Origin of the sequence: Saccharothrix sp. CCNWYY140 (assembly GCF_037401995.1) — a bacterium.
Classification (GTDB): domain Bacteria; phylum Actinomycetota; class Actinomycetes; order Mycobacteriales; family Pseudonocardiaceae; genus Actinosynnema.
In genome coordinates this window covers 1-50,544 of record NZ_JBBEGC010000054.1, presented here as the reverse complement: position 1 = coordinate 50,544, position 50,544 = coordinate 1, and the positions used below count along the sequence as shown (strand labels likewise).

Sequence of the window (50,544 nt, the reverse complement as noted above, 5' to 3'; positions counted from 1 at the left end):
TCGGCTGCACCCGGGAAATCTGTGGTAGCCCTTCGGGCGGGCCATACGGTGGGGAACACGAGGCCCCTCCCTTGTGGCTAACACCACCGCCGCGCGGAGCGCGGCGAAAGACGCCGCTTCGCGGCGAAAAGCGCTGGGGCGCGGCGAAAGGGGGCTGGGGCGCGGCGGAAGGGGGCTGGGGCGCGGCGGAAGGGGGCTGGGGCGCGGCGGAAGGGGGCTGGGGCGCGGCGGAAGAGGGCTGGGCAAGCGGCTGCTAAGCGGTTACCTCGTCCACCAGCCGGAACCACTCCCGCACCCCCGCCAACTGGTCCTCCAACCACGTCGCCACGTCGGCGGCCAGGTCCAGTGCGCGGGGTGTTCGGGTGCGGCCGGCCAAGTGCTCCACCAGTGCCTGGACCCGCCGCACCGGCGGCGGGTGGGTGGTCGAAAACGGCACCGGGCGGCCCTGCTCGTCTGCCAGCCGGTCGGTCACCTCGTGCAGGAACGGGACCAGCAGCAGCGCTCCCACCAGGCACGGCTCGATCGCGTCGACCAGGCGCGGGGCCAGGTCGTCCAGGGTGCGCAGCATGATCGTGGCGGCTACGCGGTCGGCTTCGTGCTCCCGGGCCCAGCCGATCGACCAGGCGTCCAGCGCGCCCACCGGGGTGTCCGGGTCGGTGACCCTGCGCGCGGTGACCAGGTGACCGGTGAGCACGTGTGCCAGCTCGTGCGCGATGACGAACTGGGTGGCCCGGCGCAGCATCAGCCCGACCAGGGCCAGGCGCTGGCCGGACAGCTCGGGCAGCGGCCGGGCGGACACGGCGCCGTTTCCGTAGAGGTAGGCGTTGACGGCTTCAGCCAGGGCGTAGGAGGCCTGGTCTGGGGTCAGCAGGGGCGGGGTGCCGTAGGCGGGCAGCACGCCGGTCATGATCTTCAGCACAGCGGCGGACAGGTCCAGCAGGCCGGTGTTGACCAGGACCAGCACGCCCCGGCCGGGCACCGGCACGCTGATGCCGTCCAGGGTGCCGGTCGGGAACACCCCGGCCAGCACCGGCGTGCGGACGCTCCAACCGGCCGCGTCGGCCAGGTGCAGGACCTCCGGCTGGCAGGCGTCGAGGGTGGCCTGGAGGTCGCGCAGGTGGGCCGACCGGTAGCCGGCGGGGCGGGTGCGGACGTCGGCGAGCCTGGTCAGGCGGGTGCGCAGCGGTTCGGCCGCGACCTGGGTCCACGTGTGGTAGCGGTCCTCGTGCGGGCCGTTCGGGTCGGGTGGGCCGAGGCGGTCGGCGACCCGCCGGTCGCGCAGCAGCTCCACGTGCCTGGCCCGCAACTCCTCGACCGTCATCCGTACCTCCCGTCACCTGGGATAGTCGCGGAAACCCCGGCCGGGGTACGGGCGCGCGGCCACTACCACTCCCCTGGACCAACGACAACACCCTCCCCCTGCGTGACGATGGTGGTTTCGTGATGGATGCTGGGAGGACGTTCTCGCTTTCGGGCTAGCTGGAGGTTCGACGTTGCGCCGACTGGCCGCGGCTGTGCTCACCGGGACCGCGCTGCTGTCCGGCTGCGCGACCGGGGACGGCTCCGGAGACCCGTTGCAGGTGGCCGCGACCTTGGAACCGGCCACACCGGCGGAGTCACCGCAGGTCACGGCCACGCCCGAGGGCACGGTCCTCCCGATGCGCGCGGCGAGCGCCGTCGCGGTGCTGCCCGGGTACGTGGCGGTGGCGCTGTCGGACCCGCCCTCGGTGGCGCTGCACCCCCTGGACAACCTGGCCGCCCCGCGGGTCGTGCCGCTGCCCGGGGTCGCGGAGCGCCTGGTCGTGGCAGGTGACGCGGTGGAGGCGCCGGTGCCCGGCGGCGGTGTCGTGGTGACCGTGCGGACCGACGGCACCACGTCGTCGCGGCCGGTCGACGGCGGCCCGGTGGACGTGGCGCTGGTCGACGGCAAGGCGGTGGTCGCGCGCCGGGACGCCAAGGTGCTGGACGTGGCGGGCCGCGCGGTGACCGGGGTGTCCAGCCCGGACCGGCTGGTCGCGGTGGGCGACCACGCCGTGGTGCTGGACCGGCCGCGCAGCGCGGTGTTCGACGTGGACCTGGGCGCGGAGCCGAAGCTGGGCGCGGGGCTGCGCGCCGGCGAGGGCGCGACCACGGCGGTGGCCGACCGGTTCGGCCGGGTGCTGGTCGTGGACACCCGCGGCGGCGAGCTGATGGCGTTCTCGGTGCGCCCGCTGATCATGCGGCAGCGCTTCCCGCTGCCCGGCGCGCCCTACGGGATGGCCTACGACGAGCGGCGGGACCTGTTGTGGGTCACGCTCACCGAACGCAACGAGGTGGTGGCGTTCGACGTCGCGGGTGGCGAGCCGGTGGAGAAGCACCGGTACGCCACGGTCCGCCAGCCGGATTCGGTGGCGGTGGACCCGGGCAGCGGGCGCGTGTTCGTCGCGTCCGGAGACGGCCAAGGGATGCAGGTGATCGGGTCATGAACGAAGGGGTGGTCGACGGGGACTGGGAGTACCGGCCGCTGCGCCTGCCGGCCGGCGTCTCCCGTCGCACGGCGACGACGCAGTTGGCGATCCACGCGGAGTTCGCGGGCTGGGAGCTGTCGCGGACCCTGCTGTTCGGCGACGGTTCCCGCAAGGTCTGGCTGCGCCGCAAGCGGACGGCCGCCACCCTGCCCGGCGTGATCACCTGATCACGCCGGGGGTGACGCGGCGGGGACCTCAGCCGGTCACGCCGAGCTGAGCCGCGAAGGCGGCGGTGTCGTAGTACTCCCGGCAGGCCGCGACGAGCCCGGTCCCGGACAGTTCGCACACGACGGCAAAAGGTGTTTCGAACGACTTGCCGGTCGGCGGGACCTCTCCACCGGGCGTCGTCATCGGGCCGGTGAAGGTGCCTTTGGTCGCACCCTCCAAGACCACGACGTCGCCCTGCTCGACCACCGTCCGGATCTCGAAGACCATGTCGGGGAACGCCCGGAAGAACGTGGCCGCCATCGCCTCGATCGCGTTCCGACCCCGGAGGGGCTCCGGGAGGTCCGGCAGCGCGTAGGTCGCGTCGTCGGTGAACACCTCCGCCCACCGAACCGGGTCACCGCTCTCCACAGCGGTGACGAAAGCCCGCGCGAGCTGCTCACCCCGACCCACCACAACGTCCATGCGGGCCATCCTGCGAGCCCTTGTCCGGCGGTGTCCATGCCACCATCCTGTTATTGCGGATCCGGACGGCCGCGAGGCGGTGGCGATGGACTCACGCACGGAGGACCGGGTGCGGCACGACCTGGCCGCACTCGTCGACGCCGGTCTCGGTGTCGCTGCGTTCTGCGCCGCGGCCGGCCCGCTCGTCGCCCGGGCGGTGCCCTCGTCGACCGGTGCGTCCGACGCGCCGACCTGGTACACCCTCGACCCGCGGTCGCTGGTGGTCACCGGCGTGCACGGGCCTCAATGCGTGCTCGACACCGCCGCGCAGATGCGCTGGGAGTACCTCGACGACGACGTGAACAAGTCGATCGACGTCGTGCGGAACCCGACCGGGGTCCAGACCCTCGCCGAGGTCACGGACGGCGATCCCTGGCGCAGCCCGATCTACCGCGACTACATGCACGACCACGACCTCGCCCAGGAGATGGTGGTGGCGTTGCGCGGCACCGACGGGCGGGTCTGGGCCACCGTGCGCCTCAACCGCCCGCGGGCGGCGCCCGCCTTCGACGAGTCGGACCGGCGGTTCATGCTGTCGGTCGCGCCGTGCCTGGCGGACGGCATCAGGCGCGGCCTGCTCGCCGACGCCACCTCCGACGCGCCGACCCCCGCCGCACCGGGGTTGGTGGTCGTGGACCGGCTGGGCGTCCCGGTCGCCGTCAGCGCCACGACGCGGGAGTGGCTGGCGCTGTTCCCCGGCGGCCCCCGGTCCGACGGCGAGCTCCCGCTGCCCGTCCACGCCGTCTCGTTCGCGGCGTTGGCCGGGGCGTGCGGGTCGGCGGTGCTGCGCGTTCGACTGGTCAACGGGCACTGGGCGACCCTGCACGGCCTCCTGACCGAGTTCGGGACGACCGGCGCCGTGAGCGTCGTCATCGGCCCGGCCGGCCGTGAGCACCTGGTGCCGTTGACCGCGGCGATCTACGGGTTGACCCCGCGTGAGCAGCAGGTCGCCGAACTGGTCCTGAGCGGACATGCCACCCGTCGAATAGCTCGCGGGCTCGGGATCTCGCCGTACACGGCGCAGGAACACCTGCGCCACATCTTCGCCAAGGTGGGCGTCGGCAGCCGCGGGGAACTCGTGGCCGCCTGCTACCTCGGGTGACGGTGCGGGGGCGGGTCGGCCGAGCGCGAGCCGCACCGCCGCCCGTCCCGCCGCAACAAATATTCTTCGCGCTGAGGAATTTTCGCTTTCCTGGGGTGATCGACTACCCCATCCGCACCCCCATCATTACCTGAACGGGTGAATACTGGGCCGTTTTCGCACGTCAGCGCGAGGTTGCGTACCGATGTGCAAAATTTACCCTTCGTTCGTTACTCCGTTGTGCCACCATTGGTCCGTTCGTGCGGAGGAGGGGCCGCCGGACGTGACTCGGCGCAGTCGCGCGGGTCGCTTGTTTGGCCTAGGCAGATCATCAGGGGAGGAAGATCGCCATGTCTACGACCAGCGAGACGGAGTTCCAGGGCGGCGACGTGCCGGAGGACGGCACCACCACCGCGGTCCTGCCGGTGACGCCGGAGCAGGACCAGGAGCAGCACGAACACGAGCACAACCACGACGGCGGCGAGCTGACGCCGATGTGCTCGGGAAACGGCTGCGTGCAGAAGACGTCCTCGAACTGATCGACCCAGCGTGACCGGCGCCCGCCGACCGACGATCCGGTCGGCGGGCGTTTCCAGTTGCGTTCTGTGATGTCATGGACAAGTGCCTGTGATCGCTTCCCGCGACGAAACCGCCGTCATCCGCGAGGCCCGCACCCTGCACCGCGACGGAGTGGACGCGTCGTGTTCGGGACGGCATCGCGAGGCGATGCGGTTGTTGCACCGCGCCCGCGCGTTGGCGGAATCGGTGGATCCCGGTGATCCGGACACGCGCCAGGAATGGCTCGTCACGCGCATTCGCCTTTCCTCGACGTTGTCGGCGTTGATGGCCGACACGGCCGGCCTGGCCGCGGGCCTGGCGGGGCTGGACGAGGTGCGGGCGCTGGTGCGGGACGTGGCCGACCCGCTGGTGCGGGCGGAGCTGTCCGGCAGCGTCGGGCACAACCGGGGGTTGCTGCTGCTCAACGCGGGCCTGCTGGAGGAGGGCGTCGCCGTGCTCGGCCAGGCCCTGGCCCACGAGGAGTGGCGGCTCGCGGCGGCCGACGAGCCGGTGCCCGCGCTGGTCGAGCCGATCGTGAAGACGCTGCGCAGCCTGGGCACCGCGCACACCAACCTGGGGTCGATCACCCAGGCCCGCCAGGACCTGACCCGGGCGGTGGCGTTGGCGACGGAGTTCGGGCTGGTCAACCTGGCCGCCGACGCCAGTCACGCGCTGGGCCGGCTGGAGCTGCGCATCGGGGACGTGCCGGCGGCGCTGCGCCGCTACGACAGCAGCGAACGCGCCTACCGGAACCTGGGCCTGGACGTGCCGCCGCTGCTGGGCCTGCACCGGGCGCAGGCGCTGCTGGTCGCGGGCCTGGCCGACGAGGCCGGCGACCAGCTCGACCACGTGCTGCCCGCGCTGCGCGCCGACCAGGGCGTGGCGACCGGCGAGCTGGCCGACGTGGAGCTGACCCGCGCGGTCGCCGCGTACATGACCGGCGACCTGGCCCTGGCGCGGGAGATGGCGTCCTCGGCGCGGCAGCGGATGCGGCGGTGGGGCTGCGAGACGTGCGTGGCGAACGCGACGCTGATCGGGTTGCGGGTGGACACGGAGGTGGCGCTGCGGTCGGGCCGGGTGCCGCGGTCGCTGCCGACGCGGGTGCTGGGGTTCGCCGACTCGCTGCCGGTGCCGAGGCTGGCGGAGCAGGCGGCGTCGGCGCGGATGCTGGCGGTGCGGTTGGAGGTGCGGCGCGGTGACCTCGACGCGGCCGAGCGAGTGCTGGAGGGCGTGCCGCGACCGGGCCGGCTGACCGCGATCGACCACCGGATGCTGCGCCGGCTGTGCCGGGCCGAACTGGCCGCCGCGCGGGGTCGGCGCACGGCCGCGTTCGCCGAGGTGCGGGCGGGTCTGGCCGAGCTGGACCACGTGCGGGACCGGATGGGCGGGCTGGAACTGCTGTCCGGGACCGCGTTGCACGGGCGGGAGCTGACGGAGCTGGCCGTGGGGCTGGTGCTGGCGGAGGGCAACGCGCGGCGGCTGTTCGCGTGGCTGGAGCGGACGCGGGCGCAGACCTACCGGTACGAGCCGGTGACCCGGGTGGACAACCCGGAGCTGGCGGAGCTGATCGCCGAGGTGCGCAGCCTGACCCAGTCCATCCACAAGGCCCACCACGACGGCCACCCCACCGGCGCGCTGGCGACGCGACGGGCGGAGCGGCTGCGCAAGGCCAACCAGATCGGCTGGCACTCCGGCAGCTGGGGCAGCCCGCGCCCGGTGGTGAAGCTGCGCGAGGTGGTGGACCAGCTGGGTGAGCGGGCGCTGGTCAGCTTCGCGTCGTCGGGGGACGCGCTGGTCGCCGTGGTCGTCGTCGAGGGGGACGTGCGGCTGGTGCACCTGGGTTCGGCCGACGCCGCCGCGGAGAGCGCCCGGATGCTCAACGCCGACCTCAACGCCCTGGCCCCCGACCACCTGCCCGCCGCGCTGGTGCGGGTGCTGTCGACGTCGGCGCACCGCCAGGCCGATCGGCTCGACACGCAACTGGTGCAGCCGTTGCTGGGCCTGGTCGGGGACCGGGACCTGGTGGTCGTGCCGACCGGTGCCCTGTACGCGGTGCCGTGGGGCGTGCTGCCGACGTTGCACGCGCGGCCGATCGTCGTGGCCCCGTCGGCGACCGCGTGGCTGGCGGCCGAGCGCGGCGAGTGGCGTCGCGACGGCCGGACGGTGCTGGTTCGCGGTCCGGGTCTGCCCGCGGCGGTGGGCGAGATCGCCAAGCTGGGCGCGCACTACACCTCGGCGACGCTGTTGTCGGGCTCGCGCGCGACCGTGGAGGCGGTGCTGTCCACTTCGGACGATGCCGGGATCGCGCACTTCGCCGCGCACGGGGTGCACGAGCCGGAGAACGCCTTGTTCTCCCGGTTGGAGTTGACCGATGGCCCGCTGTACGCGCACGAGCTGGCGAACCTGGCGAACCCGCCGAGGCAGGTCGTGCTGGCGGCGTGCGAGTTGGCGTTGAACCGGATCCGGCCGGGCGACGAGCCGTTGGGGTTCGCGAGTGCGTTGCTGGCCAGCGGTTCGCAGATGGTGGTGGCCCCGGTGAGCCGCGTGGGCGACCAGGCTTCGGCGGCGACGATGGACTACTACCACCGCCGGTTGGCCGCGGGCGCGCAGCCGGCGATGGCGCTGGCGGAGGCGATCGCGGTGGACCCGCTGCGGCGACCGTTCGTGTGCCTGGGCAGCGGCCAGGCTTGATCACTACCACAGGTGTGGTACCACACCTGTGGTAGTGACTCGCGCCCACACGACAACCCGCCCAAGCACCCGCACACGCCCGGCCCCACTCCGCCTCCCCGCCTCCGCGCGCCCTGCCTCCGCGCCCTGCCTCCGCGCCCTGCCTCCGCGCCCTGCCTCCGCGCCCTGCCTCCGCGCCCTGCCTCCGCGCCTCGTGCCTCCGCGCCCGGCTCCGCCCGCGCGCCGCGCCCTGCCCCGGGCGCACACCCGGCCCCCGCCTGCGCGCCCGGCCCAGACCACACGCGCGCCCAGCCCTCCCGCGCCTCGCCTACCCGCTCGTGCGCGCCGCCAGCCGCGCCCTCGCTGCCCGCACCGCTTCTCCTGCACCGCTCGGCACTGCTTCCGCGCCGCCGTCTGCGCTGCTGCCGGGGCTGCTGTCTGGGCTGCTGTCTGGGCTGCCGTCTGGGCTGCTGCCGTCCGTGCGCTGCTGCCTGCGCGTGGCGGTCTGCGTGCGGCCGTGGCCTCCGGCCCCCGAGTCGATCGTTGCATGAGGCACCGACATTTCCAGCCGACGAGGTGAGCGAGGGATTCGTCAGCGAGGGGGAGTCAGGGCTGCTCGGTGGGTAGTTCGGAGAGGGCGGCGGCTGGGTCGCGGTTGGGGGTGCCGGTGGGCCACCAGGTGTTGTCGTGCTTGCGGTAGGGGTACCAGCGGTGGTCTGGGCCGTAGCGGAGTTGTCCGGTGTGGACGGTCCAGCGGTTGCGCCAGGTGGTGGCCGGTGGGAGTTCGGCGTCGTGCCAGGCGGTGCGGGCGCGGTTGAGGTCTGGCTTGGGTGGGGTCCACGTGTCGTCCAGGAGGGACAGTCCTATCGGGCCTGCTTGGCGCCAGGCCGCGACCTCGCGGGGGTCGGCGGAGACGCGGTCGGCCAGCGTGGGGTGGGTGGTGGCCAGGCGGACGAGGTCCTCGCGGTCGGTGAGGTGGGGGCGGGTGGCGGTGTGGAGGAGGTCTCGGGCTTTCGCGGCGGCGTCGGCTACCAGGAGGGACAGCACCTCTACGTCCAGGTCCTCGATCGGGGTGAATTCCGGGAGTGCGCCCAGGTCCTCTACGGGTGGGTCCGGTGGGAGGGGCGGGGTGCCGGCGGCGTAGGCGGTGGTCGCGAGGACGCCGGTGGTGGGGCGGGCGCCCGCCACGACCTCCTCCTGGGTTCGGCCGCGCAGCAACAGCAGGAGCCACGGGTCGGTGTCCAGCAGCCAGGACGCCTGGTGGCACAGCGCCGCCGCGTGGCGGCACGGCAGTTCCCAGTCCGGGCAGGTGCACTCGAAGTCCAGGTCGCCGATGCCGGGCAGCAGGTCGACGCCCGCGTCGGCGGCGGCTTCGGCCAGTTCGCGCGGCATCTCGCGGTCCAGCAGTGCGGCCAGGTGACCGGCCTTGGCCGCGACCGCCGCGAGGAACCTCGTCCACTGCGGCTCGGTGAACTCGGCCAGCCGCACGGTGGTCTGGTGGGTGTCGTCGGTGTCGTGCACGGCCGCGCTGATGCGCCCGGGGCTCACGCTGATGGGTCCGACGAGTCCGGCGTTGGCGTACTTGCGGCCCTGCCGCAGGGGTTTCTGGTCCAGCGAGGTGTCCTCCAGGGCCTGTGACCACGTGCGGCCCCACCACGTCCGCGTGTGCCGCACGCCCTTGCCGAACGCCGGGAACCCCTGCACCCGAGTGCTCACGACCCGCTCCTCAGCTCGACCAGGTCGGCCAGTTCCGCGTCGCTCAGCTCGGTGAACGCCGCCTCGCCGTGCGCCAGCACCGACGAGGCGAGGTCCCGCTTGGCGCGCAGCATCGCCGCGATCCGGTCCTCGATGGTGCCCTCGGCCACGAGCCGGTGGACCTGCACCGGCTTGGTCTGCCCGATCCGGTAGGCGCGGTCGGTGGCCTGGTCCTCCACCGCCGGGTTCCACCACCGGTCGTAGTGCACGACGTGGTCAGCGCGGGTCAGGTTGAGCCCGGTGCCGGCGGCCTTCAGCGACAGCAGGAACACCGGCACCTCGCCGTCCTGGAACCGCCGCACCATCTCCTCCCGCGCGGGCACGGGTGTGCCGCCGTGCAGCAGCTGCGAGTCCACGCCGCGCGCCGTGAGGTGCTTGCCGATCAGCCGGGCCATGCTGACGTACTGGGTGAACACGAGCACCGCGCCGTCCTCGGCGAGGATGGTGTCCAGCAGCTCGTCGAGCAGCTCGAGCTTGCCGGACCGTCCTTCCAGGCGCGGCGAGGACTCCTTGAGGTACTGGGCGGGGTGGTTGCACACCTGTTTGAGCCCGGTGAGCAGCTTGACCACCCGGCCGCGTCGGGCGATGCCGTCGGCTTCGGCGATCTCGGCCATCAGCTCCCGGACGACCGCCTCGTACAACGCGGCCTGCTCGCGGGTCAGCGCGACGGGCCGGTCGGTCTCGGTCTTGGGCGGCAGTTCGGGCGCGACACCCGGGTCGGACTTGCGCCGGCGCAGCAGGAACGGCCTGATCAGGGCGGCGAACCGGTCGGCGGTGGCGCGGTCGCGGTCGGCCTCGATCGGTTTGGCCCACCGCGCCTTGAACGCGGGCAGGCCGCCGAGCAGACCGGGGGTGGTCCAGTCGAGGATCGCCCACAGCTCGGTGAGGCTGTTCTCCACCGGGGTGCCGGTCAGCGCGACGCGGGCGGTGGCCGGGATGCGGCGCAGCGCCTTGGCGGTGTCGGACGAGGGGTTCTTCACGTGCTGCGCCTCGTCGGCCACGGCCAGGTCCCACTCGACCTCGGCGAGCCGGTCGGCGTCCACGCGCATGGTGCCGTAGGTGGTCAGCACGAACCCCTCGTGCGCGACCTCCCGTCCGCTGCCGTGGTAGCGGGTGACCGGCACGCCGGGCGCGAACTTCTCGATCTCGCGCTGCCAGTTGCCCAGCAGCGACGCCGGGCACACCACGAGCGTCGGGCCGCCGGCGCGGTGCAGGTGCAGGGCGATGAGGGTGATGGTCTTGCCCAGCCCCATGTCGTCGGCCAGGCACGCGCCCAGGCCCAGCGAGGTCATGCGGTCCAGCCAGCGCAGGCCGCGCAGCTGGTAGTCGCGCAGGGTGGCGTGCAGCGCGGCGGGCGGCTCGACGGGTTCGCTGTCGAGCAGGGCGAGCTTGGCGCGCACGTCGTCGAGCCACCCGGTGGCGGCGACGGGGACCTGTTCGCCGTCGATCTCGGCGACGCCGGTCAGGGCCGCGCCGAGGGCGTCGATCGCGGCGACGGGTTTGAGGTCGCGTTCGCGGGCCTTGCGGGCCAGGTCGGGGTCGACCAGGGTCCACCGGTCGCGCAGCCGCACGACGGGCCGGTGCGCTTCGGCGAGCCGGTCGAGTTCGTCGGGGGTGAGCGGGTCGTCGCCCAGCGCGAGCTGCCAGTTCACGGTGGTGAGCTGGTCGGGGCCGAAGAACGCGGGCCGGTCGCCGCGGTCGCCGAGCACGACCCGCGCGGACAGGTCGCGGACCAGGTCCTTGGGCCAGTGCACGTCCACGCCGACGCCGGCCAGCCGCACCGCGCCGTCGCGCAGCAACTCCTCGACGTCGGAGTCCAGCAGCACGACCTCGTCGGGCACGGGCAGGTCCAGCAGGCGTTCCAGCGGCGGGAACGCCCGTGCCGCGCGCCGCAGCACCACCATCGCGTCGGACCGCGCCCGCCGGTCGGCCCCGGCCCACAGCTCGGCCGCGTCGACCACCAGCGACGGGTCCGCGAGGCTGTGCACCTGGACCACGGCCCGGAACTCCTCCAGCCCCTCGATCCGCAGGGAGACCCGAACGCCCTGGTCGGCCCACGTGCGCAGGTGCGGCACCCGCTGCGGGGCGGGCGAGGCGAACACGGGCGAGCCCAGGGCGTGGACGGCCGCCGCGCCGCGCGGCATGGTGTCCGCGACCGCGTCGAGGAACGACCGCACCAGCGGCTCCGCCCCGGGCAGCTCCACCGGGTCGCGGCCGGCCAGCGGGATCGCGCGGGCGTGCGCGGGCATGGCGTCGGCGAGGTCCCGGACCCGCCGCAGGTCCGCGGGGTCGAGCGGCCCGACCCGCCAGGCGTCGAAGTCCCCGTCCGTGACGGCCGGCCGCACCCGCCCGCGCGCCACCAGCTGCAACGCCACCACCACGGCGGCACCCCAGAACGCGGCGGCCGGGTGGGCGTGACCGGCCCGGCGGGCCTGCGACAACACCGGCACGGCGTCGGCCACCGGCAACCGCACCGCGGCCACCTCGCGCTTGGACCCGTCCGGCAACGCGACCACCAACGACCCCGGCACCCCGGCGCCGTCCGAGCTCTGGTCACCCCGTTCGAGGCCGTCCAGGTCGGGCAGGTGGTCGCCGTAGAAGGCGACCGTGGACAGGCGTGGCGGGTCGGCGGCCTCGAAGACGGCCGCACAGCGTTCCAGACCGGTGTTCAGCGCTCCCCCTAGGCTACTCAAGTTTGAGTATAGGCCAACTGGCGGGGTCGCCGGGGGAATTCCGCTCCCCCGCCATCGCGTACGCCCCGCCCTCCAGCCGCGCCAGCAGCCCGCGCGTCCACTCCACCCCGGCGGAGGCGGTGTGCTCCCACAACCCGAACAGCTCCCGCACGTGCGGCGGGTCGGTCCACTCCCCCACCTGCTTGCGCGCCGAGTCCCGGCGGCTCTCCAGGGCGGCCAGGCGCTCGTGCAGCAGGCTCACCGCGTCCGCCCGCGGCAGCGACGGCAGCAGCGCCAACCCGGCCCCGAGCATGTCCGGCCGGGTCTCGGGGCGGCGCAGGGCGTCCCGCAGCAGCCGCTGGAACTCCTGCTCGCCCTTCGCGGTGAGCCGGTAGTCGGTGCGCGCGGGCGGGACCTCCTCGTCGGCCAGGCACCCTTCCTTGGTCAGCTGCTTCAACGCGTGGTAGATCGACCCCCACTTGACGTTGGCCCACTCCCCCGCGCCCCACGACATCAGGTCGTTGCCGATCAGATAGCCGTGGGCGACGCCGTAGCCGCGCACCACGCCCAGCACCAGCAACCGCGTCGCCGACATCGCGCCCCTGCCTGGAAGGAATCGGGTTTCGCGGCCAGCGTAGATCGCCCAGGATGGGCCCGTGGCCCTGCCCGAGATCACCGATGACGACCGCCGCGCCCGCCTGGGCCGCCGGCACCTGCTGGCCGCGAAGGCCGACACCGTGGAGGAGGTCGTCGACGCGCTGGTCGGCCTGCACGCCACCGACCCCGCCACGGTGTTCCTGTCCGCCCGCGCCCGGCTGGCCGACCCGTCGGTGGCGGCGGTCGAGGAAGCGTTCTACGAGCGGCGGTCGCTGGTGCGGCTGCTGTGCATGCGGCGGACCATGTTCGCCGTCACCGCCGACCTCGCCCCGGTGGTCGACGCCGCCGCGGCCCGCGCGATCGCCGCCAAGGAACGCGCCGGACTGCTGAAGTACCTGGCCGAGGGCGTGGGCTGGGACGCCGACCGGCTGGCCGAGGTCGAGGAGGCCACCCTCGCCGCCCTGGCCGCCCGCGGCGAGGCGACCGTGGTCGAACTCGGCCGGGACGTCCCGGAGCTGCTGGAACAGGTCGTGGTGGCGGCGGGCAAGAAGTACGAGACCCGGCAGAACGTCGCCAGCCGCATCGTGCGCGTCCTGGCCGCCGACGGCCGGATGCGCCGCAGCCGCCCGCGCGGCACGTGGATCAGCAGCCAGTTCCGCTGGGCGCCCGCCGAGCCGTGGCCGGAGGTGGACACCGGCCGGGCGCGGGCCGAGCTGGTGCGCCGCTGGCTCACCTCGTTCGGACCGGGCACCGAGGCCGACCTGAAGTGGTGGACCGGCTGGACGCTCGGCGCCGTCCGCACCGCCCTGACCACCGTCGGCGCCGTGCAGGTGGAGCTGTCCACCGGTCCCGGCTGGGCGCTGCCCGACGACCTGTTCACCCCCGCGACCGAACCCTGGGTCGCCCTTCTGCCCGGCCTGGACCCGACACCGATGGGCTGGCAGGCCCGCGACTGGTACCTCGCCCCGGACCTGCGACCCCGCCTGTTCGACACCGCCGGCAACGTCGGCCCCACCGCCTGGTGCGACGGCCGCGTGGTCGGCGGCTGGGCGCAGCGACCCGACGGCGAGGTCGTCTGGCAGGCCCTCACCGACGTGGGCGCGCAGGCCCGCGCCGCCCTGGACGCCGAAGCCGCCCGCCTGACCGCGTGGCTGGGCGGCGTACGGGTTGTGCCTCGCTTCCGCACCCCCTTGGAGAAGGAGCTGTCCCAGTGACCGCATCCCGCGTGGTGGTCGAACTCCGACCGGTGGACGACGCCGGCCTGCAACGGCTGGCCGCGGTCGCGATGAGCGACGCCGACCCCTCCGACGTCATGCCGCCCGACTGGACGCCGGGGGACATGTCGAGCCTGTTGGACTTCTACGATGGTTTTCGGGCCGATTCCTTCGAGATCGTCCAACACGGCGACACAGTGGGGTTCACCCGCATCACCCCGGAGGGTGAAACCGGCCTGTGGGTGGCGCGGTCCGCACGCGGGCGCGGCGTGGGCGTGGCGGCGCTGCGCGCGGTGGTGGACCAGGCGGTGCTGCGGCGCATCCCGGTGGTCACCGCCCGGACGACCACCGCCAACACCGCCGCGCTGTCGGTGCTGCGACGCGCCGGAGCGGTGGTGGAGGTCGACGGCGAGCAGGTGACGGCCCGGGTGGGCGTGCCGCTGGAACCGCCGACCGACCTCGCCGACCCCGTGGACCTGCTCCTCCAGTACCTCGACTTCTACCGCGCGACCGTGCTGCGCAAGCTCGACGGCCTGACCGACGAGCAGCTGCGCACCAGCCGCGTCCCGTCCGGCTGGAGCCCGTTGGGGCTGGTCAAGCACCTCGCGTACGTCGAGCTGCGGTGGCTGCGGTGGGGGTTCGACGGCGAGGACGTCGCGCAGCCCTACGGCGACCCGGACGTCGAGCGCGCCGAGTTCGTCGTCGACGGCGACACCGCCGACGAGGTGCGGGCGTTCTACCTGGCGCAGTGCGAGCGGTCCCGCGAGATCACCGCCGCCGCGCGCCTGGACGACCGGATGGCCCGCTGGCGGGTCCCGACGCTGCCGACCCCGACCCTGGCGTGGATCCTGTTCCACCTCTTGCAGGAGTACGCCCGGCACGTCGGGCACCTCGACGTGGTGCGCGAACTCACCGACGGGGTCACCGGGCAGTGACACCGACGACGACGGTGGCCCCGACCTCGTCGTCCCGCTCGACCCGCGCGGTCAGACCCGCCCGCTCGAACGCTTCCAGCGTGACAGGGGCTTGCCGGTCGCTGGTCTCCAGCAGCAGCGCGCCGCCCGGAGCCAGCCACTCGGGCGCGCCCGCCGCCACGCGCCGCTGCACGTCCACGCCGTCCGCGCCGCCGTCCAGCGCGACCAGCGGTTCGTGGTCGCGGGCCTCGGGCGGCATCAGGGCGATCGCGTCGGTCGGGACGTAGGGGGCGTTGACCACCAGCACGTCCACCCGACCGCGCAGGTCGCGCGGCAGGGCCGCGTACAGGTCGCCTTCGAACACCCGCTCCGGCGGCAGGTTGCGGCGGGCGCAGGCCACCGCCGCCGGGTCGACGTCGGCCGCGTAGACCTCCGCGTCCGGCACGACCGCGGCCACCGCCGCGCCCAGCGCACCCGACCCGCAGCACAAGTCCACCACCACCGCGCCCGGCACGACCAGCGGCACCGCCAACTCCACCAGGTACGCGGTGCGCTGCCGGGGCACGAACACGCCCGGGTCCACCGCCACCCGAAGGCCGCGGAACTCCGCGAAGCCCAGCACGTGCTCCAGCGGCAGCCCCGCCACCCGCCGGTCCACCATCGCCGCCAGCGCGTCGGGCGAGGTCGCCGCCTCGGTCAACAGCCGCGCCTCGTCCTCGGCGAACACACACCCGGCGGCCCGCAGCCGCGTCACGACATCCACGCCCGTACTACTACCCGATGCCCCCACCCGACCGCCCAGCCTTTACCCGACCGACCGGGCGATCGTCGCCTCGATCCCGTCCAGCAGCACGTCCAGGCCGACGGTGAAGTTCCACTCCGCCTCGCGCTCCAGGTAGGGCGTGCAGTCGTCCTCGGCCGGCGCCTCCATCCCACCCAACCACGTGGCCAGCGGGAACCGGGCGGCGAAGTCCGGCGCGACCTCCTCCAACACCGGCGACCGCGCGAACCACCACTCCTCGTCACCGACCCCGGTGTCCCGCGCGGCCCGCCGCACGTCGGCGATCACGTCCGCCGACCCCCGCACGAACTGCACCACCGCCCCCACCACGCCCCGCAGCACCTGCACGTCCAGGCCCGTCTCGCGCAGGATGCGCAGAAGCGTCTCCAACATGCGGAACTCGTTCGGACCGAGCGCCGGCCGCGCCTGCGACACCTGGAGGACCCACGGGTGCCACAGGTAGAACGCACGGGTGTCCCGAGCCCAGGTGGTGAGGGCCGGCCGCCAGCCGCCGTCGAGGGGGTAGTCGCCGGGCAGCTCGCCCAGGACCTTGTCGTACATGAGGTCGATCAACTCGGCCTTGTTGGGCACGTAGGTGTAGAGCGCCATCGCCGTGCGCCCGAGCCGCTCCCCCACCGCCCGCATCGACAACGCGGCCATGCCGTGCTCGTCGGCCACCCCGATCGCCGCGTCCACGATCGCATCCAGGCTCAACCCACCCTTGACCCCCGCCTTCGCCTCGTCGGCCGCCCCGCGCCACAACAACGACATCGACCGACGAGCATCCCCCTGCCCGGCGTACACGACCACGCGCATCTCCTCACGGCAATCGACCAACGCCCGCACTTTACGCCCTAAAGAACACCGAACCAACCACCGCCCCACTCGCCGCCACGCCCGTTTCTGTCGGTACCGCATGCGACAATGGATTCGGGGGCCGGAGGCCACGCCCGCAACCAAGCCGCAGGAGGAACCGCAGGTCAGCCGCAGGGGGTCGAGCCGAGGGCACAACCGGGCTGACGGCGGGCGCGGCACAGGCATGGCGATCGCCAGCCCGGGTGCGGCGGGTGCGGGGGCCACGGCGGGTGCGGGGGCGCGGTCAAGCGGCGCACTGACGGCACCGGCGCGTGACAGGGCGGGGCGAAAGGGAGAGGGCGCGGGCGCTTGCGGCTTCTTACGGCGTAAACTACGCTGGCTCGGCACTTTACGGCATAAACAAACCAGGGGGAAGCAAGGCATGGGAACCGCCGCCGACAGCCACGACGCCGACGACCAGGCCGGCAACCGGACCGACAACCGGGCCGCCGACAGCCACGACGTCATCCAGGTGCGAGGCGCCCGGGAGAACAACCTCAAGGACGTCAGCGTCGACATCCCCAAGCGCCGCCTCACCGTCTTCACCGGCGTCTCCGGCTCCGGCAAGTCCTCGCTCGTCTTCGGCACCATCGCCGCCGAGTCGCAGCGCCTGATCAACGAGACCTACACCGCGTTCATCCAGTCCTTCATGGCCCCCGTCGGCCGCCCCGACGTCGACGCCCTGCGCAACCTCAGCGCCGCCATCGTCGTCGACCAGGAGCGCATGGGCGCCAACTCCCGCTCCACCGTCGGCACGGCCACCGACGCCCACACCATGCTGCGCATCCTGTTCAGCCGCCTCGGCCAACCGCACGTCGGCACCTCCGGCGCGTTCAGCTTCAACCTCCCCGAGGGCATGTGCCCCGAGTGCGAAGGCCTCGGCCGCGTCTCCACCATCGACGTCGACCGGCTCGTCGACCGCACCAAGTCCCTCAACGAGGGCGCCATCACCATCCCCGGCTACTCCGCCGACGGCTGGCTCGTCCAGACCTACGCCCAGTCCGGCTTCTTCGACCCCGACGCCCCGCTCCACACCTACACCGACCAGCAGTGGCACGACCTCCTGCACAAGGAGAACACCAAGGTCAAGATCGGCAAGACCAACGTCACCTACGAAGGCCTCCTCCCCCGCGTCCAGCGGTCCTTCCTCACCAAGGACCGCGAGAACATGCAGCCCCACATCCGCGCCTTCGTCGACCGGGCCGTCACCTTCACCGACTGCCCCTCCTGCCACGGCGCCCGCCTCAACGCCGCCGCCCTCTCCTCCAAGATCAACGGCCTCAACATCGCCGACTGCGCCGCCCTCCAGATCAGCGACCTCGCCGACTGGGTCGCCAAGATCGACGACGAGTCCGTCCGCCCGATGGTCGCCACCCTGCGGGAAACCCTCGACTCCCTGGTCGAGATCGGCCTGGGCTACCTCAGCCTCGACCGCCAGTCCGCCACCCTCTCCGGCGGCGAGGCCCAGCGCGTCAAGATGGTCCGCCACCTCGGCTCCGCCCTCACCGACGTCACCTACGTCTTCGACGAACCCACCGTCGGCCTGCACCCCCACGACATCCAGCGCATGAACGACCTCCTCCTGCGCCTGAAGGACAAGGGCAACACCGTCCTGGTCGTCGAGCACAAACCCGAGACCATCGAGATCGCCGACCACGTCGTCGACCTCGGCCCCGGCGCGGGCGTCCACGGCGGCGAGATCACCTACACCGGCACCGTCGCCGGACTGCGCGCCTCCGGCACCCTCACCGGCCGCCACCTCGACCACCGCGCCCGCCTGCGACCCGACCCCCGCACCCCGCGCGGCCACGTGGCCATCACCGGCGCCACCCTGCACAACCTCAAGGACGTCAGCGTCGACATCCCCCTCGGCGTCCTCACCGTCGTCACCGGCGTCGCCGGCTCCGGCAAGTCCAGCCTCGTCCACGGCCACCTGGCCAACCGCGACGACGTCGTCACCGTCGACCAGTCACCCATCCGCGGCAGCCGCCGCAGCAACCCCGCCACCTACACCGGCCTGCTCGACCCCATCCGCACCGCCTTCGCCAAGGCCAACGGCGTCAAACCCGCCCTGTTCAGCGCCAACTCCGAAGGCGCCTGCCCGCAGTGCAAGGGCATCGGCCTCGTCTACACCGACCTGGCCATGATGGCCGGCGTCGCGTCGGTCTGCGAGGAGTGCGAGGGCAAGCGGTTCACCCCCGCGGTCCTGGAGCACAAGCTGCGCGGCAAGGACATCAGCGAAGTCCTCGCCATGTCCGTCACCGAGGCCCGCGCGTTCTTCACCGAGAAGGCCGTCGCCGCCATCCTCGGCCGCCTGGTCGACGTCGGCCTGGGCTACCTCTCCCTCGGCCAACCCCTCACCACCCTGTCCGGCGGCGAACGCCAACGCCTCAAGCTCGCCATCCACATGGCCGAGAAGGCCGCCACCTACGTCCTCGACGAACCCACCACCGGCCTGCACCTCGCCGACGTCGACCAGCTCCTGGGCCTGCTGGACCGGCTCGTCGACGACGGCGGCACCGTCATCGTCATCGAGCACCACCAGGCCGTCATGGCCCACGCCGACTGGATCGTCGACCTCGGCCCCGGCGCCGGCCACGACGGCGGCAAGATCGTGTTCACCGGCACCCCCGCCGACCTCGTCGCCCACGGCGACACCCTCACCGCCCACCACCTGCGCGCCTACGTCGGCCGCTGACCACCCTGGACCCCGCCATGCCACTGCTGCACGTCACCGCCGTCGCACCGGTGACCCCGCACGTCACCCGCGTGCGCTTCACCGGCGACGGCCTCGACGACTTCCCCACCTGGCCCGACCAGCAGCTCAAACTGCTGTTCCCCCGCGACGGCCACCCGGTCCCCGACCTGCCCGCCGACCGCGCCGACAAGTACGGCATGGGCTGGTACCAGGCCTACCAGGCGATCCCCGAACCCGAACGCCCCTGGCTGCGCAGCTACACCGTCCGCGCCCACCACCCCGACACCCACGAGATCGACGTCGACTTCGTGCTGCACGACCACGCCGGCCCCGCCACCCGGTGGGCGCTCGGGGCACGGGTCGGCGACACCCTCGGCCGCTACGGGCCGTCCAAGGTCTACCACCGGCCCCTGGGCAAGGCGGACTGGTACCTCTTCGCCGGCGACGAGGCCGCCACCCCCGCCATCGCCACCCTCCTGGCCTCCCTCCCCGCCGACACCCCGACCCTGACCTGGGTCGAAGCCCGCGACGCCACCGAGGAACAACCGCTGGGCGACGTCCACTGGGTCCACCGCGGCGACACCCCACCCGGCCACGGCACCGGCCTGCTCGACGCCGTCCGCGCGGCGGAGTTCCCCGAGGGCACCGGGTACGCGTGGCTGGGCGGCGAGGCGGGCACGGTCCGCGCGCTGCGCCGCCACCTCGTCGACGAGCGCGGGTTCGACAAGCGGGCGATCGACTTCACCGGCTACTGGCGGCTCGCCCTCACCCAGGACGACGCCCCCACCGAGGAAGACCTGGCCGAGGCACAGGAACGCGTCGCCTTCTGACCGGCCCGACCGGGTGTGGCCGGCTCGTTCCCGAACCGGCCACACCCGGCGTCACGCGGCCAGCTTCGGGAAGTCCTTGCGCTTGATCTTCGCCCGCCGCCCGTCCGGGTGGTGGAACACGATCCCCTCCGCCAGGTTCCCCGGCGAGTACCGGCTCTCCAAAGTGGACAGGAACTCCCGCAGTTCCTCGTACCCGCGCGGAACGTCCTCGTAGACCGGCGCGGTCGTGTTGAACGGCACGCACAGGTGGTCGTCCAGGCCCATCGGGTTGCCCTGGATGCGCGGACCCAGCGCCTCGCACGAGTGCTCGCCGTCCGGCCAGCCCGACACGTCGGTGCCGTGCGCCGCCGCCAGGATCCACTTGTCCTCGGCCGAGTCGGCGGAGGTGTCGACGTACCACCCGTCGACGATGCCCAGCGCCTTCTGCTCCTTGCCCGGGTTGCGCCGCTTCTCGACGCGCACCAGGTGACCGGACCGCACGGTGAGCCGCACGTTGGTCCCGTCGAGCTTCTCGGTGCCCACACCTTCACCCGCGAACACCCAAGCGCACTCGGGCTTCGGCCGGTCGGTGACCCGGAACCGGTCGTCGCGCTCGAACAGCGTCGGGATCTTCTCCACGACTGGTCCCCCTCTCGTTCGTCCACTCAGCAACAACTCGTGGCTGACGACCCCGGTGGACAGCCCGGCCGCCAAGCGCCGCACCAGGTCCGCCACCGGCACGTCCGCGTCGGCCGCGGCGTGCTTGAGCGCCCTCTTCTCCTCCGGCGAGATCCACGCGACGAGCCGGGACCACCCCTCGGGCGGTGTCCAACGCGCCAACCGGTCCGGGTCGTTGCGGGGCCTGCCCCGTCCCCTGCCGTCTGCCACGCCGGAACCGTAGCGATGTTGTGCAAGTTGGCACAACAGATATTCGAGGACTGATTTCAGTCAACACTGAAGTCATCAAGTATAGTGATCAAAGCATGGAATCAGCTGGAATAGTGATCGGAGCGCGCGTTCGGGAACCCGCAGGCGGTGCCACGGTCGGCCGATTGTCGCCCCGCCCCACCTGCTCTAACGTTGCCGATCACGTCCGCGCGAACGTGTAGAGAACTCCGCTCTCCGGCCGACCCACCGCCGCAACGGGTCGCCGGACCCTGCATGAGGGAGACCCTGCCATGCGCGGAAATCGAACACCCCTGCTCGCGTTATCCACGGCCGCGGTGACGGCCCTCGCGTTGGCCGGCACGGCCACGCCCGCCGCGGCCGAAGCCGAGGTCCTCGGCGCGGACAACCCGCGTGCGATCAAGGACAGCTACATCGTCGTCTTCAACGACCTGGCCGCCCAGAGCGTCGACGCGCTCACCACCGACCTGAGCGCCAAGTACTCCGCCAAGGTCGACCACACCTACCGGCACGCCCTGCGCGGCTTCGCCGGCACGCTCACCGAGCGCGCCGCCCGCCGCCTGGCCGCCGAACCGTCGGTGGCCTACGTACAGCAGAACGGGACCGTCGAGGCCCTCGACACCCAGCCCAACCCGCCGTCGTGGGGCCTGGACCGCATCGACCAGCAGAACCTGCCGCTGGACTCGTCCTACACCTACCCCACCACGGCGTCGAACGTCACCGCGTACATCATCGACACCGGCATCCGCACCACCCACCAGGACTTCGGCGGACGCGCGGTGTGGGGCACCAACACCGTCGACAGCAACAACACCGACTGCAACGGCCACGGCACGCACGTCGCTGGCACGGTCGGCGGCTCCGCCTACGGCGTGGCCAAGGGCGTCCGGCTGGTCGCGGTGAAGGTGCTGAACTGCCAGGGCTCGGGCTCGTTCGCCGGGGTCGCGGCGGGCATCGACTGGGTCACCGGCAACCACACCTCCGGCCCGGCCGTGGCCAACATGAGCCTCGGCGCGCAGGGCAGCGACGCCACCACCGAGAACGCGGTGCGCAACGCCATCGCCGACGGCGTCACCTTCGCGATCGCCTCGGGCAACTCCAACGCCGACGCGTGCAACTTCACCCCGGCGCGGGTCGCCGAGGCGGTCACCGTCAACGCGTCGACCAACACCGACGCGCGCGCCTCCTTCTCGAACTTCGGCACCTGCACCGACATCTTCGCGCCGGGCCAGAACATCACCTCGGCGTGGATGACCAACGACACCGCCACCAACACCATCTCCGGCACCTCGATGGCGGCCCCGCACGTGGCCGGCGGCGCGGCGCTGCTGCTGGGCGTGACGCCGACCCTGACCCCCGCCCAGGTGCAGAGCCAGCTCATCGCGAACTCCACCACCGGCAAGATCACCAGCCCAGGAACCGGCTCGCCCAACCGCCTGCTGTTCGTCAACACCGGCGGCTCGGTGCCCGGCAGCCCGACGGTCACCCCGCCCGGCAGCCAGACCGGCACCGTGGGCACGGCGACCAGCCTCCAGCTCAAGGCCACCGGCGGCACCCCCGGCTACTCCTGGACCGCCACCGGCCTGCCGCCCGGCCTGGCGCTGAACGCCTCGACCGGCCTGATCTCCGGCACGCCCACCACCGCCGGCTCCTACACGGTGACCGCGACCGTCACCGACTCGGCGGGCAAGACCGGCAGCACCACGTTCGGCTGGACCATCAGCCCGCCCGGCGGGACGTGCACCAGCCCGGGGCAGAAGCTGGTCAACCCCGGCTTCGAGTCCGGCACCACCGGCTGGACCAACGCCACCTGGACCATCGGTCCGTGGACCGGCACCGGCGCACCGCGCTCGGGCACCCAGTCGTCGTGGATCAGCGGCTACGGCTACACCCAGACCGAGACGCTCCAGCAGGTCGTCACCATCCCGGCCGGCTGCACGAACTCGACCCTGTCGCTGTACCTGAAGATCAGCACCACGGAGTACGAGCCCGCGGTGTTCGACTCCTTCACCATCAAGGCCAACGGCACCACCCTGGCCACCTACACCAACCTCAACCCGTCCGGGTACGCCCTGCGCTCGTTCAACCTGGGCGCGTACGCGGGCCAGTCGGTGACGCTGACGTTCACCGGCGCCGAGGACTGGTCGTACGAGACGTCCTTCGTCCTCGACGACCTGTCCGTGACCGCGGCCTGACGTGAACCCTGTGGGGGCGGTGTCTTCGGCGCCGCCTCCGGCGTCGCGGCTCGGCCGCGCGAAAGTCGGCCCATCGAGCCGCTTCCGCTCTGATCGAAAGACGTGATCGGAGCGGAAGCGGCTCGACAGGCCGACGCGGCCTCGCAGGTAACGTGTCGACATGGCAGGTCGGTCGTCCGGTCGAGGGGTGCTGGAGAAGGCGCTGGGCGTGCTCGACGCCTTCGAGGGCCGCCCGGACGGTCTGCGCCTGGCCGACCTGGCCCGGCACAGCGGTCTCCCGGTGACCACGGTCCGCCGGCTGGCCACCGACCTGGTCCAGCGGCAGGTGCTCGAACGGCTCCCCGACCGCCGGTACGTCGTCGGCCGCCGGCTGTGGCAGCTGGGTCTGCTCGCCCGCGTCCAGGGCGGGTTGCGGGACGTGGCGCTGCCCTTCCTCCAGGACCTGTACGAGGCCACGCGCGAGAACGTGCACCTGGCCGTCCGCGACGGCGAGCACGCGCTCTACCTGGAACGCCTGCACGGCCGGACCTCCGTGCCGCTGGTCAGCCGGGCGGGTGGACGGCTGCCGCTGCACGCCACGGGCGTCGGCAAGGTGCTGCTGGCCCACGCGCCCGAGGACGTCGTGGCGTCCGTGGTGGCGCACGCCGAGAAGGTCACCCCGTACACCATCACCGAGCCCGGCCGGTTGTTGCGCGACCTGGCCGAGGTGCGGCGGCGCGGGTACGCGCGGACCGTGCAGGAGATGACGCTGGGGACGTGCTCGGTCGCGGTGCCCGTGGTCGACGCCTCGGGTGCCGTGGTCGCGTCGATCGGCCTGGTCATGGCCACCCGCCGGGACCCGGTCCGGCACCTGGCGGCGTTGCGGGTCGCCGCGGCGGGGATCGCCCGACACCGCTATTGACCCCGAAACGGCCACTCAGTGGACGTTCCGGCTTCCGCGGGACCCGCTCGTCCGGCGAGGCTCGGGGGCATGCGCACCCAGGTCGCCATCGTCGGCGCCGGCCCCGCCGGCCTGCTGCTCTCCCACCTGCTCTCGCTGCGGGGCGTGGACTCCGTGGTCGTGGAGAACCGGTCCCGCGCCTACGTCGAGGCCCGCATCCGGGCCGGCGTGCTGGAGCAGGACACCGTGGACCTGCTCGTCGACTCGGGGCTGGGCGACCGGCTCAAGTCGGTGGGGCTGCGGCACGACGGCGTGCACCTCCAGTGGCCCGGCGAGCGCCACCGCATCGACTTCCAGGCGTTGACCGGCCGGTCGGTGTGGGTCTACGGGCAGACCGAGGTGGTCAAGGACCTGCTCGCCGTGCGCGGGGACGCCGTGCACTTCGAGGTCTCCCAGACCACCCTGCACGACGTCGACAGCAGCCGACCGTCGGTGTCCTTTGTGGACGCCGACGGCACGCGGCAGGTCGTCGAGGCCGACTTCGTGGTCGGCGCGGACGGCTTCCACGGCGTCAGCCGCCCGAACATCCCGAACCTGCGCACCTGGGAGCGCGACTACCCGTACGGGTGGCTGGGCATCCTGGCCGAGGTGCCGCCGTCCACCGACGAGCTGATCTACGCGTGGCACCGGCGCGGGTTCGCCATGCACAGCATGCGCTCCCCCACCCTGAGCCGCCTGTACCTCCAGGTCGACCGGGACGAGGACGTGGCGGACTGGTCGGACGACCGCGTGTGGACCGAGCTGAGCACCCGCATGGCGCTGGACGGCTGGACCCTGCACACCGGCCCGATCGTCGACAAGGGCATCACGCCGATGCGCTCGTTCGTCAGCGCCCCCATGCGCCACGGCCGGTTGTTCCTGGTCGGGGACGCGGCGCACATCGTGCCGCCGACCGGCGCGAAGGGCCTCAACCTGGCGGTGGCCGACGTGGCCCTGCTGTCCCGCGCGTTGACCGCGTTCTTCGCCGAGGGCCGGACGGACCTGCTGGACACCTACGGGGACCGGGCGCTGCGCCGGGTGTGGCGGTGCACGCACTTCTCGTGGTGGATGACGTCGATGCTGCACGTCACCGGGGACGACATGGACCGAGAACTCCAGCTGTCCCAACTGCGGTACGTGTGCTCCTCCCCCGCCGCCGCGACCAGCTTGGCCGAGAACTACGTGGGTCTGCCCCACGAGCTGTGAGCACAGCCGGGTCAGTCGGCGGCGCGACGCGGAGCCTCGAGGTCCGGGTCGTCCGCCGAACCCCCGCCCGCAGGGGACAAGCCGCGCACGGCCAGGAGCGGGAACACCAGGACGGTGACCATGCTCGCGCCGACCAGCGCCGCCGCCGTGCCGGCGGCCATCACCCCGGTCTGGGTGCCGATGGTGGTGAGCGCGACGACGATCGGCAGGGCGGTCGAGCCGAGCAGCGCCAGGCGGCGGGTGTCGCGGCGGTCGAGGTCGTCGCGGTGCAACAACAGGATCGGGAGGCCCCGCACCACGAAGAACAGTCCGACGAAGACCGGCACCAGCGCCAGCGCCATCGGGTCGGCGAGCAACGCGCGCAGGTCGAAGCGGATCCCGGTGACCACGAAGAAGAACGGGACGACCATGCCGAAGGCGATCGCCTCCAGCTTGCTCTGCACCACCTCCGCCTCGCGCGGGTCGTCGGTGTTCAGGGCCAGCCGGACGACGATGCCCGCGACGAACGCGCCGAGCAGCACGTCGAGGCCGAGTTCGTAGGCCACCCACAGCATCGCGACGATCACGAAGACGGCGAACCGGATCGCGAGTTGGACGCTGGTGCCCAGGGTGATGGTGACCAGCCGGCCGATCCACTCCGACCGGGGTCGCAACGCGAGCCACACCGCGATGACCGCGACCACCGCGAAGGCGCTCAACAGCAGCCCGCTGCGCTCGGGCGCCTGCCCGGACAGCAGCAGCGCGATCGCGATGATCGGCCCGAACTCGCCGAACCCGCCGACCGCGAGCACGCGCGGGCCGAGCCGGGTGCCGAGCAGACCGCGGTCGCGCACGATCGGCAGGATCGTGCCCAGCGCGGTCGTGGTCAGGGCGAGCCCGGTCACCAGGGATCCGAACGTGAACCCGTGCACCGCGAGGCCGAAGGCCAGACCGAGCGCGAGCGAGCACAGCCAGCCGATCCCGGCGAGCTTCAGCGGTCTGCCCTTGATGCGCGAGAACTCGATCTCGTAGCCCGCGAGGAACATCAGCATCGCCAGGCCGAGGTCGGCGACGAACGTGACCAGTCGGCCTTCCTGCGCCCACCCCAGGACCTGGGGCCCGATGAGGACGCCGAGGACGATCTCCAGCACCACCGACGGGATCGGCACGAACCTGGCCACCCGGTCGGCGACCAGCGGCGCCACCACCACGACCGCGAACACGATCACCAGCGTGTCCATCATCGTGTCGTCGCCGGTCATGTCACCGCCCGGGTCGGGTCCGCGTCCCGTTCAGCGTCGATCACCGGGCAGCACCGCGCCGGCGCAACCACTCGAAGGGGGACCGGCCCTCGACGATCAGCCCAGCACGAACGGGAGGTGGTCGGCCAGGCTGCCCAGGTCGGCGCGCTCCTGGTCGGTCGGGGTGCGGCGGCCGGTGGCGATCAGGAGTGCGTCGGTGTCGGAGAAGGTCGTCGGGAAGGCGGTGCCGGCGATGTGCTCGAGCATCTCGCGGGTGCGGGCCAGGCCCGCCGCCGGTGGGCCGTCGACGCCGGGCAGGTGGGCGACCAGGTCGAGGTGGTGCAGGGTCCATTCCAGGACGTAGGCGTCGAGGTAGTCGCCGGCGGTCAGGACCTGGTCCTGGGTGCTCACGCGCGCGGTGCGGTCGGCCAGGTCCGCCGCCCGGCCGGCGGCGGACCCGACGTCGTCGAGGTGGAACTTCAGCAGGGCCGGGTCCTGGTAGGCGGCGGCCAGGCGGACGACCAGGGCGTCCAGGGGGTCGTCGCCGGTGGGCGGGGTGTGGCTCACCCGCCAGTAGGTGACGGCGTCGCGGGTCGGTTCGGCGTCGGTCGGGGTCACCAGGGTGATGAGGACGTCCTGGGCGTCGATGACCAGGTGGCACACCAGGTCCCGGACCAGCCAGCCGCGGCAGCCCGACGGGCGGGCGAAGTCCTCGTCCGCGAGACCCGCCACCGCCTCGCGCAGCGCCGACCACGAGCGTGAGAAGAGATCCACACTCACAACGGTGTCACGGTGCCCTTCCCGCCGTCCACGCGGACGCGGTCGCCGGTCTTGATGCGGGTGGTCGCGTTGCCGCAGCCCACCACGGCCGGGATGCCCAGCTCCCGGGCCACGATCGCGGCGTGGGACAGGGGTGCGCCCACGTCGGTCACCACGGCCGCCGCCCTCGGGAACAGCGGGGTCCAGCCGATGTTGGTCACGGTGGTCACCAGGACCTCGCCCGGTTCCAGGGCCGCGCCCTCCTCCACCGAGCCGATCACCCGGGCCACGCCCTCGGCCACGCCCGCCGAGCCGGGGAGGCCGGTCACCGCGTCAGCCGGGGCGGTGCGGGGGCCGCCGGTCGCGTCGTGGAGGTCCTGGCGGCGGTCGGGGTCGGCCGCCCAGGATTCGGGGTCGAACGCGCCGCGGATCAGGGTCGGGTACGGCGGCAGGGCGCGGTAGCGGTCGTAGGCCGCGCGGCGGGCCGGGATCGTGGCCAGCGGGCGGGTGTCGCCGGCCAGCACGGACAGTATCTCCTGGTGGGACAGCATGAAGGTGTCCGCGCCGGTCAGCTCGCCCGCCCGGACGACGAACGCCCGCAGCACCGTGAACCCGCGCACCATCTCCGACCGTGCCCGTTCCCGGCCGCGGGTGGACTCGGCCAGGGCGTCCAGCTTGCTGCGGATGCGGCGGGCCTGGCGCGGGTGGGCGGTGGTCAGGCGTCGCCAGGCCGCGTCGCGGGCCTCGGCCTGCTTGTGCAGCAGCTCTTCGGGGTCCGGGCCGGCCAGGGCCAGTTGGCGGTCCAGCCACGCCGGGTCCTCCGCGGGCCGGGGCACGGACACCTCGTACTCGTCGGCGCAGCGGTGTCCCCACAGCCGGGTGTAGGTCTCCCGGTCGATCTCGCCGCGCCGCAGCCGGGCCAGGCCCAGCAGCGGGCCGAGGCTGGCCAGGTCGCCCGCCCCGCCGTGGGCGCCGGTCATCAGGGCTGTGGTGTCGGCCTCGCCGACCAGCGCGTACAGCTGCCGGCGAAGCTTGGCGTCGTCCATGAACACCGAGCCCGCGCCGGTGTCGAAGATGCGGATGTCGTCGCGCAGGAAGGGGTCCACTTCGGACGTCCACAGTGCACTGAGTTCGGCGGGCGAGGATGTCCGGTTGATCCGTTCACGCAGCTCTTCGGCCCGCGCGGGCGCGTGTGGGAGCAGTTCCCCGATGCGCCGCCGGTACTCACGATTCTGCCGCAGGAACGGCACGAGTGCGCCGAGCGCGGCGCGCACCGTGGCCCAGCGGGAGAGCGGCAGACCTGGAACCTGCACGTGCTCGGGGATGCGGCCGAAGGTGTGCTCGGACAGCCGACGCACCAGCCCGGTCAGCCCCAGCGCCGACGCCGCGCCGAAGACCGCGCTGAGGTTGAGGTAGAACCGGCCGCCGATGTTGCCGGTGGTCGGCACGCCGCCGATCGCCGGCCGGGCCAGGACCTGCGCGAACGACCAGGTGGCCGGGGTCATCACGCTCGGCACGGCCTCGCCGAGGTTCGCGCACGTCCACAGGAAGTCGCCGCTCAGGCTGTCGTTCCACACCTCGACCAGCGCGGTGATCGGCCGTGCCTGGAGGATCGCGATCCGGCCGCCGTGCACGGCCCACTCCACGTCCACCGGCACCCCGTACAGCTCCTGGATGCGCGCACCCAACGCGGCCAACTCCAGCGCCTGCGCGTGGCTGAGCACCGTACCGGTGGCCGACTTCACCGCTCCCCCGACCACCACGTACTCGTCCGGCGTGACCTCGCCGCCGACCAGCGCCTCCCCCAGGCCCGGCGCGGCGTTGACCACGGTCTCGCCCCGCGCCCCGGTGACCGGGTTGGCGGTGAACAGCACGCCGGCGGCGTCGGCGGGCACCATCTCCTGCACCACCACGCCCATAGCCGCGTCGGTGACACCGTTGCGCGCCCGGTACTCCACGGCCCGCTCACTGAACAGCGACGCCCAACACCGCCGAACCGCGTCCAACACGTCCTCGCCACGCACGTCGAGCACCGTGTCGTGCTGACCCGCGAACGACAGATCCGGCAGGTCCTCGGCGGTGGCCGACGACCGCACCGCCACCGGCCCGTCCGGCAACGCGGCCCGGATCTGCTCGGCGACCTCGGCCGGCACCTCCCCCGCCGGACCGGCCAGCCGGAACGCGTCCGTCGTGACGTGGAAGCCGGGCGGCACCGGCAGTCCCGCTCGGACCAGGCGGGCCAGCGAGGCCCCCTTCCCGCCGACGGTGGCCAGGTCCGCACCCGGGTCGTCGAGCGGCAGCACGAATCTCCCCATGCGACCGATGGTGGCACGGTCCTGTGTCGGAGCAGCAGGTCGGTCAGCGCAGGAGCAGGCGCAGGACCGCCTCCGCGTGGGCCGCCTCGGGTTCGCGGCCGGTGATCAGGTTGAGGTAGGCGTAGGACTCGATGATCCGGACGATGATGTACGCGACTTCGTCCAGGTCGGCGGGCAGCGCCAGCAGGCCGGCCGTCGTCTCCTCCTCCAACACCCGCCGGAACCAGCGGATCAGGCGCGGTTGGAACGCCCGGTCGTGGCGGGTCAGCAGGCGCATCGCCAGTTCGCCCTCGTGCGCGAGCCAGTACGCCATGCCGGGGTTGCCGATCACCACCTCCAGGAACCCGACCGCCAGCCGCACCACGCGTTCCGCGCCGTGGTGGCGGGGCGGGGCGTCCAGCTCGGTCAGGTTGAACTCCGCGAGCGACCACGTGACCTCGACCAGCAGCCGTTCGCGCGAGCCGACCCAGCGGTAGAGGGTGACGCGGCTGATGTCGAGCCGTTCGGCCAGCAGCCCCATGTCGACGCGCTGGCGCTTGAGGAACGTCCGCTTGGCCTCGCGCAGGGCGTCGGCCGAGGTGGGTCTCAGGACGGTCATGGCCGCACGCGGGTCCGTGCGGCGTCCACGACCAGCGTCGACGCGAGCGCCACGGCCACCACGCCCGCCGCCACCAGCAGCGCGGGCACCAGTCCGCCGCCGGTGTGGGCCAGCCCGATCAGGGTGACGCCGAACGCGCCCGCCAGCTCCCGGCTCGACGTGATCGACGCCGACGCCACGCCCGCGAGCCGCTCGTCGACCGCCTCCAGCGCGGCCGTGGTGAGCGGTGTGGTCAGGGCGGACCCGAACCCGACGACCACAAGGCACGCCACCAGCAGCGGCGGGTCGGCGGGCACCATCACCACCAGGCCGGCGGCCACAGCGGCGAGGCCGGTCGCGGCCGTGCGCCACGGCCCCACCCGGGCGACCAGGAGCGGCGCGACCGGCGCGCCGGCGATCACGGCGAGGGCGGCGGGCACGAAGAGCAGGCCGGTGTCCAGCGGGGTGAGGTCGGGCTGGAGGTGCAGGGGCAGCACGAACAGCACACCGCTGACCGCCAGTCCCCACAACGCCTGCGCGGCCGTGCCACCGAGAAAAGCCTTGCCTGCCAAGACCTTGGGGAACAGCGGGTGGGCCGCGGTGCGTTCGGCGTTGACGACCAACAGGCAGGCCGCGCCGGACAGGGCGATCATCGCCGGCAGCGGTCCGGTGCCCAGGACGGTCGCGGTCACCACGAACACGGCGACAGTCAGCGCGAGCGTGGACCGCACGGGCAGCGGGGTCGGGCGTGGCTTCTCCGGTGCGAGGCACACCCACGCGATCACGGCGGCGGCGACACAACCGGGCACGTTGCCCAGGAAGATCCACCGCCAGTGCGCGGCCTCGCTGAGCAGACCGCCCAACGCCGGTCCGACCGCCAGGGCGACGGCCAGCGCCGCCGTCCACGCCACGATCCCGACCCGGCGGTGGGCGGCGTCGAGGTGGGTGCGCAGCACGGCAAGGCCGGTGGGCACCACCGCTGCCGCCGCCGCGCCCTGCGCCGCCCGCCACAGCGCCAGCGACACCCCGGACCCGGCCGTGCCGCACCCCAGGGACGCGATCGCGAAGCCCACCAGGCCGGCGAACAGGACCCGCCGCACCCCGTACCGGTCCCCCACCGCGCCCGCCGCGACCATCAGGCTCGCGAAGACCAGCATGTAGGCGACCACGACCCACTGGAGGCCGGTGGTGCCCAGGCCCAGGTCCCGGCCGATGGTCGGCAGCGCCACCATCAGGATGCTGTTGTCCAGCGCCGTGACGAAGCCCGCGAAGCAGGCGACGAGCACGACCGGCAGCGGCCGGGTCATCCGAGCGCGGCCGTCAGCATGGGCCAGGACGCCCGCAGCTCCCGCTGCCAGTACTTCCACGAGTGCGTGCCGCCGCCGTAGGCGTTGACGGTGATCGGGATGCCCAACGCCTTGACGCGGTTGACGAAGTCCGGCGCGGTCGTGCCGACGATGGTCTCCCACGGGTCGAACGCCCAGCCGGTGTCCAGCGCGCCCGGGAAACCGTTGCCGTAGCTCATGTACAGGGCGGTGCCCCGGAGTGCGGGGGCGAGTTCGCGCGGGTTGTTGGCGGCCCAGACCTGCGGGGTGAGCGATTCGCGGCCCCACGGCCCGTACGGGTCGAGGCCTTCGCGCAGGACGGTGGTGTAGACGAACTGCGGCACGCCGAGGAACTGGGTGGACAGCAGCCCGCTGTAGGAGGCGGCGGCCCGGAACATGCCCGGGTGCTTGGCGGCGTAGCCGAACGCACCCGTGCCGCCCGCGCTCAGGCCGGCGACGGCGCGCTGGGTGTTCCCGCGGAAGTTGCGCTCGACGAGCTGGAGCAGCTCGGTGGTGTGGAAGGTCTCCCACCTGGGCGTGCCGCCGCGCCCGTTGTTGTACCAGTCGGTGTACCAGCCGGAACGGCCGCCGTCGGGCATCACGACCAGCACGTCGCTGTCGGCGGCGAGCTGCTCGACGTCGGTCTCGCGGGACCAGGACGTGTAGTCGTCGCCCACGCCCTGGAGCAAGTAGACGACCGGCCAACTACGAGCGGCGGTGCTCGACCAGCCGCGCGGCACCAGGACGCGGGCCTTGACGGTGGCGCCGATGGCGGGCGAGTCGATGGTGATGTCGGCGGTGCGGTCGTCCAGCCAGGTCTGGTCGACGATCCGCGCGCCGTCGTCGGCGGTGGTGCTCGCCCCGTGGGCGGGGACGGCGACGAGGAAGGCGGCGGACAGCGCGAGGACGAGGACTCGGTGCATGGGTTCTCCTACGACACGGGGAGCTCTGCGGCGAGGTAGCGGTCCCGGCACGCGGCGCGGGACAGTTTCCCGCTGGAGGTGCGGGGCACCGAGCCCGGTTCGACCACCAGCACGTCGTGCACGCGGACGTCGTGGTGGGCGGACACGGCGGCGCGGACGTGGCGGCGGACCTGCCTCGGATCGACCTGCGGGACTTGCGGGGCGCGTTCGGCGACCACGACCAGCGCCTCACCGGTCTCGCCGGGGACGCTGAAGGCGGCCACGTGCCCGCGCCGGATGGCCGGGTCGGCGCGTTCGGCCACCGCTTCGACGTCCTGCGGGTAGTGGTTGCGGCCGTCGATGACGATCAGGTCCTTGATCCGGCCCACCACGTAGAGCTCACCGTCGTGCCGGACGCCGAGGTCGCCGGTGCGCAGCCACGGGCGCGGGTCGCCGGGCAGGGTCGCCCCGAACACGCCGGGCTTGTCCACCCAGTAGCCGGGGGCGACGTTCTCGCCGTGCACCCAGATCTCGCCGACCCGGCCGTCCGGGCACTCGACGTCGTCGGCGACCACCTTGACGTCCTGCTCGACCGCCCGGCCGCAGCCGACCAGGGTGGTGGCGCGGTCGGGGTCGTCCTGGACCTCCGCACGGCCCTCGGCCAAGGCCTTGCGGTCGAACGGGGTGGTGGTCGGCGGGCCGGTGGCGGCGGTGACGAACACGGTCGCCTCGGCCAGGCCGTAGCTGGGTCGCTGGGCGTCCTCGCGGAGCCCGCAGGGGCCGAACGCGGCCTGGAAGCGGGCGATCGTGGCGGCGTGGACGGGTTCGCTGCCGTTGATCAGGGCGGCCACGCCGGTCAGGTCCAGGCGGGCCCGGTCGTCGTCGGTGGTGCGGCGGACGCACAGGTCGTAGGCGAAGTTCGGGGCGGCGCTGATCGCGTTGGGCTTGCCGTGCAGGGCTTCCAGCCAGCGGGCCGGGCGGTAGAGGAAGTCGAGCGGGTCCAGCAGGGTGGCCTCGACGCCGGTGAGCAGGGCGACGCCGAGGCCGAGCACCAGGCCCATGTCGTGGAACAGCGGCAGCCAGCTCACCGGGGCGGCGGGCGCGTCGCGCAGGCCGTAGGCGGTGAGGGCTTGGCGGACGTTGACCTGGAAGTTCCGGTCGGTGACCACCACGCCGGCCGGGGTGCGGGTGGAGCCGGAGGTGTACTGGAGGTAGGCGGGGCCGTGGCCGGGGGTGGGCGGTTCGTCGCCGGGTTCGACGTGCTGGACGACGATCGTGTGCAGGCCGCGCAGGTCGGTGTCCTGGTGGACCAGCGCGGCCGTGGGGGCGCAGTCGCGGACGATGCCGTCGAGCCGGTCGCGGTGACCCGCGCTGGCCAGGGGGAACAGCGGGACGGCCAGGACGTCGGCGTACAGGCAGGCCACGAACGCGACCGCGTAGTCGATGCCTTGGGGCAGCAGGATCAGCACCCGGTCCTTCGGGGCGCACCGGCGGCGCAGGCATGCGGCCAGGCCACGGGCACGGCGGTCCAGTTCGGACCACGTGATGCGAACCGGCCGCCCGGCATCGGCTGCCGCTTCGGTGGGGTCGTGGTCGAGGTAGGTGAAGGCCGTGTCGTCGGGGCGCTGCCCGGCCCAGTGCCGCACGGCGTCGGCGACCGGGCCGGCGGTGGTGGTGTGGCCCGGCGCGGTGACCGTCATGCTCCAACCCTTTCCGCAGGGGACGACAATTTTCGGAATCACTTTTGTGCGATGTCCACAAAACTGTTTCCAGGTGATTTCCGCCACGTTCGGGTTCGAGAAGCTACGCGGCGGCCGGTAGGACTGTCAACACTTTCCCGAATGGGTGCCGGGTGACCCGAACGGCCTATTGTCGGATAGGGGTCGAGCAGGTCACCCTCTCCTTCGCCCGGCGTGGAACACCGATTCCAGGTGTTTCATCGATTCTGGCGAAAAACGCCGGGAAAAGTTGTCGAGAACCGCACTGGAGGTGTCCCGTGAGCGCGTCCGCGGAAACGGAACTGCGCGCCTGGCTGGTGCGCGCGGTCGCCGAGGTCACCGACACCCCGGTGGAGGAGGGCGACGCCGACCAACCGCTGGCCGAGCTGGGCCTGTCCTCGCGAGACGCGGTCGTCCTGGCCGGCACCCTGGGCGACCACCTGCACCACCCGGTCCCGCCCACACTCCTGTGGCAACACCCAACGATCACCCGCCTCGCCCACCACCTGACCACCCACTCCGCCCCAGCCCCCGACCCCTCGCACGAGCAGTCCACGCAGACTGTCGTCCCCTCGCGTGAGCAGTCCGCGCAGACTGTCGTCCCTTCGCACGAGCGGCCCACGTGGACTGTCGGTCCCTCGCGCGAGCAGTCCGCGTGGACTGTCGGTCCCTCGTGGGACGATGGAGACGGGGGCCGGAGGCCGGCCCCCGAACCGATCGCCGTGGTCGGCGTCGGCTGCCGCCTGCCCGGCGGCGTCACCAGTCCCGAGGAGCTGTGGCGGTTCCTCCGCGCCGGCGGCGACGGGATCGTGCCGGTGCCGCCCGACCGGTGGCCCGGGTTGCCCGCGGACGTGCCGCGCTGGGGCGGTTTCCTGCCCGACATCAAGGGCTTCGACGCCGAGTTCTTCGGCATCGCGCCCCGCGAGGCGGCGGCCATCGACCCCCAACAACGACTCGTGCTCGAAGTCTCGTGGGAGGCGCTGCACCACGCGGGCATCGCGCCCTCCACCCTGCGCGGCACCCGAACCGGGGTGTTCGTGGGCATCTCGACCGGCGAGTACGGGGCGGCGCAGTCCGTCGACGCCCGGCGAGTCGAGCCGTGGACGGCGACGGGGGGCGCGCTGAGCATCGCGGCCAACCGGGTGTCCTACCTGCTCGACCTGCGGGGACCGAGCACAGCGATCGACACGGCGTGCTCGTCGTCGCTGGTCGCCGTCCACCACGCCGTGCGCAGCCTGCGGTCAGGCGAAACCGACACCGCCGTAGTCGCCGGGGTGAACGTCCTGCTGGGTGGCGCGGTCACAGCGGCCTTCGCGCGGGCCGGACTGCTGGCGGCGGACGGCCGGTGCAAGCCGTTCTCGTTGTCGGCGAACGGGATCGCGCGGGCCGAGGGGTGCGCCGCGGTGGTGCTCAAGCGCGTGTCGGACGCGCGGCGGGACGGGGACCGGGTGCTCGCGGTGATCCGGGCCAGTGGCGTGAACTCCGACGGCCGGTCCAACGGCCTGATGGCACCCAATCCGGCGGCGCAGGCGGCGTTGTTGCGGGAGGTGTACGCGGAGGCCGGCGTCGACCCGGCTTCCGCGGACTACGTCGAGGCGCACGGCACCGGCACCCTGCTCGGCGACCCCATCGAAGCCGGCGCGCTGGACGCGGTGCTGGGCGCGGGGCGCGCGGCGGACCGGCCGTTGCTGGTGGGGTCGGCGAAGTCGAACTTCGGGCACACCGAGGCGGCGGCGGGCGTGGTCGGACTGGTGAAGGCGGTACTCGCGCTGCACCACGGTGAGCTGCCGCCGACCTTGCACTTCGACGGACCCAACCCGCACATCGATTTCGAGCGCTTGGCCGTGGTGACGCGGGCGCGGCCGTGGCCCCGGTACGGCGGGCGGATGACGGCGGGTGTGTCGTCGTTCGGCTTCGGCGGGACCAACGCGCACGTGGTGCTGGAGGAGGCAACCAACCCGGTCGTGCCGGCGGTCGAGGGACCGTGCGTCCTGGTCGTGCCCGGGGCAATCGAGGAACGCGTTCGTGCTTACGCCGCGCGACTGGCCGACTGGATCACCGATCGCGAGCGCTCGGGCGACTGGATCACCGACCGGGACCTGCCCGCCATAGCCGCCACCCTCGCCCGCCGCCGCGGCGACGAGCCGTTCGCAGCAGCCGTATCCGCCCCCTCGGCTGAGGCGGCCGTGTCGACCGAGGCCGCCGGGGTGGGAGTGGTCGACCTGTCGGCCGGGGCCGCCGGAGCTGCCGGGCCAGCTGGGGCCACTGGAGTGGCCAGGGCGGCCGAGGTGGGAAGGGCGGCCATGTCGGCTGGGGCTGGGGCTGGGGCTGGGGCTGGGGCTGGGGCTGGGGCTGGGGCTGGGGCTGGGGCTGGGGCTGGGGCTGGGGCGATCGTGGATGCCCTGCGGCAGGTTGCCAAGGGACGCGTGGAGAACGTTCGTCGGGGGAACGATCGTTTGGTTTTTGTCTTTTCCGGTTATGGCTCCGGGTGGGCTGGGATGGGGCGGCGGCTGTTGGAGCACGAGTCGGTGTTCGCCGCTGCCGTGGACGAGGTCGATCGGCTGGTCGCGCCCTGGTCGGTGCGGGACTTGATCGGCAACCCCACCGCGAGCCTGGGGGATGGGCAGGTTGTGCTGTTCGGGGTTCAACTAGCGCTCGCCCGGCTGTGGGAAGCGCGCGGGATACGGGCGTCGGCGGTGGTCGGGCAGTCGGCCGGGGAGGTCGCGGCGGCGGTGGTCAGCGGGGCGTTGGGGCTTGCCGATGCCGCGCGGGTCGTTACTACCCGCGCGCGGCTCCTGGACACGATCGACGGGGGCGGCGCGATGGCGGCGGTGGAGCTGGCGCCGGAGGAGGTGGACGATCCCGCGCTGTGCGTCGCCGTCCACGCCGCGCCCCGGCGGTGCACGGTGTCCGGTCCCGAGGAGCGCGTCCGGGCGCTGGTCGCACGGGTCGAGGCGGCGGGTGGTTCGGCTCGGTTGCTGCCGTTGCGGACCAGTGGCCACTCCCCCGCCGTCGAATCGGTGTTGGCGGAGCTTGTCGATGAGCTGAGCGGGATCGAGGGGGTCGAACCGCGGATTCCTTTTTACGGCACGGTGTTGGCGGATCCTCGGCAGGAACCGACGTTTACGGCGGGCTACTGGGCGGAGCACATGCGGCAACCCGTTCGCTTCGCCCACGCGGTGTCCGCAGCGGTCGAGGACGGGTTCACGACGTTCCTTGAAGTGTCCCCGCACCCGGTCGCCCTGCCGGCCATCGCCGAGACCGCGCCGGACGCCGTCCTCGTCCCCACCCTGCGCCGGGACACCGACGACCTGAGCACCTTCCACGACAACCTGCTCGCCCTCCACCTCCACGGCGCGGTCCCGGCCACCGGCGTCACCGACGTCCCCACGGCACCCTGGCAACACCGCGAGCACTGGACCACGCCCCCGACCTCGTCGGCGGGCCACCCGCTGCTAGGCGTGCACGTCGAACTCCCCTCCGGCGTGCACGCCTGGCAGTCCGACGTCGGCCTCGACGCGCACCCTTGGCTCGCTGACCACCGCGTCCAGGACGTCCCCGTGCTCCCCGCCGCCGCTTACGTCGAACTCGCGCTCGCGGCGGCGGACGTCCTCGACGGGCCGCACGAAGTCCGGGACATCACCTTCGACCACCTCCTCCCCCTCGCCGACCACGTCCCGATCACGACCACCCTCAACGGCCACACGGTCGAGGTCAACGCCAAGAACGGCGACGAGTGGGTTCGGCACGCCACCGCCACACTTGTTCCAAAACAAGACCCTGAGCCGTTCGCGAGAGTCCACAGTGGACAGGCAGTCGCACTGTACGAGGTGATGGCCGAAGCGGGCATGGACTACGGCCCCGCCTTCCGCACCGTGCTCGAAGCACGCGCCGACCAGGGCACGGCCACCTGCCGCCTACGGCCGCCGGACGGTCCCGACCGTGACTTCCACCTGCCCCCGACCCTCCTCGACGGCTGCCTGCACGCCCTGGCCGCCGCCGCGTCCGCCACGGGACTGCCCACGGGCATCGGCACCGTCCGCCTGCACGGCGATCCGCGCCGCGCCCACACCGCCGAGGCGACCGTCACCGGGCGCGCGGTCCGCCTGTTCGACGCGGACGGTCACCTCCTGCTGGAAGTCCTGGGCGTGCGGGCCAAGCAGCTCACCGGGCTCACGGTCGAACACAGGTGGGAGCGCGCGGACCTGCCAGCCGGCGAGCACAAGCCCCGGACGTGGCTGCTGGACGACCCCGCCATCGCCGACGCGCTGGTCCGTGCCGGCCACCGGGTCACCGACGACCCGGCCGAGGCGGACGGGGTGGTCTTCGTGCCGCGTTCGCTCGCCGACGACCTACACCGGCTGGCAGACGTCCGGACGGGGAGGCTCTGGGTGGTGACGCGGGGCGCGGTGGCGCTCGCCGGGGAGCCGGGCGTGCCAGATCAGGCGGCGTTGCGCGGTGCGGTGCGGGTGATGGCCTTCGAGCGACCCGGGCTGCGAGCGTCCATTGTGGACGTCGATGACCTCGACGTGCTGGCCCGGGAGCTGGCGGCCGACCAGCCGGACGACGAGGTGGCCTGGCGGGACGGCATCCGGTACGTGGCCCGCCTGCGACCCGTGGACCTGCCCGAGGAGTTCGCGGTGGAGCCCGGGGCGTACGTGATCACGGGCGGTCTCGGGGCGCTCGGTCGGGTGACCGCCGGATGGCTGGCGGAGCGGGGTGCGAGCCGGATCGTGCTGTGCGGACGGTCGGTGCAGGACGTGTCCGGGATCGATGCCGAGGTGGTCGTGGTGACTGGGGACATCGCCGAACAGGGCACCGCACGGCGGGCCGTCGAGGCGGCGGTGCGGGGTGGGGTGCGGTTGCGGGGTGTCGTGCACGCGGCCGGGGTGCTGGTGGATGAACCGCTCGACCGGTTGACACCTGATGGGGTGGCGGCGGTGTTGCGGCCGAAGGTGGAGGGGGCGTTGCGGCTGGCCGAGGCGACTCGGGACCACCGGCTCGACTGGTGGGTGGCGTTCTCGTCGGCGGCTGGGTTGGTCGGGTCGCCGGGGCAGGCCGCTTACGCCACGGCCAACGCCTGGTTGGACGCGTTCACGGCGCGGCTGCGGGCCGAAGGGGTGCCGGCGGCGAGCGTGCAGTACGGGGCGTGGGGCGGGGTCGGGCGGGCGAAGGACGTGCGGAACCCGTTGTTGCGGCCGTTGTCGCCGGCGGAGGGGGTGCGGGCGTTGGAGGCGGTGCTGGCGTCGGGGCGGCGGGCGACCGGGGTGCTGCGGTTCGACCGGGGCGCGGTGGTGGAGCTGTTCCCGGAGTTGGGGCGGCGGCCGTTCTTCTCCGGGTTCCTGGCGGTGGCGGAGGGGCCGGCGGAGGACCGGTTGGCGGCGGTGGTGGCGCGGGTGCTGGGGCACGACGACGTGGACCCGACCGTGCCGCTGACGTCGCTCGGGTTGGACTCGCTGATGGCGATGCGGCTGCGCAACGCGGTGGAGCACGACCTGGGGGTGAGCCTGCCGATCCCGTTGCTGCTCAAGGGTGCCAGCCTCGATGACCTGCTGGAAATCGCCGGGGGCGTGGCCTCCGGCCCCCGACACCATTCTCCCACAGGGGACCGACAATCCGCGGAGGACCGGCAATCCGCGCGGGACCGACTGCCTGCTGGGGATCGACGACCGGGCGGGGATCGACGGCAGGGTGCAGATCGACGACCGGGTGGGGATCGACGGGCTGTGGGGCCGCGGGATCCGGTGGAGCGGTGGTTGGTCGGGTTGTGCGGGCGGGTTGGGTTGGAGCTCGGGGTGCATGACGTTGTGCCCGGTGAGGTTCGGGAGGAACTGCTCGGGCTCATGTGGGAGCGGATCGAGGGCGTCGACGGGCGGCTGTTCGACGGGCTGCCGACTGTCGAGGTGGTGGCCGAGCGGGTGCGGGAGGCGTTTGACGGGATCGGCGGGCCGGTGAGGGTGTTGCGGGAAGGGGGCGCGGGGGTGCCCTTGCACCTCTTTCACCCTGCCGGCGGCCCTACGACCGTCTACCGGCCGCTGGTGGAGTTGCTGGACGACCGGCCCTGTTACGGGTACGAGCGGGTGGACTCCGTGGCGGACATCCCGGGGAAGGCGCGGCACTACGTGCAGTTGGTGCGATCCGTGCAGCCCGGAGGGCCGTACGTCTTGGGTGGGTGGTCGTTCGGCGGGTGTCTGGCGCACGAAGTGGCTTGTCAGCTGGTCGAGGCCGGTGAGCGGGTCGACGTGGTGGTGATGATCGACACCGTTCGGCCGTTGCCGGCGCCGGAGGTGTCCGGGGCCGACTTGGTGCGGCATCGGTTTGAGCGGTTTGTGGCGCACATCGAGCGGACGTACGGGGCCGCGGTCGAGCTGCCCTGGGCGGAACTGGCCGGGATGGACGACGTGGGGCAGGTGGACGCCGTGCTGAAGGCGATGGTGGACGCCGGGGTGGGGATCAGTGAAGGGGCGTTGCGGCATCAGAAGACGTCGTACCTGGACGCCCGTGCGGCCGAGCGGTACGAGCCGCGTCGCTTCCCCGGGCGGGTGGTGTTTTACCGGGCCGAGGAGCGGGAGACGTTGACGACCGTGTTGGACCCCCGCTACCTGCGCCGCCAGGAGGACGACGACCTGGGCTGGGCGGACGCGTGCGGGGAGCTGGAGGTGGTGCCGGTGCCCGGTGACCACCTGTCGATGGTGGACCTGCCGCACGTCGTGGTGCTCGCCGAGCACCTGGCGAAGGTGTTGGCGCAGTAGGGTTCCCCGGCGCGCGGGGTGAGGGCTGGTCCCCCCGCGCGCCGGGGACGATCACAGGCCGGTCGTGTAGAGCAGGCGGTTGACCGTGCCGCCGGTGGTGCCGCCGCTGATCACGTTCGGCGTGGCGTTGGCGTTGAGCCAGTTGTGCACGGTCGCCGAGGACGCGTCGCCGTAGCGGGACTTGTAGAGCGCGGCGACGCCGGCGACGTGCGGCGTGGCCATCGACGTGCCGCTCTTGGCGCCGCTGCCGCCGGTGTTCAGCGTCGAGATGATCGAGCCGCCGGGGGCGTACAGGTCCACGCACGCGCCGGTGCTGGAGAACGACGACCGGGCGTCGGTGCGCTCCGAGGACGCCACCACCGACGCCGTCTCCACCTTGCGCGGCAGGCGGTCGCAGGAGTTGCCGCCCGTGTTGCCGGCCGAGGTGGCCAGGAAGACGCCGGAGGAGATCATGTTGCGGATCGCGGTCTCCAGGCTGGCGTTGGCCGGGTAGTTCCACGACGTGTTGGCCACGGCCGGCTTCTGGGCGTTCGCGGTCACCCAGTTGATCGCCGCGATCGCCGCGGAGGTGGTGGTGCTGCCGGAGCAGTTCATCATCTTCACGCCGTGCAGCCGGACACCCTTGGCGACGCCGTAGGTGTTCGAGCCGACCGTGCCGGCCACGTGCGTGCCGTGGCCCTGGCAGTCGGTGTTGTTGGTGTCGATGGCGTTGTAGTCGAACGTGGCCCGGCCGCCGAAGTCCGCGTGGCCGGGCGTGATGCCGGTGTCGATGATGTAGGCGTGCACGCCGGAACCGTTGACGTTCCAGGTGTAGCTGTTGGACAGCGGCAGGTTGCGCTGGTCGACGCGGTCGATGCCCCACGACGGCGGGTTGGTCTGGGTGGCGTCGAGCGCGTCGGTGACCAGCATGTCCTGCTCGATCAGCCGCACCGACGGGTCGCGGCTGAGCTTGCGCAGCTGCGCCGGGGTGAGCTTGGCGGCGAACCCGGTGAACGCGGAGTCGTACACGTGGGTCGGGGTCACGCCGGCCGCCGCCGCGGCGCCCAGGCCGCGCGCGGAGCGGTCCAGCGTGACGATGTAGCTGTCCTTGATCGGCTGGGACGTGGCGGTCGCCTGGGCGGTGACGATCCGGGCCTGGTGCGGCTCGGCGGCGGCGACCCCGGTGGCCATCGTGGCCGCGGTCGCGGCGGAGGCGAGGACGGCGAGTGTTCTGAAGGCAGGGCGCACTGATCGGCTCCTCGGGTCACCCGCGGACGCGTGCGCTCCGCCGCAGGGTTGACGGAGCGGACTTCACTCGTCCGGGGTTCAACCCAGGAGCCTGATCAGCGTCTCAGCGCCGGTCAACGGTCATCCACTGAATAGCCGCCGCCCCCTTCACGCTCGGTCGACATAACCGGCAACTGGTGAGGAGCGGACACCTCTTGTGGCCGTCGCGGCACCGCCAGCCGGGTCATGGCGACACCGGCGAGCACCACGGCCATGCCCACGACGATCCGGACCGTCAACGGCTCCCCCAGCACGATCGCGCCCAACGCCACCGACACCACGGGCAGCAGGTAGCCGACCGTCGCGGCGGCGGTGGGACCCTCGTCCTCGATGATCCGGTAGTTCAGGACGAAGGTGACCCCGGTCCCGAAGACCCCGAGCACCACCACCGCCACCACCGCGGTCACGTTCAGGTGCGCCGGCCCGGACGTGGGCAGGGCCAGAGCGCTCCACGCCGTCGCCGCGGTCAGCTGAGCGGCGGAGATCGCCAGCGGACCGCCCTTCCCGACCAGGTGGCGACCCATGTAGAGGAAGGCGATCGCGTAGCTGGCGGCGGCGCCCAGCAACGCCAGCGCACCCAGGCTCATCAGGCCGTTCTGCTGCCACGGCGCGAAGATCAGCACCACGCCCGCGAAGCCCAGGGCCAGCCCGCCCAGCCGCACCGGCCGCAGGTCGCGGTCCAGACCCACCGAGAACCCGATCACCAGCGACCACAGCGGGGTCGTGGCGTTGATCACGCCCGCCACACCCGAGTCCACGCTCTGCTGCCCGATCGCGAACAACGCGAACGGCACCGCGTTGCAGAACAGGGCGGCCACGGCCAGGTGGCCCCACGTGCGCGGGTCGCGCGGCAGCCGCTGACCGCCCACGCGGGCCAGGACCAGCAGCACCGCCGCGCCCAGGGCGCAGCGGATCACGGTGAGCTGGACGGGCGCCAGGCCGGTGAGGGCCAGTTCGATCCACAGGAAGCACGAACCCCACAACAGGGCCAGAGCACCCGTCCGCAACACCGATCGACTCGTCATGCCCTTCACGCTGCCCGACGGAACCCATCAGGAAAAGTGAAGGCTTCTTGAGCTGTTTTAAGCGCTACTTCACTATCGCGTGTGGACCCACAGCGCTTCCACCCCGTGCACGATGGACGCCGTCCGGAACGCCGGACGCTCGTCGGCCATCCGCAGGTCCGGGAACCGCCGCAACAACGCCGGGTACGCGGCCCGCAACTCCATCCGCGCCAGCTCGGCACCCACACAGCGGTGTGCGCCGTAGCCGAACGCGAGGTGCTGCGACACCTTGCGCGCCGAGTCGAAGTCCAGCTTCTCCAGGCCTTCGCGGTTGGCGGCGCTCAGCGACACCACCACGACGTCCCCCTCTTGGATCGGCGTGTCCGCGATCACCATGTCGTGCTTGGCGAACCGCGGGAACGCCACCTGCACCACGGTCAGGTGGCGCAGCAACTCCTCCACCACCGGACCCACGGCGGCGTCGTCGTCACGCATCCGCGCCCGCGCCTCCGGATCGCTCATCAGCACGATCGCGCCCAGCGCCAACATGCTCGCGGTGGTGTCGAACCCACCGGTGAGCACGCCGTCGGCGAGCCCGGCCAACTCCTCGTCGCTGACGTCGTCCCCGTGCTCCCGGATGATCATGCCGATCAGCCCGTCGCCCGGGTTCTTGCGCTCCTTTCGGACGATCTGCTCCATGTAGCGGAGCGACTCGGAGATCGCCCCGAGCGCCTGCGTCGCACCGCCGAACAGGTCGAACCGCGCCGCCGCCAGCTCCTGGAACCGCGCCCGGTCCTCGTAGGGCACCCCCAGCAGCTCGCAGATCGTCAGCGACGGGATCGGCAGCGCGAACTCCTGCACCAGGTCGACCGGCCCCCCGGCCGCCTCCATCGCGTCCAGCCGCTCGGTCACGATCTCGTCGATGCGCGGCACCAGCCGCGCCAGCCGCCGCATCGTGAACTCGGGCGTGAGCAGCTTGCGCAGCCGCGTGTGGTCCGGCGGGTCGGCGAACCCGAGACCACCGGGGGTCTGCTCGATCCGCCCCACCGCCGCACCCAGCCGCGCGTAGTCGTTGCTGAACGCGTCTGTGTCGGAAAGCACCTTTTTCGCCTCGTCCTGGCCCGTGACCAACCACACCCGGACGCCGAACGGCACCGGGAGCCGGTGGATCGCGCCGGACTGGCGCATCCGCTCCAACTCGGCCGCGGGAACCACCCCGTCGCGCTTCAACGGCACCAGCGCCCGGTCCGGGAGCAGCGACAACGCGCGCGAACCGATCCTCCCCATGACCCACCGCGTGATCGAACGCCGTGCGACCCACGCCACAAGGCCGTCGCGCACCGACGCCAGAGTCGCCATCCCACACCCCTCTTCCCCAGGATTGATCGAACGACGGTAACCGTTGCAGCGAGTGAGGAGCATCGCGCTACAGGCGGATTGACACGCCATGTCGTGTGACAGACGATCTGCAATCGCGCATGTGCGGGGGAAGCCGGTCGGAGTCCGGCGCTGACCCGCAACGGTAGGTCCGCTCGGCGGACGAGCCCGAACGCCCGCCCTGCGCCGCAACGCTCCCGAAACCGTCGAGGTCAGCGGATCGGAGCCTGGGGGTCGGCGACGGCTGTCCGGGGTCCACCCACGCCCGGAAAGGCCCAACCATGTCGATCGGACGGACCGCCGCCGCCGTCGCCGCCGTCGCGCTGTCGGTGCTCGTGGCCACCCCGGCCGCGGCCCAACCCGCCACCACCTCGACCGCCGAGGCCGGCGCCGGCTGGCTGGCCCGCCGGCTCGTGGACGGCGAGCGGTTCGAGGTGGACTACGGCGGCAAGCTGTACCCCGACCACGGCGGCACGATCGACGCCGTCCTGGCCTTCGCCGCCGCCGGCGTCGCCGAGGACAACGCCCTCAAGGCGACCGCGTGGCTGGCCGAACCCGAGGTGCTGCCCGGCTACATCGGCGACCCCAAGGACTCCGCCTACGCCGGCTCCTACGCCAAGCTCGCCCTCACCGCGCAGGTCCGCGGCGAGGACCCGACCGCGTTCGGCGGCGTCGACCTGATCACCGGGCTGAACTCGCTGCTGACCGCGTCCGGCCGGTTCTCCGACAAGTCGCCCTACCCCGGCGACTACAGCAACGGCTTCAGCCAGTCCTTCGCCGTCCTGGCGCTGGAACGGCACGGCACCGCGCCCAAGGCCGCCGTGGACTACCTGGCCGCCACCGCGTGCCCGACCGGCGGCTACCCGCTGGACCTGGAGCAGGCCACGTGCGTGGCGCAGGTCGACGCGACCGCGATGGCGGCGCAGGCGCTGCTCGCCGCCGGCCGCACCGCCGAGGCCGGCAAGGCAGTCGAGTGGCTGGTCGCGCAGCAGCAGGCCGACGGCGGTTTCGTCGACGTCCTCCAGAAGGGCGACGCGGGCACCACCACCAACGCCAACACCACCGGCCTGGCCGCGCAGGCGCTGCGCGTGGCCGGTGCCACGGCAGCCGCGGACAAGGCGGTCGCGTACCTGAAGGCTCTCCAGGTCGGTTGCGGCGCCGAGCAGGCGGGCGCGATCGCCTACGACGCCAAGGGCTTCTCCCCCGCCAACGCCACCCGCGCCACCGCGCAGGCCGTGCTGGGCCTGGTGGGCACCGGTTTCGCGACGCTGTCGTCCTCCGACGCCAAGGCCACCGCGCCCGTCCTGGACTGCCCCGCCACGACGACGACCACCACCGTCGCCACCACGACCACGTCCGAGACGCCGGCCGCCGGGCCGCAGGCGCAGCAGCCCGAGGTGCTGGCGCGCACCGGCGTGCCCGTCGCTCCCGCCTTGTGGCTGGGGACGCTGCTGGTCGTGGCGGGGGCGTTGGCCTTGGTGCTGGGCCGCCGCCGGTACGCCCCGGCCCGCCAGTCCTCCTCGGTTCGCCGATGAGGCTGGTCGCGCCCCTGCTCGCGCTGGGGTTGGTGCTGCTGGGTGCGCCCGTTCCGGCGTCGGCGGCCTCGGAGTGCGCGGGCGTGACCGTGGTCGTGGACTTCGGGTCGTTGGGCGGCGGTGTGCGGACCGGGTGCGCCGGCGGTGACCCGGGCAGCGGGTTGGCGGCGTTGGGCGGCGCGGGGTTCGCGTTCGACCTGGCCAGCCGGCAGCCCGGGTTCGTGTGCCGGATCAACGGGGTGCCGACGAGCGATCCTTGCTTCAACGCCGCGCCGAACACGGCTTACTGGTCGTACTGGCACGGCACGGCCGGTGGGTCGTGGAGCTACAGCAGTGCCGGCGCGTCGGCGTACGACCCGGCGCCGGGCAGTGTCGAGGGGTGGGCGTTCGGCGCGGGCGGCCAACCCGGCATCGCCCCGCCCGCGCCGGCCCCACAGCCCCAACCGCAACCCCAGCCCCAGCCGCCCGCTCCCGCGCCTGGTCAGCCCGCTCCCGGCCAACCCACCTCGGGGCAGCCGGCGGCGGGTCAGCCCGCACCAGGCCAGCCCGCGCCTGGTCAGACTGCGCCGAGTCAGACCGCGTCGAGCCAGGCCGGGGACAGCTCGACCGGGTCGAGTGCTCCGGCGACCGGTGAGTCGGTCCCGTCCTCGGGGGCCGCGCCCACCACGGAGTCCACCGCGTCCGTGGTGCCGGCCGGGCAGGCGCGGGAGGACCGGGGTGTGCCGGTCGGGTTGATCGTCGGGCTGGCGGTGATGGCCGCGCTGGGTGCGGCCGGGTGGTGGATCGCCCGGCGGCGGGCCGAGAGCGAGTCCGGTGGTGCCGGTTCGTGAGCCGGGCGGTGCACCCGGGCGCGTGGTGGTTGTGGGCGTTGGGGTTGGCGGCGGTGGCCAGTCGCGGCACCAACCCCGTCGTGCTCGGGCTGGTGGTCGCGGTCGCCGGGTTCGTCGCGGTGACCTGCCGCCAGGACACGCCGTGGGCCGACTCCTACGGCGTGTTCTTCAAGTTCGGGCTGGCCGTGATCGGCATCCGGGTGCTGTTCCACATCGTCCTGGGCGGGGTGGACGGGCCGACCGTGCTGGTCGACCTGCCCGAGGTCCCTCTGCCCGACTGGGCGCACGGCATCCGGCTCGGCGGACCCCTGACCGCCGAGGGTCTGGTGTTCGCGTTGTGCCAAGGACTCCAGCTGGCGACCCTGCTGTGCTGCGTCGGCGCGGCCAACGCGCTGGCCAACGCCAAGCGGCTGCTGCGATCGCTGCCCGCCGCCCTCTACGAGGTCAGCGTCGCGGTCGTGGTGGCCATGACGGTCGCGCCCCAGCTCGTGGCCAGTGCGCGGTCGGTGCGGCGGGCGCGGGCGTTGCGCGGTGACGTGGTGCGCGGTGTGCGGGCGGTGAAGCTGCTGCTGGTGCCGGTGTTGGAGGACGCGTTCGAGCGCTCGCTGGTGCTGGCGGCGGCGATGGACTCGCGCGGCTACGGCCGCAACGCCGGCCTGCCCATGCGGACCCGTGTGCTGACCGGGTTCCTGGTGTTGGGTGGTCTGCTCGGGCTGTGCATCGGGGCGTACGCGTTGCTGGGCAGCGGCACGCTCGGCGTGTGGATGCTGGTGGTGGGCGTGGTGCTGTCGGCGGCCGGGCTGTGGACCGGGTCGCGGCGGGTGCGGCGCAGCCGGTACCGGCCCGACACGTGGGGCCTGCGGGAGGCGGTGGTCGTGACGTCCGGGCTGGTCGCGGCGGTGACGGCGTTCCTCGGGCCGGACCTGGTGATGCCGACCGTCCCGCTGACCGCGCCGGACCTGCCGCTGCTGCCCGCGCTGGGCCTGCTGTGCGCGCTCGCGCCGGTGCTGATCGCCGATCGGAAGAGGACATGATCCGGTTCGAGGACGTCTCCGTCACCTACCCCGGCGCCGGGCGCCCGGTGCTGTCCGGGGTGGACCTGGAGGTGCCGGAGGGCGAGCTGTGCCTGGTCGTCGGCCGGACCGGGGCGGGCAAGTCCACGCTGCTGCGCGCGGTCAACGGCTTGGTGCCCCACTTCACCGGCGGCGTGCTCGACGGCCGGGTCCTGGTCGACGGCCGCGACACCCGCACCCACCCGCCGCGCGAGCTGGCCGACGTGGTGGGCCTGGTCGGGCAGGACCCGCAGGCCGGGTTCGTCACCGACTCGGTCGAGGAGGAGCTCGCGTACTCGATGGAGTCGCTGGGCCTGCCCAACCCCGTGATGCGCAAGCGTGTTGAAGAAACCCTGGACCTGCTGGGCCTGGCTGACCTGCGCAACCGGCCCTTGGCCACGCTGTCCGGCGGCCAACAGCAACGGGTCGCGGTCGGCGCCGCGCTCACCGCCCATCCGCGCGTGCTGGTGCTCGACGAGCCGACTTCGGCTCTGGACCCGGGCGCGGCGGAGGACGTGCTGGCCGCCCTGCACCGGCTGGTGCACGACCTGGGCATGACGGTGTTGATCGCGGAACACCGGCTGGAACGCGTGGCCCAGTACGCCGACCGCGTGGTGTGGCTGTCTTCGGATGGGGTGGTCGCCGGCGATCCGGGCCCGGTGCTGGCGTCTGCTCCCGTCGCGCCGCCCGTGGTGCGGTTGGGGCAGTTGGCCGGGTGGGAGCCCGTGCCCGTGTCCATCCGGGACGCGCGGCGGCGGGCGGGTTCGTTGCGCTCGATCTTGGGTGCGCCGGCTCTGGTCGAGCCTGTGGTGGGTGCTGGTGTGGTGCGGGCTTCGGATGTTCGGGTGCGGTACGGGGCTGTCGAGGCTGTGCGGGGCGTGTCGTTGGAGGTCGGTGCGGGCGAGCGGGTGGCGTTGATGGGGCGCAACGGGTCCGGCAAGTCGAGTTTGTTGTGGGCTTTGCAGGGCACGGGGAGGCGGTCCGGGGGTTCGGTGGCGGTGGATGGCGTCGACCCGGCCAGGCTCAAGCCCGGACCTCGGCGGTCGGTGGTCGGGTTGGTGCCGCAGCAGCCCGGTGATCTGTTGTACCTGCACACCGTGGCCGAGGAGTGCCGGCAGGCCGACCGCGAGTCGTCCCGTCCGGCCGGCACGTGCCGGGACCTGCTGGACCGTTTGGCCCCGTCCATTCCGGACGACCGGCATCCTCGGGATCTGTCCGAGGGGCAACGGTTGGCCTTGGCGCTCGCCGTGGCGTTGACGCCGTCGCCGCGGGTGGTGCTGTTGGACGAGCCGACGCGGGGTTTGGACTACCCGGCCAAGACGCGGTTGGCCGAGGCGTTGGCGGGGTTGGCGGACGACGGGCACGCGGTGGTGCTGGCCACGCACGATGTCGAGTTCGTCGCCGAGTACGCGACCCGGGTGGTGGTGATGGCCGATGGAGAGGTGGTCGCCGACGGCCCGACCGCGGAGGTGGTCACCGCATCGCCGACGTTCTCGCCGCAGGTGGCGAAGGTGCTGGCTCCGGAACCGTGGCTGACCGTGGACGCGGTGGCTCGGGCTTTGGCGAACCGATGAGCGTCACTGTTCGGCCGCGTGCGGCTGTCGCGTTGGCCGGGTCTGCGGTGGTCGGGGTGGCTGCTTTCTGCTGGCCGTTGTTCGTGTCGCCCGGGGCTGGGTATGCCGGGATGCCTTGGCTGTTTGCCTTGGTGCTTCCGGTCGTTTTGGGGGTGGCGCTGGCCGAGATCAGTTCCGGTGGGATGGACGCGAAGGCCGTGGCGATGCTGGGCGTGCTGTCGGCGCTGGGCGCGGCGATCCGGCCGTTGGGGGCGGGGACGGCCGGGATCGAGACGGTGTTCTTCCTGTTGGTGCTGGGTGGGCGGGTGTTCGGGCCTGGGTTCGGGTTCGTGTTGGGGAACACGATGTTGTTCGCTTCGGCGTTGCTGACCGGCGGGATCGGACCTTGGCTGCCGTACCAGATGCTGGCGTCGTCTTGGGTGGCCTTGGGGGCGGGGTTGCTGCCTGAGGTGCGGGGGCGGGTGGAGGTGGGGTTGCTCGCCGGGTACAGCGCGGTGGCTTCTTTGGTGTACGGGTTGCTGTTGAACTTGTCGTTTTGGCCGTTTGCGTTGGGGGCGGAGAGCACGAGTTTGTCTTATGTGCCGGGTGGGGATTTGGGGGACAACCTGGTGCGGTTGGTGGGGTTCAGTGTGGCCACGTCGTTGGGGTGGGACGTGGGGCGGGCGGTGACGACTGTGGTGTTGGTGGTGGTGACCGGTCCTGTGCTGCTGCGGACCCTGCGACGAGCCGCCCGCAAGGCGGCGTTCACCCGAACCGCTCCCTGATCCAGTCGCCCTGATCCGCCCCCTCCCGATCACCCGGCCGCGCCGCGCCCACCTGCCGCTCCACCTGAACCCGCCAGCCGCAAGCCCGCTGCACCACCCATCGGACCGACCACGCTGCTCTTCCGCCCGAAGGGTGCTACGCGCCGAAGGCGCGAGCCGAAGCGGCTAGCGACCACGGGAAGGGCGCCTGCCGCGCGGCGAGCGCTGCCTTTCATCTTTGGGAGCGCGAAGCGCGTTCCAAAAGCGCGAAGCGCGTCCGAACTCGCGAGCGCGGAGCGCGTCCTGTTTGAACCCGCGAAGCGTGGATTAGGGAAGCGAAGCGCGAGTCTAAAGATTAAAAGAGCCTCGCCGGTGGGCAGACCACCAAGGATGAGGCGGTCTCCGGTGGTCAGTGCATCACATGAGATGATCTTGCGTGATGGACGGAGGCTTGGGTGCGTGGCATTGCGTTGACGGTCGAGGAGCGGGACGAGATTCTTCGCGGGATCTGCGAGAATCGTACGGCCCGCATGATCGCGGTCGGGTTGGGTCGGAATCCGACGGTGGTGTCGAGGGAGATCGCCCGGAA

General features: G+C 72.8%; 37 protein-coding genes and 1 riboswitch. Of the genes, 19 read left to right on the top strand and 18 right to left on the bottom strand.

The genetic code is table 11. From position 1 onward, the window contains the following. Positions 1–253: 253 nt before the first annotated feature. A complete protein-coding gene (locus WBN91_RS22900; protein WP_337726094.1) occupies positions 254–1,321 on the bottom strand; it encodes a hypothetical protein in 1,068 nt (355 codons plus the stop codon). Positions 1,322–1,493: 172 nt separating this feature from the next. On the opposite strand from WBN91_RS22900, the gene WBN91_RS22895 reads away from it, so the two are divergent. Then, on the top strand, positions 1,494–2,465 hold the full coding sequence (locus WBN91_RS22895; RefSeq protein ID WP_337726095.1) for a YncE family protein: 972 nt from the start codon (positions 1,494–1,496) through the stop codon (positions 2,463–2,465). Continuing rightward, complete coding sequence (locus tag WBN91_RS22890; RefSeq protein WP_121217725.1) at positions 2,462–2,674, top strand: DUF5703 family protein; 213 nt, start codon at positions 2,462–2,464, stop codon at positions 2,672–2,674. Before WBN91_RS22895 ends, WBN91_RS22890 begins: the two co-directional genes overlap by 4 nt. A 28-nt stretch (positions 2,675–2,702) precedes the next feature. Here WBN91_RS22890 and WBN91_RS22885 read toward each other — a convergent pair whose 3' ends face one another. Beyond that, positions 2,703–3,137 (bottom strand): nuclear transport factor 2 family protein, encoded by a 435-nt coding sequence (locus WBN91_RS22885; RefSeq protein WP_337726096.1) that lies wholly within the window; start codon positions 3,135–3,137, stop codon positions 2,703–2,705. 85 nt (positions 3,138–3,222) lie between these two features. Here WBN91_RS22885 and WBN91_RS22880 point away from each other — a divergent pair, with 85 nt between their 5' ends. The 3 genes from WBN91_RS22880 (at position 3,223) to WBN91_RS22870 (ending at position 7,506) form a co-directional block, all read left to right on the top strand. Continuing rightward, a complete protein-coding gene (locus tag WBN91_RS22880; protein ID WP_337726097.1) occupies positions 3,223–4,278 on the top strand; it encodes a helix-turn-helix transcriptional regulator in 1,056 nt (351 codons plus the stop codon). A gap of 329 nt (positions 4,279–4,607) precedes the next feature. After that, positions 4,608–4,796 carry a hypothetical protein gene (locus tag WBN91_RS22875; RefSeq protein ID WP_337726098.1) on the top strand — a complete coding sequence of 63 codons (189 nt, stop codon included), beginning with the start codon at positions 4,608–4,610 and terminating at the stop codon, positions 4,794–4,796. Positions 4,797–4,884: 88 nt separating this feature from the next. Then, positions 4,885–7,506: a CHAT domain-containing protein gene (locus WBN91_RS22870; RefSeq protein WP_337729401.1), complete on the top strand. Its 2,622-nt coding sequence runs from the start codon at positions 4,885–4,887 to the stop codon at positions 7,504–7,506. A gap of 585 nt (positions 7,507–8,091) precedes the next feature. Here WBN91_RS22870 and WBN91_RS22865 read toward each other — a convergent pair. The 3 genes from WBN91_RS22865 to WBN91_RS22855 are packed head-to-tail and all read right to left on the bottom strand — an operon-like array spanning position 8,092 to position 12,507. Beyond that, positions 8,092–9,201, bottom strand: a complete 1,110-nt coding sequence (locus WBN91_RS22865) for an SWIM zinc finger family protein (RefSeq protein ID WP_337726100.1) — start codon at positions 9,199–9,201, stop codon at positions 8,092–8,094. Beyond that, positions 9,198–11,933: a DEAD/DEAH box helicase gene (locus tag WBN91_RS22860; RefSeq protein ID WP_443217776.1), complete on the bottom strand. Its 2,736-nt coding sequence runs from the start codon at positions 11,931–11,933 to the stop codon at positions 9,198–9,200. Before WBN91_RS22860 ends, WBN91_RS22865 begins: the two co-directional genes overlap by 4 nt. Beyond that, positions 11,926–12,507: a PadR family transcriptional regulator gene (locus WBN91_RS22855; RefSeq protein ID WP_337726101.1), complete on the bottom strand. Its 582-nt coding sequence runs from the start codon at positions 12,505–12,507 to the stop codon at positions 11,926–11,928. Before WBN91_RS22855 ends, WBN91_RS22860 begins: the two co-directional genes overlap by 8 nt. Positions 12,508–12,568: 61 nt before the next feature. On the opposite strand from WBN91_RS22855, the gene WBN91_RS22850 reads away from it, so the two are divergent. Both WBN91_RS22850 and WBN91_RS22845 read left to right on the top strand, forming a co-directional pair. Continuing rightward, positions 12,569–13,723 carry a winged helix DNA-binding domain-containing protein gene (locus WBN91_RS22850; protein ID WP_337726102.1) on the top strand — a complete coding sequence of 385 codons (1,155 nt, stop codon included), beginning with the start codon at positions 12,569–12,571 and terminating at the stop codon, positions 13,721–13,723. Next, on the top strand, positions 13,720–14,658 hold the full coding sequence (locus WBN91_RS22845; protein WP_337726103.1) for a GNAT family N-acetyltransferase: 939 nt from the start codon (positions 13,720–13,722) through the stop codon (positions 14,656–14,658). The genes WBN91_RS22850 and WBN91_RS22845 overlap by 4 nt, the downstream gene beginning before the upstream one ends. On the opposite strand, the gene WBN91_RS22840 is transcribed toward WBN91_RS22845, so the two are convergent. Together WBN91_RS22840 and WBN91_RS22835 are read right to left on the bottom strand one after the other, a co-directional pair. Next, positions 14,645–15,400: a putative protein N(5)-glutamine methyltransferase gene (locus tag WBN91_RS22840; protein ID WP_337726104.1), complete on the bottom strand. Its 756-nt coding sequence runs from the start codon at positions 15,398–15,400 to the stop codon at positions 14,645–14,647. The two genes, WBN91_RS22845 and WBN91_RS22840, sit on opposite strands and share 14 nt — an antisense overlap. A 42-nt stretch (positions 15,401–15,442) precedes the next feature. Then, entirely contained in the window at positions 15,443–16,228 is a 786-nt protein-coding gene (locus WBN91_RS22835) for a TetR/AcrR family transcriptional regulator (RefSeq protein ID WP_337726129.1), read from the bottom strand. Positions 16,229–16,655: 427 nt separating this feature from the next. On the opposite strand from WBN91_RS22835, the gene WBN91_RS22830 reads away from it, so the two are divergent. Further along, positions 16,656–18,971: an excinuclease ABC subunit UvrA gene (locus tag WBN91_RS22830; protein ID WP_337726105.1), complete on the top strand. Its 2,316-nt coding sequence runs from the start codon at positions 16,656–16,658 to the stop codon at positions 18,969–18,971. 17 nt (positions 18,972–18,988) lie between these two features. Next, positions 18,989–19,801 (top strand): siderophore-interacting protein, encoded by an 813-nt coding sequence (locus WBN91_RS22825; RefSeq protein WP_337726106.1) that lies wholly within the window; start codon positions 18,989–18,991, stop codon positions 19,799–19,801. Between the two features lie 51 nt (positions 19,802–19,852). Here the strand turns inward: WBN91_RS22825 and WBN91_RS22820 are convergent, their stop codons facing one another. Continuing rightward, the gene (locus tag WBN91_RS22820; protein WP_337726107.1) at positions 19,853–20,668 is read right to left on the bottom strand and encodes a hypothetical protein; all 816 of its coding nucleotides are present in this window, start codon (positions 20,666–20,668) and stop codon (positions 19,853–19,855) included. A gap of 290 nt (positions 20,669–20,958) precedes the next feature. Between WBN91_RS22820 and WBN91_RS22815 the strand changes: the two genes are divergently transcribed. The 3 genes from WBN91_RS22815 (at position 20,959) to WBN91_RS22805 (ending at position 25,006) form a co-directional block, all read left to right on the top strand. After that, positions 20,959–22,881: a S8 family peptidase gene (locus WBN91_RS22815; RefSeq protein ID WP_337726108.1), complete on the top strand. Its 1,923-nt coding sequence runs from the start codon at positions 20,959–20,961 to the stop codon at positions 22,879–22,881. 160 nt (positions 22,882–23,041) lie between these two features. Beyond that, positions 23,042–23,782, top strand: a complete 741-nt coding sequence (locus WBN91_RS22810) for an IclR family transcriptional regulator (protein WP_337726109.1) — start codon at positions 23,042–23,044, stop codon at positions 23,780–23,782. Positions 23,783–23,851: 69 nt separating this feature from the next. Then, positions 23,852–25,006 carry a 4-hydroxybenzoate 3-monooxygenase gene (locus tag WBN91_RS22805; protein ID WP_337726110.1) on the top strand — a complete coding sequence of 385 codons (1,155 nt, stop codon included), beginning with the start codon at positions 23,852–23,854 and terminating at the stop codon, positions 25,004–25,006. Positions 25,007–25,017: 11 nt separating this feature from the next. Here WBN91_RS22805 and WBN91_RS22800 read toward each other — a convergent pair whose 3' ends face one another. The 7 genes from WBN91_RS22800 to WBN91_RS22770 form a co-directional block, all read right to left on the bottom strand. Continuing rightward, entirely contained in the window at positions 25,018–26,247 is a 1,230-nt protein-coding gene (locus tag WBN91_RS22800) for a cation:proton antiporter (protein ID WP_337726111.1), read from the bottom strand. Between the two features lie 96 nt (positions 26,248–26,343). Beyond that, positions 26,344–27,000: a maleylpyruvate isomerase N-terminal domain-containing protein gene (locus tag WBN91_RS22795; RefSeq protein WP_337726112.1), complete on the bottom strand. Its 657-nt coding sequence runs from the start codon at positions 26,998–27,000 to the stop codon at positions 26,344–26,346. Between the two features lie 2 nt (positions 27,001–27,002). Continuing rightward, positions 27,003–29,300, bottom strand: coding sequence for a PEP/pyruvate-binding domain-containing protein (locus WBN91_RS22790; RefSeq protein WP_337726113.1), 2,298 nt, complete (start codon positions 29,298–29,300; stop codon positions 27,003–27,005). A 43-nt stretch (positions 29,301–29,343) separates the two neighbouring features. Continuing rightward, the gene (locus WBN91_RS22785) at positions 29,344–29,898 is read right to left on the bottom strand and encodes a QsdR family transcriptional regulator (RefSeq protein ID WP_337726114.1); all 555 of its coding nucleotides are present in this window, start codon (positions 29,896–29,898) and stop codon (positions 29,344–29,346) included. Beyond that, entirely contained in the window at positions 29,895–31,184 is a 1,290-nt protein-coding gene (locus tag WBN91_RS22780) for an MFS transporter (protein ID WP_337726115.1), read from the bottom strand. The genes WBN91_RS22785 and WBN91_RS22780 overlap by 4 nt, the downstream gene beginning before the upstream one ends. Then, positions 31,181–32,125, bottom strand: a complete 945-nt coding sequence (locus WBN91_RS22775) for an alpha/beta hydrolase (protein ID WP_337726116.1) — start codon at positions 32,123–32,125, stop codon at positions 31,181–31,183. Before WBN91_RS22775 ends, WBN91_RS22780 begins: the two co-directional genes overlap by 4 nt. Before the next feature lie 8 nt (positions 32,126–32,133). Then, positions 32,134–33,804 (bottom strand): fatty acyl-AMP ligase, encoded by a 1,671-nt coding sequence (locus WBN91_RS22770; RefSeq protein ID WP_337726117.1) that lies wholly within the window; start codon positions 33,802–33,804, stop codon positions 32,134–32,136. A 296-nt stretch (positions 33,805–34,100) separates the two neighbouring features. On the opposite strand from WBN91_RS22770, the gene WBN91_RS22765 reads away from it, so the two are divergent. Next, complete coding sequence (locus WBN91_RS22765) at positions 34,101–40,574, top strand: SDR family NAD(P)-dependent oxidoreductase (RefSeq protein WP_337729400.1); 6,474 nt, start codon at positions 34,101–34,103, stop codon at positions 40,572–40,574. A 51-nt stretch (positions 40,575–40,625) separates the two neighbouring features. Here the strand turns inward: WBN91_RS22765 and WBN91_RS22760 are convergent, their stop codons facing one another. The 3 genes from WBN91_RS22760 to WBN91_RS22750 all read right to left on the bottom strand — a co-directional run bounded on the left by WBN91_RS22760 (position 40,626) and on the right by WBN91_RS22750 (position 44,203). After that, positions 40,626–41,801 (bottom strand): S8 family peptidase, encoded by a 1,176-nt coding sequence (locus WBN91_RS22760; protein ID WP_337726120.1) that lies wholly within the window; start codon positions 41,799–41,801, stop codon positions 40,626–40,628. 113 nt (positions 41,802–41,914) lie between these two features. Beyond that, positions 41,915–42,865 carry a DMT family transporter gene (locus tag WBN91_RS22755; RefSeq protein WP_337726121.1) on the bottom strand — a complete coding sequence of 317 codons (951 nt, stop codon included), beginning with the start codon at positions 42,863–42,865 and terminating at the stop codon, positions 41,915–41,917. 72 nt (positions 42,866–42,937) lie between these two features. Then, positions 42,938–44,203, bottom strand: coding sequence for a cytochrome P450 (locus WBN91_RS22750; protein WP_443217775.1), 1,266 nt, complete (start codon positions 44,201–44,203; stop codon positions 42,938–42,940). Between the two features lie 86 nt (positions 44,204–44,289). Beyond that, a riboswitch (cobalamin riboswitch) is annotated at positions 44,290–44,419 on the top strand. 83 nt (positions 44,420–44,502) lie between these two features. On the opposite strand from WBN91_RS22750, the gene WBN91_RS22745 reads away from it, so the two are divergent. From WBN91_RS22745 to WBN91_RS39205, 6 genes are all read left to right on the top strand, one after another. After that, entirely contained in the window at positions 44,503–45,756 is a 1,254-nt protein-coding gene (locus WBN91_RS22745) for a peptidase (protein ID WP_337726123.1), read from the top strand. Then, complete coding sequence (locus WBN91_RS22740; protein WP_337726124.1) at positions 45,753–46,586, top strand: hypothetical protein; 834 nt, start codon at positions 45,753–45,755, stop codon at positions 46,584–46,586. The genes WBN91_RS22745 and WBN91_RS22740 overlap by 4 nt, the downstream gene beginning before the upstream one ends. Beyond that, positions 46,583–47,620, top strand: a complete 1,038-nt coding sequence (locus WBN91_RS22735; protein ID WP_337726125.1) for a CbiQ family ECF transporter T component — start codon at positions 46,583–46,585, stop codon at positions 47,618–47,620. The genes WBN91_RS22740 and WBN91_RS22735 overlap by 4 nt, the downstream gene beginning before the upstream one ends. Continuing rightward, positions 47,617–49,212 (top strand): ABC transporter ATP-binding protein, encoded by a 1,596-nt coding sequence (locus WBN91_RS22730; protein ID WP_337726126.1) that lies wholly within the window; start codon positions 47,617–47,619, stop codon positions 49,210–49,212. Before WBN91_RS22735 ends, WBN91_RS22730 begins: the two co-directional genes overlap by 4 nt. Then, positions 49,209–49,976, top strand: a complete 768-nt coding sequence (locus tag WBN91_RS22725; RefSeq protein WP_337726127.1) for an ECF transporter S component — start codon at positions 49,209–49,211, stop codon at positions 49,974–49,976. The genes WBN91_RS22730 and WBN91_RS22725 overlap by 4 nt, the downstream gene beginning before the upstream one ends. 434 nt (positions 49,977–50,410) lie before the next feature. Next, a partial coding sequence (locus WBN91_RS39205; protein WP_443217777.1) for a helix-turn-helix domain-containing protein occupies positions 50,411–50,544 on the top strand: 134 nt, incomplete at its 3' end.

Coding starts and splice junctions, on each gene's coding strand:
- WBN91_RS22730 (WP_337726126.1), top strand. CDS start 47,617: ATGATCCGGTTCGAGGACGTCTCCGTCACCTACCCCGGCGCCGGGCGC.
- WBN91_RS22830 (WP_337726105.1), top strand. CDS start 16,656: ATGGGAACCGCCGCCGACAGCCACGACGCCGACGACCAGGCCGGCAAC.
- WBN91_RS22890 (WP_121217725.1), top strand. CDS start 2,462: ATGAACGAAGGGGTGGTCGACGGGGACTGGGAGTACCGGCCGCTGCGC.
- WBN91_RS22875 (WP_337726098.1), top strand. CDS start 4,608: ATGTCTACGACCAGCGAGACGGAGTTCCAGGGCGGCGACGTGCCGGAG.
- WBN91_RS22785 (WP_337726114.1), bottom strand. CDS start 29,898: ATGACCGTCCTGAGACCCACCTCGGCCGACGCCCTGCGCGAGGCCAAG.
- WBN91_RS22810 (WP_337726109.1), top strand. CDS start 23,042: ATGGCAGGTCGGTCGTCCGGTCGAGGGGTGCTGGAGAAGGCGCTGGGC.
- WBN91_RS22740 (WP_337726124.1), top strand. CDS start 45,753: ATGAGGCTGGTCGCGCCCCTGCTCGCGCTGGGGTTGGTGCTGCTGGGT.
- WBN91_RS22775 (WP_337726116.1), bottom strand. CDS start 32,125: ATGCACCGAGTCCTCGTCCTCGCGCTGTCCGCCGCCTTCCTCGTCGCC.
- WBN91_RS22805 (WP_337726110.1), top strand. CDS start 23,852: ATGCGCACCCAGGTCGCCATCGTCGGCGCCGGCCCCGCCGGCCTGCTG.
- WBN91_RS22800 (WP_337726111.1), bottom strand. CDS start 26,247: ATGACCGGCGACGACACGATGATGGACACGCTGGTGATCGTGTTCGCG.
- WBN91_RS22900 (WP_337726094.1), bottom strand. CDS start 1,321: ATGACGGTCGAGGAGTTGCGGGCCAGGCACGTGGAGCTGCTGCGCGAC.
- WBN91_RS22825 (WP_337726106.1), top strand. CDS start 18,989: ATGCCACTGCTGCACGTCACCGCCGTCGCACCGGTGACCCCGCACGTC.
- WBN91_RS22780 (WP_337726115.1), bottom strand. CDS start 31,184: ATGACCCGGCCGCTGCCGGTCGTGCTCGTCGCCTGCTTCGCGGGCTTC.
- WBN91_RS22770 (WP_337726117.1), bottom strand. CDS start 33,804: ATGACGGTCACCGCGCCGGGCCACACCACCACCGCCGGCCCGGTCGCC.
- WBN91_RS22855 (WP_337726101.1), bottom strand. CDS start 12,507: ATGTCGGCGACGCGGTTGCTGGTGCTGGGCGTGGTGCGCGGCTACGGC.
- WBN91_RS22725 (WP_337726127.1), top strand. CDS start 49,209: ATGAGCGTCACTGTTCGGCCGCGTGCGGCTGTCGCGTTGGCCGGGTCT.
- WBN91_RS22885 (WP_337726096.1), bottom strand. CDS start 3,137: ATGGACGTTGTGGTGGGTCGGGGTGAGCAGCTCGCGCGGGCTTTCGTC.
- WBN91_RS22880 (WP_337726097.1), top strand. CDS start 3,223: ATGGACTCACGCACGGAGGACCGGGTGCGGCACGACCTGGCCGCACTC.
- WBN91_RS22755 (WP_337726121.1), bottom strand. CDS start 42,865: ATGACGAGTCGATCGGTGTTGCGGACGGGTGCTCTGGCCCTGTTGTGG.
- WBN91_RS22815 (WP_337726108.1), top strand. CDS start 20,959: ATGCGCGGAAATCGAACACCCCTGCTCGCGTTATCCACGGCCGCGGTG.
- WBN91_RS22745 (WP_337726123.1), top strand. CDS start 44,503: ATGTCGATCGGACGGACCGCCGCCGCCGTCGCCGCCGTCGCGCTGTCG.
- WBN91_RS22750 (WP_443217775.1), bottom strand. CDS start 44,203: ATGGCGACTCTGGCGTCGGTGCGCGACGGCCTTGTGGCGTGGGTCGCA.
- WBN91_RS22790 (WP_337726113.1), bottom strand. CDS start 29,300: ATGGGGAGATTCGTGCTGCCGCTCGACGACCCGGGTGCGGACCTGGCC.